This window comes from Streptomyces diacarni (assembly GCF_003323715.1).
Classification (GTDB): domain Bacteria; phylum Actinomycetota; class Actinomycetes; order Streptomycetales; family Streptomycetaceae; genus Streptomyces; species Streptomyces diacarni.
In genome coordinates this window covers 1-57,371 of record NZ_QOIN01000042.1, presented here as the reverse complement: position 1 = coordinate 57,371, position 57,371 = coordinate 1, and the positions used below count along the sequence as shown (strand labels likewise).

Genomic DNA, 57,371 nt, shown 5'->3' with positions numbered 1-57,371 from the left:
CGCGCAGGTGCGGTGTCGTCCTCGGCACGGGCACCAACGCTCAGGAGGGCAGGACGAGTTCCAGGTCGGGACGGGCGGTGATGCCCTCCCGGCCGAGGGAGGCGAGCAGGGCCTCGATCGCGCCGTGGCCCGGAACCTCCGCCGCCGGGTCGATGTCGTGCCAGGGCACGAGGACGAACGCGCGCTCGTGGGCCCGCGGGTGGGGCAGGGTGAGCTGCGGGTCGTTGGAGACGATGCCCTGGTAGGCGACGATGTCCACATCGATGGGCCGCGGGCCCCAGCGCTCGTCGCGGGTGCGTTCCAGCGCCTCCTCGATGGCGTGCCCGCGCTCCAGGAGCGAGGAGGGCGGCAGGGTGGTCCGTACGACGACGATCGCGTTGAAGTAGCTGGGCTGGCTGTCGGTCTCGACGCCCCACGGTTCGGTCTCGTAGACCGGGGAGACGGCCTTGACCTTCAGCCCGGGGGTGTCCGCGAGCGCGTCGACGGCGCTCTGCAGGGACTCCAGCCGGTTGCCGAGGTTGCTGCCCAGCGACAGGACCGCGGTGTTGGGATTGTGCAGGGTCGTGTCGGCCGCATCCACCTGCTGCACCACCGAGGCGGGCACCGGCTGTACGGTCGGGTCACTGTTCGGCGTCATGCGCGGCTCCGCTTGATAGTGATGGTCACGTCTTCGAAGGGGACGGTGATCGGCGCCTCCGGCTTGTGGACGACCACCTCGACCTCCTGGACGGCGTCGTGCCGCAGGCAGGTGTCGGCGATCCGCTGGGCGAGCGTCTCGATCAGGTCGACGGGTTCGCCCGCGAGCACCGCGACGACCTCCTCGGCGACGACGCCGTAGTGGACCGTACGGGACAGGTCGTCTCCCGTCGCGGCCGGGCGCGTGTCGAGGCCCATGTCGAGGTCCACGACGAAGGTCTGCCCCCGCTCGCGCTCCTCGCTGAACACGCCGTGATGCCCACGCGCCGTGAGGCCGCGCAGTGCGACGCGATCCACGCGCATCACTCCCGTCGGTCGTACGAGTCCGGTACCGGCCTACCGCGGCACCGGATCGAATCTACCCGCGTACTCGGCGGCTCGCGGCGCCGCCTACCCCACAGCGTCACAGCCCACGCGCGCATTCCCGGCCGACCATCCCCGCACAGGAGGTGACGGCCGCCGACGAGGGCGGCTCAGAGCTCGATGTCGCCCTGGCCGAGGTCTGTCTCGTCCTCGCCGGGGCCGTCCTCGTCCTGCTCGACGAGGACGGGCGAGCCGTGGTGGGACCACAGCCTCCACTCCCCGCCCTCGGTACGGCGGAAGACGTTGGTGGCCACCACGAGTCCGCCCACCAGGGGGCCGGCCGAACCGTCCTGTTCGGCGGGGCCGCCGGAGAGGATGTTCTCCGTGCAGCTCACCAGGGCGGTGTCGCCGAGCACGGAGATCTCGGTGTCCGTCAGGAAGAACTGCACGTAGTCGGTGTTCGCCATGATCAGGGCGTAGGAGCGCAGCACCTCGCCGCGCCCGGTGAGCACCGGCCAGCCGGGGTGGACGACGCGGACCCCGTGTTCGCCTTCGCCGCCTTCCGGGTCCGCGGGGTCGTCGGCGCCCTCGCCGAGCCACATGCCCGACAGCGCCTCGAGATCGCCGCGCTCGATCGCGTCGTAGAGCGCGGTGTTGGCGGCGTCGACCGCCTCGATGTCGGTGTCGGTGCCGCTCACCGCTGTGCCTCCGCGGAGTCCGGGTCCTCCGGGGTCTTCCCCTGCCGTCCCAGGGTGTCCGGAAGCGCGTCGGCGGCCGACTCGACGGCGCGCGCGACGCGCACGGCGTCGGCACTGGCGCGCACCTCGTGGACCCGTACCGCCCACGCCCCCTCGCGCGAGGCGAGCGCCGAGACGGCGGCCGTGGCGGCGTCGCGTTCCCTGGCGGGCGGCGGCGCCGTGGCCTTGTCATCGGCCAGCACCCGGCCCAGGAAGCGCTTCCTGGAGGCGGCGACGAGCAGCGGCCGGTCCAGTTCGGCCCGCATCCTGGCCAGCGCCGCGACGAGGGCGAGGTCGTGCTCGGCGCGCTTGGCGAAGCCCAGGCCCGGATCGAGCAGGACGCGGGCCGGGTCGATGCCGCCGTCCACGGCGCGGTGTATCGAGCCCGCGAGCTCGCTGATGACCTCGCCGACCACGTCGGTGTAGACGGCGCGGTTGTTCATGTCGATGCTCTGGCCGCGCCAGTGCATCACCACGAACGGCACACCGGCCTCGGCGACGACGGGCACCATGGCGGGATCGGCGAGACCGCCGCTGACGTCGTTGACGAGGACGGCGCCCGCCTCCAGCGCCCGTGCCGCCACGGAGGCGCGCATCGTGTCGACGCTGACGACGACGCCCTCACCGGCCAGCCCGCGCACGACGGGCAGCACCCGGCGCAGCTCCTCGTCCTCGCTCACGCGTGCGGCTCCGGGGCGAGTGGACTCACCGCCGACGTCGACGAGGTCGGCGCCCTGGGCCACCAGGTCGAGTCCGTGCTTGACCGCCGTCCCGGTGTCGAACCAGCGCCCCCCGTCCGAGAACGAATCGGGGGTCACGTTGACCACACCCATCACCGCGCAGCGGTCCCAGTCGGGGAGGCCGTCCACGCGGCCCCGCGTTCTCGCACCCATGTGCCCAGGGTAGGCGTCCGCAGGACACCCGGCGGCCCCAGGCCCGCGCGGAGGCGCCGGGAGGCCGGTCACTCGCCCGGTGGCGGGACCTGTGCGGTCAGCCAGCGCTCCGGGGCGGCCGTACGGCGGCCGGTGCGGGAGCGCTCCGCCTGGGCGCCCAGCAGGGCGTGGGCCTCCTCGACGTCGCGCAGTCCGGCGCGGGTGGCGCCGCCCGCACCGTGGTCCAGCGAGACGTCCGCGACCCGCTGCCGGCGCTGCCAGGGACCCTGTTCGAGGCGGACGCTCTGCACCTTGGCGTGCGGCACGAGGGTCGTGCGGCGCTTGAGGAGGCCCTGCCGGGTGACGAACACCTCGCCGGTCACCCCGCACCCGTAGCCGCGCCGCACCACCGGGGCGCACCAGCGGGCCCGCCGGGGCACGGGCGTGATCGCGGCGGTGGCGGCGTCCAGGTCGACACCGGGCAGCACCCGGGCGAGGACCGCGGCGGCCTGCGGCCACGGGGCGACGGGAAGGAGCAGGCCGCCGCTGTCGTCCTTGACGGGATTGCCCGCGCCCGCGACCGCCAGCTCGACCCGCGTCCAGCCGCGCCGCCGCCACAGCAGCGGTTCGACGAGGTGGACGGCCTGGACCCGGCCGGGCGGCACGGTCGCGTGCCGGCGGTCCAGCAGCCCGGAGTCGAGGCGGAGGCCGTCGGGCGACTCGGCGACGGTCCAGTCGAACTCGCGGATCACCCGCCCGGCGCCGCTGGCCCACACCCCGCCGGCCAGCGGAAACGCCGTCGCCAGCGCGGGCCACACGCTGTCGGAGGCCAGATAGACCAGCGGCGGCGCGACGAGCAGCGCGAGCAGCGTCCCCCACCCGGCGCCCAGCAGCGCCACGCTCAGCACCAGCGTGCGCAGCGGCACGCGCAGCAGCTCGCGGGAGGGCGCCTCGCCCGCCTCGGCTGCCACCTCGGGCGCGATCCCGGCCGCGCGGGCCAGCAGCTCGGCGCGCAGCGCGACCGCCTCCCGCTCGCCGAGAAACGCCAGCTCGTCCTTGGAGTCGGTGCCCACGACGTCCAGCTTCAGCTTGGCCACCCCCGCCACCCGGGCCGGCAGCGGCCGGGCGACGTCGACGGCCTGCACGCGGTCGAGCCGGATGTGCGCGGTACGGCGGAAGAGCAGTCCTGTGTGGATGCGCAGCTCGGTGTCCGTGACCAGGTAGCTGGTGCACCACCACGTCAGGAAGCCGTACGCGGCGGCCGCCGGCAGCAGCACCAGCAGGCCGAGGGTCGCCCAGCCGACCGTCAGGTGCGTGGACCACTCGCGGGCCTGCTCCGCGTCGTGCGCCACGAACGCCAGCAGCGCGGCGAGCGGCGCCCAGGCCCGCCGCCAGGGCGTGACGGGATGCAGCGGCCTCCCCTCCGGGCGCCGCGGCAGCCACCGCGGCTCGGGCTTGCGGCCGTCGCCCTGGGACTTCGGTGTGGCGCCGTCGCCCCGCTGCTCGGGCCCGCGCGGCCCGGCCGGGCCCGTCACAGCCCCGCCGAACGGGCCTCGCCCAGCTCCGTGAGCCGGTCGCGCAGCCGTGCGGCCTCCGCCGGGGCCAACCCGGGAATGGTGGCGTCCGTCGTCGCCGCGGCGGTGTGCAGCTGGAGCCGGGAGAGCCCGTAGCGGCGCTCCAGCGGTCCTGACGTCACCTCGACGAGCTGCATCCGCCCATAGGGCACCACCGTCGTCTCCCGCCACAGCACGCCGTGCGAGATGAGCAGGTCGTCGGCGCGCTCCGCGTACCGCCACGAGCGCCAGTTGCGGCGCAGCGCGCCCCACCCCCAGGCCGCCACCGCGAGCGGCAGCAGCGCGCACGACGCCCACACCGCGCCGAGCGTCAGGGCGAGCACCACCCCGGCCGCGACGGCGAGCGGCAGCAGCCAGGACAGCAGCACGAGCCTGCGCAGCGGCAGCAACGCCCGCTCGACGCCGCGCCACTCGGACGCGGTCTCGCCGGGCGCCGCCCCGCTGGGTGCTGCCTGTCCTGATGCCGTCTCGGCGGACGGAACGGAGGTGGGGTCGGTCATCTGCTCAGCGTACGAGCGGTCGCCCGGACGCCGTGTCCACCGTGAGGAGGAAGCTGACAGGATGAGCCTCATGACTCAGACGGAGACGACCGTCGGTATCGGCGGGGCGGCCGAGAGCACCGACATGGTGCTCAACATCGGTCCGCAGCACCCCTCCACGCACGGCGTCCTGCGGCTGCGGCTGGTCCTGGACGGGGAGCGGATCGAGCGGGCCGAGCCGGTGGTCGGCTACATGCACAGGGGAGCGGAGAAGCTCTTCGAGGCGCGCGACTACCGCCAGATCATCGTGCTGGCCAACCGCCACGACTGGCTCTCGGCGTTCTCCAACGAGCTGGGCGTCGTCCTCGCCGTCGAACGGATGCTCGGCATGGAGGTGCCCGAGCGCGCGGTGTGGACCCGCACCCTGCTGGCCGAGCTGAACCGGGTGCTCAACCACCTGATGTTCCTCGGCTCCTACCCGCTGGAACTCGGCGGGATCACCCCGGTCTTCCACGCGTTCCGGGAGCGCGAGGAGCTCCAGAACGTCATGGAGGAGGTCTCCGGCGGCCGGATGCACTACATGTTCAACCGCGTCGGCGGACTCAAGGACGACCTCCCGGCCGGCTGGCGGGACCGCGCACGGCACGCGGTGGGCGCCGTCCGCTCCCGCATGGGCACCTTCGACGACCTGGTCCTCGGCAACGAGATCTTCCGCGGCCGCACCCGCGGGATCGGCGTGCTCAGCCCCCAACTGGTACACGCGTACGGCGTCAGCGGCCCCCTCGCCCGCGCGTCCGGCGTCGACTTCGACCTGCGGCGCGACGAGCCGTACCTCGCCTACGGCGAACTGGCGGACACCCTCAGAGTCGTCACCCGCCAAGCCGGTGACTGCCTGGCCAGGTTCGAGGTGCTCCTCGACCAGGTGCACAACTCCCTCGACCTGGCCGACGCCTGCCTCGACCGGCTCGCCGAACTGCCGCCCGGGCCCGTCAACCAGCGGCTGCCCAAGGTCCTCAAGGCCCCCGAAGGCGCCACCTACGCCTGGACGGAGAACCCGCTCGGGCTCAACGGCTACTACCTCGTCTCCAAGGGCGAGAAGACGCCCTACCGGCTCAAGCTGCGCTCCGCCTCGTTCAACAACATCCAGGCACTGACCGAACTGCTGCCCGGCACGCTGGTCGCGGACATGGTCGCCATCCTGGGGTCCTTCTTCTTCGTCGTCGGCGACATCGACAAGTAGCCGCGCGGCCACCGGCAGCACGCCGCGGCCGCACGCCACCGACCGGCTCAGGAACGCGAGCCGCTCCCGCGCATGTCGCGGCCGAAGAAGTCGAACCCGCCGGTGTCACCCTCCCGCCCGTCCGGCTCGGCGCCCCCCTCGTCGGGATCCCTCCTGCGCGCGGGCTCCGCCCGCGGCGGTACGGGAGACGCCGGTGCGCCGGGCCCTGCGGGGGCGGCCGCGACAGCCCCGGACCCCGCGCTCCCGCCGGCGTCGTCGCCGGGCACGACACGAGCGGGCGGCAGGGGCCCAGGACCCGAACTCCACCCCACCCCACGCCCAGACCCCGCGTCCGCGTCCGCCCCCGCGTCCGCCCCCGCGTCCGCCCCCGCGTCCACAACAGCGCCCGCACGCGGTGCGGCGCCCGTATGTGCTGCGCCGCTCGCGCCCGGAGCGGTGTCGGTTCCTGGTGCGGCGCCCGCGCCCGCACGCGTCGCGGCATCCGCGTCCGGTGCGGCCCCCGCGCGCCGCGGCGCTGCACCCGTGCCGGGCTCGGTGCTCACGCCGGGAGCGGCGCTCGCATCCGTGGCGCGGTCCGCGTCCGTGGAGTCGGTCTCCGGGGTCGCGCCTCCGGCGCGGTCGCGGGCGGCGCCGGCCGCCGGCGCGGAGGGCTCGGGGAGGTCCTCCCCGTCCGCGTGCCGCCGGGCCCCGGCGGCACGCTGCCGCACCACGTTCCTGGCCAGGGCGGTCAGCGCCTCGTCGGCCCGCAGGTAGGTCAGCGGGGTGGGGGCGCCGGAGAGGCGGCGGTGGTCGGTGGCGTCCATGGTCAGCGCTCTGCTGCCTCCGGCGGGGGCGCCGGACTCCAGCTCCAGCAGCCGCCGGCCTTCCAGCGCGCTGGCGCGCCGGGTCTCGGCGTGGGCGTAGCGGCGGAGCAGGTCGGCGTGTTCGGAGCGGAGCCTGGTCAGCTCGGCGCGCTTCCCGCGCAGCTTGCCGACCAGCTTGGAGCGGACCTCGCGCAGCTCCTCGGCTTCGCCTTCCAGCTCGGCCTGTTTCTCCTCGGCCCGCCACGCCGTGCTGGCCATCCGCGCCTTGAGGTCGCCGACCTGTCTGCCCGCGGCCCGGTCCCACCGGCGGAGCAGCACTGAGCCGGTGACGGCCGCGGCGGCCGCGGCGGTGGCGAGGGCGCGCAGGACGACGGTGTCCAGGTCGCCGACGCCCGGTTCGCCCACCAGCCAGGTACCGCCGGCGCAGGCCAGCGCGGCCACCGCTACCGCCGCCGGGGGGAGCAGGCGGTGCAGCGGCGGGGAATGGCGATGACGTCCACGAGGCATGGCTGGGAATTTACCGTGTGGGGCTCGTGCGGCGACACCGGCCGAGGTCGCCGCGGGGGTGTGCTTATGCCAGGTTCTTCTCCGCGAGGTAGTCCTCGGCGACGTCCTTGGCCTTCTTGCGTTCCTGGTCGACCTGGCGGTTGAGGTCGGTCAGGTCCTTGGTGGTCAGGGTGCGGGTGAGTTCGTCGAGGGCGCTCGCGACCTTCTTGTCGCCCGCGTCGTCGGCGTTGACGACGGGCAGGACGTTGTCGGCGTTCTGGAGTTTCTTGTCGTCCTGGAGGATGACCAGGTCGAACTGGTCGAGGGTGGCGTCCGTGGTGGTGGTCAGGACGAGCTGGTCCTTGCCGTCCTTGACGGCCTGCTTGGACTGGCTGGTGCCCACGCCCTTGGGGTCGATGCCCTTGACGTCGATGCCGTAGGTCTTCTCCAGCCCCGGCTGGCAGAAGGGGCGGGTCTCGCACTCGTCGCCCGCCGCGACGGTGACGCTCTCCTTGGACGCGCCCAGGTCGCTGAGGGTTTTGAGCTTGTGCTTCTTGGCGTAGTCGGCGGAGACGGCGAACGCGTTCTGGTCCACCGCCTTGCCCGCGTCCAGGACTTTCAGGCCGCGCGGTTCGGCCAGCTTCCGCAGGGCCTCGACGGTCTTGTCGGCGTTCGGCGAGGCGACGGGGTCCGCCTTGGGGCCGTTCTTCTTCGCGTTGAGGAACTCGGCCATCGTCGCGGCGTACTCCGGTACGACGTCGATGCGGCCCTTTTCGAGTTCGGGCGCGTACAGCTCGCGGTTCTTGACCTTCTTGACGCTCGTCTTGTAGCCGGCTTCGGACAGGACGCCGGAGTACAGCTCGGCGAGGATCTCCGATTCGGTGAATCCCGCGGAGCCGATGACGAGGCTGCCCTTGCCGCCTCCGCCGCTGCCGCCTTCCTTCTCCAGGTCGTTGCCGCCGCAGGCGGCGAGCGAGAGGGTCAGTGCGGCGACGGCGCCGCCCGCGGCGAGGGCGCGGCGGCGCGCGGGGGCGCGCCGGGTGGTGGGGCGCGGCGCGTGTGGGGTGGTCGGGGTGGAGGCCATCATGCGTCCATTCGTCCGGATGTCTGTGGTGGTCTTTCGGGCGTGGGCGGCGGGCGTCAGGCCGCGGAGCGCGAGGGGGCCGGGGTCTTGGCGGTCCGGCCGGTGCTGTCCGGGCCGCCGCTGCCGCCCGTCCCGTCGGCGCCGTCGCCTTCGCCGGTCCCCGCGGCGGCGGGGCGGGGCCCGGGGCTGCGCCGCATCGGGTCCAGCAGCCGCTCGACGAGTGCCAGCGCGCGCTCCACCAGCAGTGCCAGGACGGCCACCAGCAGTGCTCCGGCGACCACCTGCGCGGTGTCGTAGTTGCCGAACCCGGCGGTGATCAGCCGTCCGAGGCCGCCGCCGCCGGGGAGTGCGGCGAGTGTGGCGGTGGCGACGAGTTGGACGGCGGCCGTCTGGATTCCGGTCATGACCAGGGGCAGGGCGAGGGGGAGTTCGACCTGGCGCAGCAGCTGCCATCCCGTCATGCCCATGCCGCGCGCGGCTTCGACGACCTCGCGGTCGGCCTCGCGTACGCCCGTGTAGGCGTTCGTCAGCAGCGGAGGCAGGGCGAACAGCACCAGCGCCACGATCGTCGCCCAGTCGCCGTGCCGGCCCAGCGGGCCCATCGACAGGAGGACGAGCACGGCGAAGGTGGGGATCGCCCGGCCCGCGTTGGACAGGTTGACCGCGAGCGCGCCGCCGCGCCCGACGTGGCCGAGCCACAGCGCCAGCGGCAGGGCGATCGCGCAGGAGAGCAGCAGGCAGACGCCTGTCAGGTAGGCGTGTTCGGTGAGGCGCTGGAGCACCCCGCCGTTCTCCGTCCAGTGGGATTCCGTGGTCAGCCACGTCCACACGTCGGTGACGATGCCCATGGCGGTTCAGCCCGCCTTTCCGACGAGGTCCGTGCCGGTGGTCTCGGACGGGGCCGGTGCGGCCGTCTTCGACGGTGTTGCCCCCGTCCGGCCGCTGCCCGGCCCTCCGCGCCGGGTGCGCTTCCGCGTCCAGGGGGTCAGCGCCCGCCCGAGCCACAGGAGCAGCACGTCGGCGGCGATGGCGAGGAGGACGCAGATGGCGGAGGCGGTCAGTACCTGCGACTTGAAGTAGCTCTCCATGCCGTCGTAGATGAGGTTGCCCAGGCCGCCGTAGCCGACGATGGCGCCGATGGTGGTCAGCGACACCGCCGTGACGGTCGCGATGCGCACCCCCGCCAGCAGCGCCGGCAGCGCCAGGGGCAGCTCGACCTCGAACAGCAGCCTGCCGGGCCCGTACCCCATGCCGCGGGCGGCCTCTCTGGCCTCGGCCGGGACGGCGTCCAGGCCCGCGAGGATGTTGCGCACCAGGACGGTGAGCGAGTACAGCACCAGGCCGGTGACCACCACGGCTGCCGAGAGTCCGAAGACGGGCAGCAGCAGCGCGAACATCGCCAGCGACGGGATGGTGTAGAGCACCGTCGTCACACCGAGGGCGGGGCCGCGGGCCGCGCGCCAGCGGCGGGCCGCGACGGCCAGTGGCAGCGCCAGCAGCAGGGCGATGCCGACGGAGGCCGCGGTGATCCAGATGTGCTCGACCGTGGCGTCGAGCAGTTCGCTCTGCCGGGTGCGCAGGTATTCCCCGCACAGCCAGTCGTTCTGTGCCAGACAGCCCTCCGGGCCGCCCGTCGTCGTGCTGCTCACGCCGGTCACCTCCCCGTGCCGTGCGGTCCCACCGTGATGTCGGCCGACCCTATCCCGACAGACTGACAATCGGTCCGCAGTGCCGTACCCCCGCAACGCGGTGTTCATCCACGGCGCGGAGGATTGAAGGCGCGGAGGATTGAAGGATTGAGAGATTGAGAGGTAGCCGGGGTGCCGTGTTTCGGTGTTCGGTACCACAGGAGAGGTCCGGGTCCGACGGGGATAAGAGGATGACCATGATTCGCTTCGAGAACGTGACCAAGCGCTATCCCGACGGGACGGTCGCCGTCGAGGGGCTGTCCCTCGAGGTCGCCGAGGGCGAGCTGGTCACGCTCGTCGGGCCCTCGGGCTGCGGCAAGACCACGACCATGAAGATGGTCAACCGGCTGATCGAGCCGACGCAGGGCCGCATCCTGGTCGCCGGCGAGGACATCGCCGGAGTCGAGCCGGTCGAGCTGCGCCGCCGGATGGGCTACGTCATCCAGCAGACGGGTCTCTTCCCGCACCGCACGGTGCTGGACAACACGGCCACCGTCCCCCACCTGCTGGGCTGGCCGAAGGCGCGCCGGCGTGAACGCGCCCGCGAGCTGCTAGACCTGGTGGGTCTGGACCCGGCCGTCTTCGGCGACCGCTACCCCGACCAGCTCAGCGGCGGGCAGCGGCAGCGGGTGGGCGTCGCGCGGGCGCTGGCGGCCGATCCGCCGGTGCTGCTGATGGACGAGCCGTTCGGCGCCGTGGACCCGGTGGTGCGCGAGCATCTGCAGACCGAGTTCCTGCGCCTCCAGTCGCGACTGCACAAGACGGTGCTGTTCGTGACGCACGACATCGAGGAGGCCGTGCGGCTCGGTGACCGCATCGCCGTCTACGGGGAGGGCCGGATCGAACAGTTCGACCGGCCCGCCACGGTGCTGGGCGCCCCCGCCTCGCCGTACGTGGCCGATTTCGTCGGCGCCGACCGCGGTCTCAAGCGGCTGTCCGTCACCCCCATCGAGCCCGGTGACCTGGAGGAGCCGCCGACCGTCCACCTCAGCGACCGCCTGGACAAGGCGGCGCGGCGGATGGCCGCCGCGGGCGCCCGCTGGGCCGTCGTGCTCGACGACGCCGACGAGCTGCACGGCTGGGTCTCGGCCGGTGTGGTGGAGGCCCAGGAGGGCACGGTGGCCCACCACGCGCGCCGCATGGAGGCGTGGCTGCCGCTCGGCTCCTCTCTCAAACAGGCGTTCAGCACGATGCTCCAGCACGACGCGGGCTGGATCGCCGTCCTGGACGGTGACAGGTTCGTCGGCGTCCTCACCCCGTCGCGGCTGCACGCGGCGCTGCGGCGCTCCATCGACGCCGACGCCCGCGAAGTGGGCAGGGGAGAGGTGGAGCTGGAGTCGATCGAGAGCTCCTGACCCGGGAGGGGCCCGGGAGTGTCGTCCCGGGCCTCCTGGAGGACGGCTCTCAGCCGGGTCCCACCGTGCAGTCGATCTCCGACAGGAGCCAGCCGAAGCCGCCGAGCCCGCCCGCGTCCAGCAGCTCGGCGGCCTCGCAGGACGCGCTCAGCTCGCGCACGTAGGCGGCGGGGTCGGAGCTCGCCAGGGCGAGGTCCGGGCGGCGGCCCGTCACGCCCAGGGCGCCGAGCGCGGCGCGCTGGTCGAGCAGCCGGGTGGTGCCGGGTGCGCTCGCGGCGGCCGCGTCGAGGGCCACGTGGGAGGTCACATCGCGGCTGCCGTCCGGTACGGGCAGGCAGCCGCGGCCCTCGCGGTACCCGGCGAGAGTGCCGAACGGGGGGCGGGTCGCGCGGGTGTGCCCGTAGTCGACGGCGACGGCCACGCCGCGGCGCACGCTGCCGGCGGCGCGCGCCCAGGCGGCGTCCCGCGGGTGGCCGATCTCGGCGCGGGCGCCTTCGCCCGCCTGGTCCAGCGGCCACCACCGCTCCAGCCACCGGGCGTCGGCGCCGGTGACGGGCGGCCCGTGCCGTTCGGTGCCGTCGGGTGCGACCAGCACCAGCCGTGCGGTCCCCGTGCGGTCGTTCTCGGCGACGTCGACGGGCACGTTGTCCAGCCACTCGTTGGCGAACAGCAGCCCCGTCACCGTGGCGGGGTCCGGCAGGCGCGTACACCAGTGGACGGCCGGGTCGAGGCCCTCGGGGCGCGGCCGGTGTTCGACGGCGGTGGGGCGCAGGCGCGCCAGCACCGCTGCGCCGGCGGCCTCGTGCTCGCGCAGTGCGGCCGCCACCCCCGTGAGGAGTTCCCCGGCGCCGGCGCCGACGTCGACCAGGTCGAGGCGCGGCGGCTGCCCCAGGGCCGCGTCCACCCGCAGCAGGAGGCGCGTCACCGCGTGGGCGAAGAGCCCGGAGGCGTGTACGGAGGTGCGGAAATGGGCGGCGGGCGCCTGACGGGTGTAGAAACCGCCGGGCCCGTACAGGGCGGTGGCGGTGGCCGAGCGCCAGCCGGGCAACGGGGGGAGCATGGGCCTCACCGTATGCGCGGACCGGAATCCTCCACCTTGGGGAGTAGGAGCGGCGCCCACGGATCGGCCGTCCGGTTGACCCCTGCACGTGCCCGGTCTGCATACGCTGGGTGACGTGCATCGGCTCTACGACTTCATCCGCAGACACCCCACGTGGGTGGACAGCCTCTGGGCTGTCGCGCTGCTGATGCTGTCGTCGCTGTGGATCGTCGCCGGCGTCACCGCGCCGCCGGAGGCGGAGGGGCTCGCGACCACGCCCCGGCAACAGATCGCCATGATCCCCATCGCGCTCGCGCTGAGCGCGGTCGTGGCGCTGCGCCGCAGGGCCCCCGAGAAGATGCTGGTGCTGGCCACCGGTACGGGCGTGGCACAGGTGGTCGTCGACGTCAGCGCGTTCCCCGGAAACTTCGCGTTCCTGGTCATCGTCTTCACCGTCGCCTCCCGGCACGTCCGGTGGGCCTCCAGGTTCGCGCTGGCGGGCGCGCTGCTGGCCCCCACCATCAGCACGCTGCGCTGGCCGAGCACGACGGGCGGCCTGGCGAACGACATCTTCGGCACGCTGTTCATGACACTGGCGTTCGTGATGGCCTGGGTGCTCGGCGACTCCCTGCGCACCCGCCGCGCCTACTACCTCCAGCTGGAGGAGCGCGCCCGGCGGCTGGAGAAGGAGCGGGAGGCACAGGCCAAGGTGGCCGTCGCCGCCGAGCGGGCCCGGATAGCGCGCGAGCTGCACGACGTGGTGGCGCACAACGTGTCCGTGATGGTCGTCCAGGCCGACGGCGGCGCCTACGTGCTGGACAACGCGCCTGACCAGACCCGCATGGCGCTGGAGACCATCTCGGGCACGGGCCGGCAGGCGCTCGCCGAGATGCGCCGCCTGCTGGGGGTGCTGCGCAGCGAGGACGGCGCCAAGCGGGACGGCGGCGAGTACGTGCCGCAGCCCGGTGTGGAGCAGATCGCCGACCTCGTCGAGCAGGTGCGGGGCGCGGGCCTGACCGTCGACTTCCGGGTCGAGGGCGTCCCGCACCCGCTCCCCAGCAGCGTCGAGCTGACCGCGTACCGCATCGTGCAGGAGGCGCTGACCAACACCCGCAAGCACGGCGGCCCCGACGTGGGGGCGACCGTGCGGCTCCGCTACACCGACGAGGAGCTGTCCGTCCTCGCGGAGGACGACGGGCGCGGCGCCCAGCGCGAGCTGTACGAGGAGGGCGGCGTGGACGGTCTGGGCCACGGGCTGATCGGCATGCGCGAGCGGGTCGGCATGGTGGGGGGTGCGCTGGAGGCCGGGCCCCGCGCCGGCGGCGGCTTCCGCATCTGTGCGGCCCTCCCCCTCAAGGGCGCCGGCTGATTCCGACCGAGGCGCCCCTCCACGTCCCCTGTCCCCGCCCTCCCCCGACCGAGAAGGACCCCGCATGACGATCCGCGTGATGCTCGTCGACGACCAGGCGCTGCTGCGCACCGGCTTCCGCATGGTGCTCACCGCGCAGCAGGACATGGAGGTCACCGCCGAGGCGGGTGACGGCGCCGAGGCGCTGGCGATCCTGCGCGGCACGCCGGTGGACGTGGTGCTGATGGACGTGCGGATGCCGAACGTCGACGGGGTCGAGGCCACCCGCCGCATCTGCGAGGGCGGCGAGGGCGGGCCCGGCAGCCCGAAGGTGCTGATCCTGACCACGTTCGACCTGGACGAGTACGCGTTCTCCGCGCTCAAGTCGGGGGCCAGCGGCTTCATGCTCAAGGACGTGCCGCCCGGCGACCTGCTGGAGGCCATCCGCGCGGTGCACAGCGGGGACGCGGTGGTGGCGCCCAGCACCACGCGGCGGCTGATCGACCGGTTCTCCTCGGTGCTGCCCGCCACCGCCACCGAGCCGGTCGCCAAGGAGCTGGAACGCCTGACCGAACGCGAGCGGGAGGTGCTCACCCTCATCGCCCAGGGCCTGTCCAACGGAGAGATCGCCGCCCGGCTGGTGCTCTCCGAAGCGACGGTCAAGACCCACGTGGGCCGCATCCTGGCCAAGCTGGGGCTGCGCGACCGTGTCCAGGCGGTCGTCCTGGCGTACGAGACGGGCCTGGTGAGGGCCGGGAGCTGAATCCTCCCGACGTCGGCGGGGCCGGCGGGCCCCGTGTCACCGCAGTACCGTCTCCAGGAAGTCGCTGCCCAGCCGTCCCACGACCTTCAGATCCAGCTGGTACTGCACGTACCGGCCGCGCCGCCTGGCCGTGATCAGACCGGCCTTCTTCAGCACCGCCAAGTGCCGGGAGACCTCCGGGGAACTGAGCGCGTACTGGTCGGCGAGTTCGCTGGTGGAGTAGGGCGCCCGGGCCAGGTTCCGGCACAGCCGCATCCGCATCGGATGCGCCAGGGCCTCCATCCGCAGTTTGAACTGGTCCACCGACAGCGGCCCCGGCATCTCGGGCGCCGCGACCGGATAGTGCACGACGGGCCGCCACCCGTGCCGGTGCAGCACCACCAGGTGCGGCCACTGGTGGATGGACGGGACGAACGTCACGCCGGGCCCCACCGCGGGATCCACTGCGGTGGTGCGGGCGCTGGCGAGCTTGTCGGCGTCGATGACGCCGCCCGCCTCGTCGGTCGACAGCGCGGGGGAGACGGCCGCCAGGGTCGCCGCCAGCCCCTTGCGGCGCAGCAGCTCCGTCTTCTCGCGCGCGTCGGCGGTCAGCTGGAGCCGCACCCGCCTCCAGGTGTCGGCGAAGAAGGCCCGGTCGCAGTCCTCGAACAGGCGGCGTATCCACGACCGCACGGCGGGCGGGTCGTCCAGCAGCCGCTGGGTGAACCGCTGCTGCTGCGGCCCGCGGGCCGCAGCCAGATCGAGCGCCCGCTCCCGCAGCGCCGCGTCGGCCAGCGGCGAGCGCACCGCGTCGGTTCCGTAGAGCGCACCGCAGGTGAACTCCAGGGCGGCCATGACGTAACTCTCGTCGTCGAGCCGGTCGAGCAGGTCCAGGTCCTGCGCGAGCGTCCCGCCGGGCTGCGCGGAGGCGTCCCGCAGTCCCGCGAAGCCCAGCAGGATGTCGGAGAAGGTCGTCCGCCACAGGAAGTCGGCCTCGCACAGCCGGTCGGCCAGATCCTGCTTGAGTGAGGCGTTGGTGGCGGTCGCCCAGCCGTGCACCCCGGGATGGTGTCCGGGCTCGGCCAGGGTGTGTAGCGCTGTGCCCAGTTCGGCCAGCGGCGAAGGGGCGAAGACGACACGCTCCAGGGGCAGCCCCGCGATGTGGATGGTGACGCTCATGCCCTCCATCCTGCCTGCCGGGGACGGCCGTCCCCCGCCCGATTGACGGGCCTCGTCAATCGAACGGGTACCGATTGACGAGGCTGGTCAACTCGCGTGCCGGGCCGGGAAACGGCGGCGCACCGTCGGGTCCATGAGCATCGGTGAGCAGTACGCGATGGACACCTGGCGGCTCCACTCCCAAGGGCAGACGCCGCCACCGGCACCGGGCACGCACGAGGCGAAGCTCCTGCGGGCCTGGTGGGTGGCGCGCAGGGAGGCGAGGAGGGAACTCGGCCTGACCCGCGCCGCCGAGCGGGCCGCCGAACGGGAGCGCGAGCAGGGCGCGGCGGCGAGCGGGGCCGCCCCCCGACCCCTCCGGCGGCGCGCGCGGAGGGCTTAGCATGGCGAGGTCTCGTCCGGTACCGGCCACTGAGCGGACCGGAACGCATACGGAAGGCCTCTTTCGTGAACGCACACCACCCTCACCACCCGCACCCCGGCGACGGGCCGCAGGGCGCCGGGGGGCGCTCGCGGTCCGCCGCCGGTGGCGGCCCCGAGCCGTCCGTGCCGGCGCGGGCCGAGGACCGCCCGGCACGGCTGTCGGTCGGCGTCGTCGGCGCGGGACGCGTCGGCCCCGCGCTGGCGGCGGCGCTGCGGCTGGCGGGACACCGCCCGGTCGCGGTCTCCGGCGTCTCGGACGCCTCCAGGCGCCGCGCGGCCGAGCTGCTGCCCGGCGTCCCCGTCGTCGGCCCCGACGAGGTGCTGGCCCGCTCCGAACTCGTCCTGCTGACCGTTCCGGACGACGCGCTGCCCGGCCTGGTCGCGGGCCTGGTCAAGACCGGTGCCGTGCGCCCGGGACAGCTGGTGGTCCACACCTCGGGCCGGTACGGCGTCTCCGTCCTGGAGCCCGCGCTGGCCGCCGGAGCGCTGCCGCTGGCACTGCACCCGGTGATGACCTTCACGGGCACGGCGGTGGACGTGCAGCGGCTGGCGGGCTGCTCGTTCGGGGTGACGGCGCCCGAGGAGCTGCGGCTGGCGGCGCAGGCGCTGGTCATCGAGATGGGCGGGGAGCCCGAGTGGGTCGCGGAGGAGGCCAGGCCGCTCTATCACGCGGCCCTCGCCATCGGCGCCAACCACCTGGTCACCCTCGTCAACCAGGCCATGGAGCTGCTGCGCACCTCCGGGGTGCAGGCCCCCGACCGGATGCTGGGGCCGCTGCTGGGCGCCGCCCTCGACAACGCGCTGCGCTCCGGTGACGCCGCGCTGACCGGCCCCGTCGCCCGGGGGGACGCCGGCACGGTCGCCGCCCACGTCGCCGAGTTGCGCCGGCACGCGCCGCGGACGGTGGCGAGCTACCTCGCGATGGCGCGGGCCACCGCCGACCGCGCGCTCGACCACGGCCTGCTCACCGCGGGCCACGCGGGCGACCTGCTGGACGTTCTCGGCGCCGGCACGCACGAGCGAGGCGGCGGCGCGGGCGGCCCCCACGGAAGGGGCAGCACGGGCGGCCCCCACGGAACGGGCGGTACGGGCGGGACGGGCGGCACCGACGAGGGGAACGACGGGGGCGACGGGGAGGGCCGCGCATGACCGCGCACGTCGTCACCACCGCCGCCGAGCTGCGCGGCCTGCGCGGGGACACCGGCGCGGAGCGCGCCGTCGTCATGACGATGGGCGCCCTGCACGAGGGCCACGCCGCGCTGGTGCGAGCGGCCCGGGAGCGCGTGGGACCCGGCGGGCAGGTCGTCGTCACCGTCTTCGTCAACCCGCTCCAGTTCGGCGCGGGCGAGGACCTGGACCGCTACCCGCGCACCCTGGAGGCCGACGTGCTGATCGCCGGCAAGGAGGGCGCGGACGTGGTCTTCGCACCGCCCGTCGAGGAGGTCTACCCCGGGGGCGAACCCCAGGTGCGCGTCTCGGCGGGTCCGATGGGCGACGTCCTGGAAGGCGCCTCGCGCCCCGGGCACTTCGACGGCATGCTCACCGTCGTCGCCAAGCTGCTCCACCTGACCGCGCCCGACGTGGCCTTCTTCGGCCAGAAGGACGCCCAGCAGCTGGCCCTGGTCCGCCGCATGGCCGGGGACCTCAACTTCCGCACCGCGATCGTGGCCGTTCCCACCGTCCGCGAGGACGACGGGCTCGCCCTCTCCAGCCGCAACCGCTACCTGGGCGAGCCGGAACGCACCCACGCGCTCGCCCTCTCCCGCGCCCTGCGCGCCGGGGAACAGGCGGCCGGCGCCGGACCGGCAGCCGTGCTGCGCGCCGCCCGCGACGTGCTGGCCGGCCAGGGCCGCCCGGTGGAAGACCCCGACCGCTCCGACGACCCCGACGGCTCCGACGGCCTCGACGTCGACTACGTGGCCCTCGTCGACCCGGCGAGCTTCCGGGAGATCACCGACGCCGCCTGGCAGGGGGAAGCCCTCCTCGCCGTCGCCGCCCGCGCGGGCCGCACCCGGCTGATCGACAACGTCCCCCTGCACCTTGGAGCCCCGCGATGACCCGGACCAGTGGGCAGCCCGCAGCCACCCCCGGCATAGCCGGCGGGGCCCTCCCCGCGCCGCCGGCCGGCTGGAGCCTGGAGGCGGACGTGGTCGTCGTCGGCTCCGGCATCGCGGGACTGACCGCCGCACTGCGCTGCGCGGCACGCGGCGCCCGCACGGTCGTCGTCACCAAGGCGCGGCTCGACGCCGGTTCCACCCGCTGGGCCCAGGGCGGCATCGCGGCGGCCCTCGGCGAGGGCGACACCCCGCAGCAGCACCTCGACGACACCCTCGAAGCGGGGGCGGGGTTGTGCGACGAGGCAGCCGTCCGCACCCTCGTCACCGAAGCCCCCGGAGCGATGCGACGGCTCATCGCGTCCGGTGCCCGGTTCGACACCTCCCCGGCGACGGGGCGGATCGCCCTCACCCGGGAGGGCGGCCACCACCGGGACCGCATCGCCCACGCGGGCGGCGACGCCACCGGAGCGGAGGTCTCCCGCGCCCTGGTCGAGGCCGTACGGGAGCAGTCCATCCGCACCGTCGAGAACGCCCTCGTCCTCGACCTCCTCACGGACGCCGAAGGCCGCGCAGCGGGCGTCACCCTGCACGTCATGGGCGAGGGCCGGCACGACGGAGTCGGCGCCGTCCGCGCGCCCGCCGTCGTCCTGGCCACCGGCGGCATGGGCCAGGTCTTCGCCGCCACCACCAACCCCGCGGTCTCCACGGGCGACGGCGTCGCCCTCGCGCTGCGCGCCGGCGCCGAGGTCTCCGACCTGGAGTTCGTCCAGTTCCACCCCACCGTCCTCTACCTCGGCCCCGACGCGGAGGGCCAGCAGCCCCTGATCTCCGAGGCCGTACGGGGCGAGGGCGCCCACCTCGTCGACGCGGCCGGCGTCCGCTTCATGCAGGGCGCCCACCCCCTCGCCGAGCTGGCCCCCCGCGACATCGTCGCCAAGGGCATCACGCGCCGCGCCGCCGCACAGGGCACCGACCACATGTACCTGGACGCCCGCCACTTCGGCGCCGCCATGTGGGAGACCCGCTTCCCCACCATCCTCGCGGCCTGCCGCGCACACGGCATCGACCCCGTCACCGAGCCGGTGCCGATCGCCCCCGCCGCCCACTACGCCAGCGGCGGTATCCGCACCGACCTGGCAGGACGCACCACCGTCCCCGGCCTCTACGCCTGCGGCGAAGCCGCCTGCACCGGAGTGCACGGCGCCAACCGCCTCGCCTCCAACAGCCTGTTGGAAGGCCTGGTCTTCGCCGAGCAGATCGCGGAACGGGTCGCCGAGCAACTCGCCGAGCCGGCCGGGGTGGCCCCCGGCCCGGCGTCCCGCGAAGGGGAGACCCCCGGCGCGGCTCCTTCCGCGGCCCCCTCCGCGGGCGTTTCCCCCCTCCAGGCCGTGCTCCTTCCGGCCACCGCCCGCGCGGAGATCCAGCGCATCATGTCGAGCGGCGCGGGCGTCCTGCGTTCCGCGCGCTCTCTCACGGAGGCCGCCGAGCGGCTCGCCGCCCTCACGCCCTCGCCGGGCTCCCCGGACTCTCCGGGGTCCCCGGACGCCAAGCCCGCCGAACCGGGTGTCGACACCTGGGAGACGGCCAACCTCCACCTGGTCGCGCAGGTCCTCGTCGCGGCGGCGCTCCGCCGCGAGGAGACCCGGGGCTGCCACTGGCGGGAGGACCATCCGGACCGCGACGACACCACCTGGCGCCGCCATCTGGTCGTCAGCACGCCCCCCGGCGGACACTTCACCGTCCGCACCACCGACACGACCGCCTTCCCCCCGGTCATGAGCGAGCACAAGGAGCACAAGTGACCGACGACCTCCCCCTCCTCCAGATCGGCAGGGGCCCGGCGGAACAGCCCGAGGAGGCAGGCGGCTGCGGCGACGCCTGCGGCTGCTCGGCCGGTGCCGCAGACGACCCGGGGCTCGACCCGCTGGAGTGCGGTCTCGACCCCGACCTGGCCCAACTCCTCCTCGACGCGGGCCTCGACCCGGTCCACATCGAGGACATCGCCCACCTCGCCGTCGAGGAGGACCTCGACCGCGGCGTGGACGTCACCAGCGTGGCGACCATCCCCGACGAGGCCGTCGCCACAGGCGACTTCACCGCACGCGAGGCGGGCACCGTCGCGGGGCTCCGCGTCGCCGAGGCCGTCCTCTCCGTCGTGTGCACCGACGAGTTCGAGGTCGAACGCCACGTCCTGGACGGGGACCGGGTGGAGGCAGGGCAGCGGCTGCTCACCGTCCGCACCCGCACCCGCGACCTGCTCACGGCCGAACGCAGCGCCCTCAACCTGCTGTGCCGCCTCTCGGGCATCGCCACCGCGACCCGCGCGTGGGCGGACGCGCTGGAGGGCACGAAGACCGCGGTCCGCGACACCCGCAAGACGACCCCTGGGCTGCGCGCCCTGGAGAAGTACGCGGTGCGCTGCGGCGGCGGCGTCAACCACCGCATGTCCCTCTCGGACGCGGCGCTCATCAAGGACAACCACGTCATCGCGGCCGGCGGCGTCGCGGAGGCGTTCGCCCGCGTGCGGGCCGAGTTCCCCGACGTGCCGATCGAGGTGGAGGTCGACAGCCTTGACCAGATTCCGCCCGTCCTGGACCAGGGCGCCGATCTGCTGCTGCTGGACAACTTCACGCCGGGCATGACGACCGAGGCCGTCACCCTGGTCGCGGGGCGGGCGCGGCTGGAGTCCTCGGGGCGCCTCACGCTCGACAACGCCGCCGAGTACGCCGCGACCGGCGTCGACTTCCTGGCCGTCGGCGCGCTGACGCACTCGTCTCCCATCCTCGACATCGGCCTCGACCTGCGCGCCGAGAGCGGCGCGGGCGTCGCCGACGAGGCGGGCGTCGCCGACGAGGCGGCGGACGCCGGTAAGGAGCGGCCCTGATGCTGCTCACCATCGACGTGGGCAACACCCACACCGTGCTGGGCCTCTTCGACGGCGAGGAGATCGTCGAACACTGGCGCATCTCCACCGAGGCGCGCCGCACCGCCGACGAACTGGCCGTGCTGCTCCAGGGCCTGATGGGCATGCACCCCCTCCTCGGCGACGACCTGAGCGACAACGTCGAGGGCATCGCCATCTGTTCGACCGTGCCCTCCGTGCTGCACGAGCTGCGCGAGGTCACCCGGCGCTACTACGGCGACATCCCGGCCGTGCTCGTCGAACCCGGCGTCAAGACGGGCGTGCCGATCCTCATGGACAACCCGAAGGAGGTCGGCGCCGACCGCATCATCAACGCGCTCGCGGCCGTCGAGCTGTACGGAGGCCCGTGCGTCGTCGTCGACTTCGGCACGGCCACCACCTTCGACGCGGTCTCCGCGCGCGGCGAGTACGTGGGCGGCGTGATCGCACCCGGCATCGAGATCTCCGTCGACGCGCTCGGCATGCGCGGCGCCCAGCTCCGCAAGATCGAGATCGCCCGGCCGCGGAGCGTCATCGGCAAGAACACCGTCGAGGCCATGCAGTCGGGCATCGTCTACGGCTTCGCCGGGCAGGTCGACGGCGTCGTCCACCGCATGGCGTCCGAGCTGGCCGACGACCCCGAGGACGTCACCGTCATCGCGACCGGCGGCCTGGCCCCCATGGTCCTGGGCGAGTCCGCGGTCATCGACGAGCACGAGCCCTGGCTCACCCTGATCGGGCTCCGCCTGGTCTACGAACGGAACGTCGACCGCGGCTGACCGCCCCGACCACGGCGGCCGGGGCGGCACGCGCCACCCCGGCCGAGGGCGCTGCGCGCCTCCCCAGCCGCGGGCGCCACGCCCAGAAATCGGGCGATAAGCACATTTAGGGCATAGGGCGCCTATCGTCTCCCCATGCCCACGCCATACGGTTCCCGAGGCGGCGTGGCGTTCAGCGCCGACGAGCTGCGCGTGCTCGGCGGCGCCCTCGCCACCGCCCTCAAGTCCACACCCGCGCCCGAGGACGCCCGCGCGTACCTGCGGCTCGCCCAGGCCGTGGACGAAGCCGTCCGTGAGGGCAGCAGGCTGCGCACCTTCCTGCGGGCCGACCTCGCCCGCTACCGCCGGGCCCTGCCCGGCGCCGCCGCCGGCTACCTCGACCAACTGGAGGCGGCCCTCGTCTCGGGCCACCGGCCCACCCGGGACGACCTGGCCGCCCTCCGCGAGCTGTGCGCCCAGCCGGCGGGGGCCGACGAGTCGGCCCGCCGACGCCGGCTCCTCCACCGCGCCGAGACGCTCGCACCCGCATACGTCCCGCGGGGGCGCCGACCCGTCGACGCGGAGCCGGTTGCCGGCGTGGAGCCGGCTGCCGGTGGGGATGCGGCCGCCGACGTGCGGCCGACCGCTGGCATGGGGGCGACCGCCGGTCGGGGTGCGGATGCCGACGCGGGGCCGACTGCCGGTGGGGATGAGGCCGCCGAGGTCCGGCTGACCGCCGATTTCCGGCCGACCGCCGACGTCCGGCCGACCGCCGACTTCCGGCCGACCGCCGGCATGGGGCCGGCCGCCGGTGGAGATGAGGCCGCTGGTGCGGGATCAGCCGGCGGTGTGGAGTCGGCCGACGACGTCGGGCCGGTCGCCGTCGGGGACGTGGTCGCCGACGAGGGTCCGGCCGTTGGTGCGGTGTCGGCCGCCGGTGTGGGGTCGGTCGAGGAGGTGCCGGTCGGTGGCACGTGCGCCGAGCGCGGGCCCCAGGTGCCTCCCGCCCGCTCCGCGCCTCTCTCCCTTCCCGCCCCGCTCGGGCCCGCGCGCCTGCCCCGCCCGTCCACCGCACCCGGCCCCACCCCCGGTCCGATCCCTGGTCCCGCCACGACGTCTCCGGGCACAGCCGCCGCGCCCGGCGCCCCCGCACCCGGCAGCACTCCCGGGGCGGGTACTGCCCCCGCGTCCGGCAACAGCCCCGAGGCGGGCGTCGCCAGCGCGCCCGAGGCCGCCTCCGTGCGCGGCCGGGGCTCCGTGGCCGAGGCCGGCCCCGCGTCAGGGGCAAGAGCCGAGCGGAGCGAGGTCGCTTCCGGGCGGGAAGGGCGGGAGTGGCGGGGTGGGCCGGAGGGGAACGGCGAGCGGGAGGGGGAGCCCTCTCCCGGTCCGGCGAAGCCCGGCCCCGCCGAGCGGCCCGGGTCTCCGGAGCCGGCCCCGCCGTCCCGCCCCGTCCCCACGCCCGCCGAGGTCTTCCCGCCCCGCCGCCGGACTCCGTCGCAGGACCCCTCTCCCGAGCGGGAGGGCCAGGATCAGGATCCGGATCGGGATCAGGACGAGGCCGAGTCCCGGCGTGCGCGGCCGTCCCACTCCCGCGACGGCCGCCCGCGCTCGATCACGGCCTGACCGCGCCTCGCGCCCGCCCTGCGGCCCGGGGGCGGGGCGCACCGAGTGGATGGTGCGTCCCGTCGGGTGAGGGCGGCGGCGTACGCTGGGGGTCTGGTTCGTCGAGGAGGCTCACGTCATGGATTACCTTGCCGCGCTCACCCCGCCGCTCGTGATGGCGGTGGCCTTCACCGCGCTCATCGTCGTCATGATCAAGAGTCAGGGTGGGGCGAACAAGGCGAAGGAGGACGGTGTCGTCGACGCCGCACTCTCCCGTGCCGAGGCCGGCCGGAGCGAGTCCGGCAGCTGAGCGGCTACTGAACGGCCGCTGGGCAGCCGCTGAGCGGCCGCTCACTCCGACGGCGCCGACTGCCCGCCTTCCGGGTAATTCCAGCGATTCGGACATTTTCCACTATTATTCTTCCGTGCCGAGGCCATTGGGAGAGCTGGAAGACGCCGTGATGACCCGGGTATGGCGCTGGAACCGCCCGGTCACCGTGCGGGAAGTCCTCGAGGATCTCCAGAAGGAACGCACTGTCGCGTACACGACGGTGATGACCGTAATGGACAACCTGCGCCAGAAGGGCTGGCTGAGGCGGGAGCAAGAAGGCCGCGCCTATCGATATGCGGCGGTCTCCACTCGGGCCGCGTACTCCGCGGCTCTCATGAACGAAGCGTGGTCGGCCAGTGACAACCCGGCCGCCGCGCTCGTCGACTTCTTCGGGATGATGTCGCCGGAACAGGTCGATGTGCTGCGCGCCGCCTTGCGCGTCGTACATCTGAACGGGGTACATCTCGATCCCCCCGGCGGTGAGGGCCCGGGTGACGACCGATAGCGTCCGTTCATGGCAGAACACGCACCGCTATCCCAGGTCACGATCCGCAGGGCTCGCACGGTCGACGTCCCGGCGGTGCGCAGCCTGATCGACACCTACTCGCGCGATCGCATCCTGCTCGACAAAGCCACCGTGACGCTTTACGAGGACATCCAGGAGTTCTGGGTCGCGGAACGGGATGCCGACGCGGAAGTCGTCGGCTGCGGCGCGTTGCACGTGATGTGGGAAGACCTCGCGGAGGTCAGGACGCTGGCCGTGGACCGTTCCCAGCGGGGAACGGGCGTCGGTCATCTGCTGCTGGAGAAGCTGCTGCACACCGCGCGCTGGCTGGGGGTGCGGCGCATTTTCTGTCTGACCTTCGAAGTGGACTTCTTCTCCCGGCACGGCTTCACGGAGATCGGTCAGACGCCTGTGGACGGTGACGTCTACAGCGAGCTGCTGCGCTCCTATGACGAGGGCGTGGCCGAGTTCCTGGGGCTCGAACGAGTGAAGCCCAACACCTTGGGCAACAGCCGCATGCTGCTGCGTCTGTGAACGGCGGCGCCCGACCGTCCTCCACTTTGTCCGAAAGGTCCCGCCAATCCCCGTGCGGTGCCGGGCAAACTCAGCACAGGGTTTGTGTTTCTCCCGCAAAAGCGGTTTGCTTTCCACGTCGGTATCTGTAATCAGTTATCCAGTACGAATGGGAGCAACAGGTGGCACAGAAGGTTCAGGTTCTTCTTGTCGACGACCTCGACGGCGGCGAGGCGGACGAGACAGTGACGTTCGCGCTGGACGGTAAGTCGTACGAGATCGACCTCACCACCGCTAATGCGGACAAGCTCCGTTCCGCTCTGGAGCCCTATCTGAAGAACGGGCGGCGTACCGGTGGCCGTTCCGCGCGCGGAAAGGGCGGCCGCTCCGGCTCGGCTTCCGCTGCGGGTCAGGACACGGCGAAGATCCGCGCGTGGGCCAAGGACCAGGGTTACGAGGTCAATGACCGCGGCCGTGTTCCCGCCAGCATTCGTGAGGCGTACGAGAAGGCCAACGGCTGAGTCATTCCGGTTGATCAGTTGTCCGGGCCCGCTCCCGATGGCCGTTTTCCGGTGCGGGAGGCCCCGTGCGGGCCTCCCGAGGGCCTTGGTGCGCCCCGCGATCCTGCCCGGCCCCCGCGGCCCGAGTCGCAGCGTGGGCGTTCCGTGACGGACGCCGCCGAGTGGGACGGCAGCGGGGAGACCCGATCCGGGGCAGTCGCGACGCTCACACAACGTCGACGGCAATCACCCAGGGTGTGCACGCCTCGTAGGTCCTGACGCGCATCCGTGTCCCGGTGTTCGCCCTGAGCGGATGTGGGCGACCGTATACGGGCGACGCCGCATGGATTGTCACACCGAGCGGGTAAGAAGGCTTCAGGAGCCTTAAAGCCCAGGTGGCGCAGGGCGGAACGGGGGTGCTGAGGCACGTGCCTCGTCGTGTGCGGACGCGTCGGGAAGAGGGCGTTCGCCGTCGGCGTAGTGGATCCAGGTGAATACGCCTGGCCTGCGGGAACATCGTCTCGCACCATCGGGTTGGAACTGTTGTCGGCTGTCCGGGGCAGGAGGCGCATGATCGACCGGATCGACCGGCCAGCAGTCGGCAGTTGGAATGAGCGGTCCCCCGTTGCGGGACTAAGCTGCGGAAGGACAGCGAGGGGAGCGTCCCCTCACTGCCTGACCGCTCTGAGGAGCGATTAACGATGTTCGAGAGGTTCACCGACCGCGCGCGGCGGGTTGTCGTCCTGGCTCAGGAAGAAGCCCGGATGCTCAACCACAACTACATCGGCACCGAGCACATCCTTCTGGGCCTGATCCACGAAGGTGAAGGTGTCGCCGCTAAGGCACTGGAGAGCCTCGGGATCTCGCTTGAGGCTGTCCGGCAGCAGGTGGAGGAGATCATCGGCCAGGGCCAGCAGGCGCCCTCCGGCCACATTCCCTTCACTCCCCGTGCCAAGAAGGTGCTGGAGCTGTCGCTCCGCGAAGCCCTTCAGCTCGGCCACAACTACATCGGCACGGAGCACATCCTGCTGGGCCTGATCCGCGAGGGCGAGGGCGTCGCCGCCCAGGTCCTCGTGAAGCTGGGCGCCGACCTGAACCGGGTCCGCCAGCAGGTCATCCAGCTCCTGTCCGGTTACTCCGGTGGCAAGGAAGCCGCCACGGCCGGCGGACCCGCCGAGGGCACGCCGTCCACCTCGCTCGTCCTGGACCAGTTCGGCCGCAATCTGACGCAGGCCGCCCGCGAGTCCAAGCTCGACCCGGTCATCGGGCGCGAGAAGGAGATCGAGCGGGTCATGCAGGTCCTGTCCCGCCGCACCAAGAACAACCCGGTGCTGATCGGCGAGCCCGGCGTCGGCAAGACCGCCGTCGTCGAGGGGCTGGCGCAGGCCATCGTCAAGGGCGAGGTGCCCGAGACCCTCAAGGAGAAGCACCTCTACACCCTGGACCTGGGCGCGCTGGTCGCGGGCTCCCGCTACCGCGGTGACTTCGAGGAGCGCCTGAAGAAGGTGCTCAAGGAGATCCGCACCCGCGGCGACATCATCCTGTTCATCGACGAGCTGCACACCCTGGTCGGCGCGGGCGCCGCCGAGGGCGCCATCGACGCCGCCAGCATCCTCAAGCCGATGCTGGCCCGCGGCGAGCTGCAGACCATCGGTGCCACGACGCTGGACGAGTACCGCAAGTACCTGGAGAAGGACGCGGCCCTGGAGCGCCGCTTCCAGCCCATCCAGGTGGCGGAGCCGTCGCTGCCGCACACCATCGAGATCCTCAAGGGCCTGCGCGACAGGTACGAGGCGCACCACCGCGTCTCCATCACCGACGCGGCCCTGGTCGGCGCGGCCACGCTCGCCGACCGCTACATCTCGGACCGTTACCTGCCGGACAAGGCCATCGACCTGATCGACGAGGCCGGCTCCCGCATGCGTATCCGCCGGATGACCGCCCCGCCGGACCTGCGCGAGTTCGACGAGAAGATCGCGAACGTGCGCCGGGACAAGGAGTCCGCGATCGACTCGCAGGACTTCGAGAAGGCCGCCTCCCTCCGGGACACGGAGAAGCAGCTGCTGGCGGAGAAGGCCAAGCGGGAGAAGGAGTGGAAGGCCGGCGACATGGACGTCGTCGCCGAGGTCGACGAGGATCTGATCGCCGAGGTCCTGGCCGCCTCCACGGGCGTGCCGGTCATGCGGCTCACCGAGGAGGAGTCCAGCAGGCTCCTGCGCATGGAGGACGAGCTGCACAAGCGCGTCATCGGCCAGGAGGACGCCATCAAGGCGCTCTCCCAGGCGATCCGGCGCACCCGTGCGGGTCTGAAGGACCCCAAGCGTCCCGGTGGCTCGTTCATCTTCGCCGGCCCGTCCGGTGTCGGTAAGACGGAGCTGTCCAAGACGCTGGCGGAGTTCCTGTTCGGCGACGAGGACGCGCTGATCTCCCTCGACATGTCGGAGTTCGGCGAGAAGCACACCGTCTCGCGGCTGTTCGGCTCCCCGCCCGGCTACGTCGGCTACGAGGAGGGCGGTCAGCTCACCGAGAAGGTGCGCCGCAAGCCGTTCTCGGTCGTCCTGTTCGACGAGGTCGAGAAGGCCCACCCGGACATCTTCAACTCGCTGCTGCAGATCCTGGAGGACGGTCGCCTGACCGACTCGCAGGGCCGGGTCGTGGACTTCAAGAACACCGTCATCATCATGACGACGAACCTGGGCACCCGGGACATCTCCAAGGGCTTCAACCTCGGCTTCGCCGGCCAGGGTGACGTCCGTGCGGGGTACGACCGGATGAAGGCCAAGGTCAACGACGAGCTCAAGCAGCACTTCCGCCCCGAGTTCCTCAACCGCGTGGACGACACGGTGGTCTTCCACCAGCTCACGCAGGAGGACATCATCCGCATCGTGGACCTGATGATCCAGCAGGTCGACGAGCGGCTGAAGGACCGCGACATGGGCATCGAGCTCAGCCAGGACGCCAAGGAGCTGCTGGCCAAGAAGGGCTACGACCCGGTGATGGGTGCCCGGCCGCTGCGCCGGACCATCCAGCGCGAGGTGGAGGACATCCTGTCGGAGAAGATCCTCTTCGGGGAGCTGCGTCCCGGGCACATCGTGGTCGTCGACACCGAGGGGGAGGGCGAGGCGAAGACCTTCACCTTCCGCGGTGAGGAGAAGTCGGCGCTGCCGGACGCTCCTCCGGTGGAGTCCGCCGCGGGCGGTGGCCCGAACCTGAGCAAGGAGGCGTAAGCCTCCGCCGCACCACCGAGCGGGGCCGGTCCTGTGTGGCCGGCCCCGCTCGCGTGCTCTGACCGCTTCCACTGCGGGCTAGGACATGATGCGGATGCCCTCGGGTACGCCGCTGACGCGCGGCAGCCGCGGGTTGACCCGCAGGGTCGTCAGCTGGGGGAAGGCGGCGAGCCACCCCATGGGGACGCCGAGGTCGTAGGCGAGCCACAGGTGGGTCAGCTGCTCGCGCGCGAGTCCCTCCAGCAGCTCGTCGGGCGTGAAGGGCCCGACGATCTGCACGCGGGCCCTGCCGCCGAGTTTCCGCAGCGCGGCCAGCTCGTACCGGTCGGAGACGGGGTAGTACAGGCCCTCGGGGTCGAGGTGCCCGATGATCTCGTCCGCGTACCGGTCGGTGTCGAAGTTGTGCCATCCCCGCGCGAGCTCGGCCCGCAGCTGGAGGGAGGCCCGGTTGCGGAGCTGGGCGAGGTAGTGGACGGCGGCGTCGTCGTTGATCCGGGTGACGGTGACGGCGAGCCGGTGGGCCTCGCGGTCGGTGACGTGGGTGGGGTCGGGGAGCATCTCCAGGACTATGGGGCCCACCCAGCCGAGGCTGCGGGCGGCTTCCACGGTGGTGGGGCGCACCATGTTGCGGGTCTCGCGCCGGATGCGGGCGTGCGTGTCGGGGTCCAGCTCGGTGACGTGTTCGAGGCAGGCCGCTGCCAGCAGGCGGCGCCGGTTGCGCTGCATGCCCTTGCGTCCTGGCGCCAGCAGTCCGCCGAGGAGCCGCGCGCACTCCGCGGGGCGGGCGTGGGCGACGGCCATGCGGATGACCTCTTCCCACTCGGTCTCGTGGGCGTGGTCGAGGAGCAGGTCGAAGGCGCCCTGTTCGACGGCTTCCTTGGCGGCGAGGTAGTCCTGCACGGTGCGGTGGACGAACTCCACCGAGCGGTCGGCCTGCTCGCGGAGCAGCCCGGTGCGCAGCAGCAGGTGGTTGAAGATGTCCTCGGGGCGGCCCTGGCCCGCCGTGGAGGGGATGGCCGGCAGGTTGCGGGAGATCTCCTCGAGCGCCTCGTCCAGCGGGATCTCGGCGCGCCGCTCGACCAGCATCCGGAAGGCGAGTTTGCGCAGCAGCCGCTCGCGGGCTCCGCGCCGCAGCTTGACGGCGTCGGCGTACAGCACCCGGCGTTCGGGGTCGCGCCGCTGGAGCAGCATCTCCATCGCCGCTTCGTACAGCTCCTTGCGGCCGTGCGGCAGGGAGCCCGAGCGGTCGCGGTTGAGGGCGCAGATCAGTCCGCACATCAGCGGGTTGGTGGCCAGTCCGCGCAGTTCGCGGTAGAGGGGGATGGAGGCCAGCAGCCGGTCGCGGTACTCGGCCAGCAGCTGGTGGTCCTTGCCCTCGTCGTCGGCGGCGGCCGTGTGCCAGGCGGTGATGAAGGTGGCGACCTGGCCCCGGCTCATCGGTGCGAGGCTCAGCTCGTCGAAGCCCTCGTCGGCCAGCCAGTTCGCCTCCACGGACGAGGGGCGGGCGGTGACGAGGCAGAAGTTGCCCGAGTAGATCCGCATGAGGCGGCGCAGCTGGTCGCGGAGCGCGGCGCGTTCGGACTCGGGGGCCTCGTCGATGCCGTCGACCAGCAGCAGGCCCCGTTCCTCGGTCAGTACGCGTGCCGCCCAGCCGTCGGGTGCCTCGTCGGCGAGCGGGTGGCGCACGGCGTGCAGGAAGTCGTCGGGGGAGGGGAATCCCTCGCGGGCGAAGCGGCGTACCGGCAGGACGAGCGGTATCCGGCCGCGGAGCGAGGCGAGTTCGGCCGGCAGCGCGTCCCGTGCCGTGGCGACGGCGAGCCACTGCACCAGCGTCGTCTTGCCGGAGCCGGCCACGCCGCGCAGCAGAACCCTTTCGTGTCCGCCGAGCGCCCTGTCGGCGGGGAGTACGGGCTCGCCGCTGTCCTCGCCGCCCATCTCGGCCCGCCGCTCGGGGTTGTCGAACTCGGCGCTGAGGCTGAGGTAGGTGGCGTCCAGCGACCAGCTGTCGGGGGTGTTCGGGTTGGGCAGGTCGATGCCGTGGATGGTGACCCGGTTGTGCTCCTCGGCGACGGAGCGGGCGTACCGGACCTCGAACTCGGCGTCGGCGGCGGACGGCTCGGGGCGGCCGCGTACGGCTTCGACATCGTTGAGGTCGATCAACTGGCGTATCCGGTGTGCGCGTTCAGGCATGTGTTCGGCGAGGACGGGGGAGCGGCGGATCAGGTGGTGCAGCAGGTGCAGGCAGACGGCGACCAGCAGCCGGTCGTGGAACCAGGCGGCGTCCGGATTCAGCTCCCGGTCGGCGCCCGGCACCGCGGAGCGCAGCCGCCGCGCGTAGTCCTGCGGCCCCAGCCGTACCGCCTGCACGTCCGTGACGTCCAGCTCGCCGATGATCCACAACATGCGCGAGAGCACCGCGGCGACCGGCGCCTCGTCCCTGGCCGGCAGCCGGTGGGCGGGCGCCGTCAGGCTCACCAGCTCCTCGGCGAGCGAGAGCAGCGACGCGTAACTCAGCGGCGGCGCCTCCCCCCGGAAGGAGACCAGCCGCGCCAGCAGCTCCCCCTCGGCCTGCGCCTTGTCCGGCGTGGCCTCCACGGGGAGCAGGAACTGGCTGACGAGGGGGTCGGCGACGGCGGAGGCGAGCCGGACGGCAGGGTCCATGTGAGCGGGCTCCCGGGGACGGGGGCGGGGTGGCGGGCGCGTGCGGGCTGGTGGCGGTCGGGTCCCCCACCAGCGTAGGCCGTCCGTGTGGCAGCGGTCACCCTGCGTTCGCGCCAGGGTTGGCCGGTCGTGCGTGCCGTGGGCGGGGCCCTATGAGCGGGGCCACATCCGAGGGGCCGGGAACGGGCCGCGCCCGTGAGGTGGGGCACAGGCGGGCCGGGGTCTACGAAGCCGCTTAGGAGAGGGCGGCGCGCCGGCGGGCGCGGGGGGCGGAGCGGGGCCCGGTGCCGGAGCGCCGAGTGGCGTGCGTCTCTCATGCTACTACGGGGGCGTTTAGTAATAACGGTCCTTGATGTCCTTTTTCTGGCGGGTTACCAAGGGGGCGCGTCCGGGTTCGGGCGCACTTCACGAACCCCCTCACGGAGGTAGCACCCGCATGCGGAAGTTCAGGACCACCAACCGCGCCGCTGTCGTCTCGGCGTCCCTCGTCGCCGGGCTCGGCGCGTCGATGGCCCTGGGGGCCGGCACCGCGTCCGCGGCCGGGAAGGCCGAGACCGGCGCGGCCCACACCGACCTCTTCGCGCTCGGCACGGCCAACCAGCTCGCCGAGTCCACCCGCGCCCAGGCCGACGCGCACCGCAAGGCCGTCGAGGCGGCGAAGAAGGGCGAGCAGCGCGCCGCCGAGGCGAAGAAGCACGCCGCCGAGAAGGCCGCCAGGGACGCCGAACGTCTCCAGCTGTCCTGGGTCAAGCCCGTCTCGGGCAAGTACGAGCTGAGCGCCACCTTCGGCAAGGCAGGCGGCCGCTGGGCGCACAACCACTCGGGCCAGGACTTCGCCGTGAACATCGGTACCCCCGTCAAGGCGGTGCACCAGGGCACCGTCGTCAAGGCGGGCCCGAACGGCGCAGGCGACGGTCCCGCGTACGGCAACGCCCTCGTCGTCCGGCACGAGAACGGCGCGTACTCGCAGTACGCCCACCTCTCCGAGATCGACGTCAAGCCGGGTCAGCAGATCAAGACCGGCCAGGTCATAGCCAAGTCGGGCAACACGGGTAACTCCTCCGGGCCGCACCTGCACTTCGAGATCCGCCAGGGCGCCGACTACGGCACCGCCGTCGACCCCGTCAGCGCGATGCGCGCGGTGGGCGTCGACTTCTGAGCCGACCCCGCCCCGAGGGGACTCCCCACGCCAGGCCCCGGCACTCCCCGTGCCGGGGCCTTCGGCGTGCCGGAGTCCTCGGCGTGCCGGGGCCGTCGGCGCGTACGAACGCGTGGTTCAGGCGCCGTCGCCGTGGTGGGCGGCGGTGACCAGCTCCTCGGCGACCTCCAGGGCCGCCCGGCGCTTGTCCTCGGGGCCCGCGCCCGAGCTGTCCAGGGTGAAGAGCGTCGAGTGCATGGTGAACAGGGCTGAGGTGCAGCGCACCTGGTCGGTGAGGGCCGCGTCCTGGTCCTTGAGGAACCCCAGGAGGGTGAAGATCCGCTTCTTCATCTGCTCGCCGATGGACAGCTCGCGCAGCGTCGCCTGGTTCTCGTGCATGAACCGCACCAGCGGGGTGGCGTTGCCGATGCACACGCTGTAGCGGCGGAGGATCTGCAGCTTGGCCTCCAGCGTGGTCGGGTGGTGTATCCGCGCCCAGGCGATGACCTCGTCGCACGGGCCGAGCACCAGGTCCTCGAAGAGGCTGGTGACCAGGTCCTCCTTCGTCTTGAAGTGGTAGTAGAGCGCGGCCTTCGTCACACCGAGCTGTTCCGCGATCTCTCTGAGTGAGGTTTTCTCGTAACCGCGTTCGGCGAACAGCTCCAGGGCGACGTCCTGGATGCGCTGACGGGTGTTTCCCCTGCTCATGCCGACCCCTTCACAACTTACTTGACGCCCGGCTAGTGAGGACCTAGCTTGTCCATCGTACTGAACTAGCCGTGCGGCAAGTAAGGCACGGGTAAAAGAGGGGGCTGCGCGTGGCTGCGAGTGGGGCGACGAAACGGTCGAAACGGGATGACGGGGACGTCGAAGCAGAGGATGGCACTAGCGGAGGTCAAGAACCGACCAAGCGGGCGGCCCCGGCACCCGCCCTTTCGGCGGACCCCGGCGCGGCGCAGACCGCCACAGCGGCGCAGCCCTCTGCGGGGGCGCAGACCGCCACGGCGGCGGATGCGGACCCCGGGTCCGCAGGGCCCAGGCCGCGCAGCGTCCGGGTCGTCCTCTTCTCGCTGATGATCGCCGTCCTGCTGGCGATGCTGGACAACATGATCGTGGGCACCGCCATGCCCACCATCGTCGGTGAACTCGGCGGCCTCGAACACCTCTCCTGGGTCGTCACCGCCTACACGCTCACCACCGCCGCCTCGACCCCGCTGTGGGGCAAGCTCGGCGACATGTACGGGCGCAAGGGCGTCTTCCTCACCTCGATCCTCGTCTTCCTCGCCGGGTCGATGACCTCGGGCGCCGCCCAGACGATGGGCCAGCTCATCGGTTTCCGCGCCCTCCAGGGGCTCGGCGCGGGCGGGCTGATGGTCGGCGCCATGGCGATCATGGGCGACCTGATCTCGCCCCGGGAGCGCGGCAAGTACATGGGCATGATGGCCGGAGTGATGTCGCTGGCCATGATCGGCGGCCCGCTCGTCGGCGGCACGCTCACCGACCACCTCGGCTGGCGCTGGGCCTTCTACATCAACCTGCCGCTGGGCGCCGTCGCGCTCGCGATGGTCACCACCGTGCTGCACCTGCCCAAGAAGCGCAGCAAGGGACGGATCGACTACCTCGGGGCCGCGCTGCTGACCACCGGCATCACCGCCGCGGTCCTGGTCACCAGCTGGGGCGGCACGGAGTACGCCTGGGACTCGGGCACGATCATCGGCATCGGCGCGCTGGCGGTGGCGGCGCTGATCGCCTTCCCGTTCGTGGAGCGCCGGGTCGCCGAGCCGATCCTGCCGCTGGGCGTCTTCCGCAGCGGCAACTTCTCGCTGGTCACCCTCATCGGGTTCCTGCTCGGCTTCGTGATGTTCGGCTCGATGACGTTCCTGCCGCTCTTCCAGCAGAGCGTCCAGGGCGCCTCGGCCACCAACTCCGGGCTGCTGCTGCTCCCCGTACTGCTCCCGATGATGGTCGTCTCCGTCGTCACGGGCCGCGCCACCACGAAGACGGGGAAGTACCGCGCCTACCCGATCATCGGCGGCGCGCTGATACCGGTCGGCCTCTTCCTCCTCGCCCAGATGGAGTCCGGCACCAGCCGACTGACCTCCGGGCTCTACATGGCGGTGCTCGGCGCCGGCATGGGCTTCCTGATGCAGCTGACCATGCTCATCGCGCAGAACAGCGTGGAGCTCAAGGACATGGGCGTCGCCTCGTCGACGACCACGCTCTTCCGCACCATCGGCGGCTCCTTCGGCGTCGCCCTGATGGGCACGCTCTTCACCCGCCAGGTCGAGGACTCCATGCGGGAGGCCGCGGCCGCGGGCGGTGGTACCGGCGGCGGGGCCGCGGCGAAGCTCACCGAGGGCGGCGCCCAGCTCGACGCCGCCTCCCTCGCCAAGCTGCCCGACGCGGTCCGCATGGCGTACGAGCACGCCGTCGCGGACGGCACCCACGTGGTCTTCCTGGTGTCGGCGGGCGTCGCGGCGCTCGCCTTCGTCGCCGCCTGGTTCATCAAGGAGGTCCCCCTCAAGGGCGCCACCGCACAGCAGCCGCAGGAGTCGCAGCAGCCGCAGGGCTCGGCGTAGCGGTAAGGAGCGGCGGTCGGCGGTCCGCCGTCAGCGGGGCCTGCCGGCTGCCCGTCGCCCGCCGAGGGCGGCGGGCAGCCCTGCGCCGTCTCCGGGCTGCCCGCCCGGCGCCGCACCGCGGCTGAGCCGGTCCCGCTGAGCCAGTCCCGCTGAGCCAGTCCCGCTGAGCCAGCCCGTCGAACCAGCCCGTCGAGCCGGTCCGGCTGAGCTCGGGCTCAGCCGGACTCAGCTCAGCGGCAGGCGGTACCGCTTGCCGTCCAGCGGTTCGACCAGCCCGTCGGAGACGAGCCCGTCGAGCGCCCGTGCGCGCTGGATCGGCTCGTGCCACACGCGGTCGAGATCAGTCTGCGCCACCGGCTCCTTCGCGGCGCGCAGCACGGCGAGCAGCCGACCGCGCACCTGCCGGTCGGTACCGGCGTACGCCTGGGTGCGCCGGGCGGGGCCCTGGTGCTCGGGCGCGCCCGCCAGCTGCCAGGCGCAGCGCGCGGCGATCGGGCAGCGCGCGCACTGCGGGCTGCGTGCGGTGCACACCAGCGCGCCCAGTTCCATGGTCGCCGCGGCCCAGCGGGAGGCCGTCGTGTCGTCCTCGGGCAACAGGGCGCGGGCGAGCTTGCGTTCGGCGGCGGTCGTCGCGTTGGGCGGGTACTGGCGGCCGGTGACGGCGCGCGCGAAGACGCGGCGCACGTTGGTGTCGAGCACCGCGTGCCGTTTGCCGTACGCGAAGGAGACGACGGCGGCGGCCGTGTACTCGCCCACGCCCGGCAGCGCCAGCAACTGCGCGTGCTCGACGGGCACCTCGCCGCCGTGCCGTTCCGCTATGGCCTTGGCGGCCCCGTGCAGCCGCAGGGCGCGCCGCGGATAGCCGAGGCGGCCCCAGGCGCGCACGGCCTCGCCGGGCGCCTCGGCGGCCAGGTCGGCGGGGCGCGGCCAGCGCTTCATCCACTCCTCGTACACCGGCAGTACGCGGTTCACGGGGGTCTGCTGGAGCATGAACTCGCTGACCATGACGCCCCACGCGCCCGCCTCCGGGCGGCGCCAGGGGAGGTCGCGGGCGTGTGTGGCGAACCAGTCGACGACGGGGGCATGGAGGGTGCGCGCCGTCTCGTGCAGGGCGGGGTCGACGGCTTCGGATTCCGCGGCGCGTGCTGGCGGGGCGCCGGCCGAAGCGGCTTGGGAGGTCTCGGTGGTCGCAGTCATGGCACATCCGATCCTGGCACGGCGCTCCTCATCCGAAAAACGCACACGCGGTACGAAAGCCTGTCCGTCACGTACGCCACGTACGCCGTGTATCCGCGTCGAACCCCGCAGAGCCGGACAACCCTCAGCAAATCCCCCGGACATCGGGCAGCTCATCACAACAATCGGCGGTCTGAGCGGCGGGTACGGGCCTGTGAGGCGCCTGATGTCTCGTAAGGTTTCCGCGTGGGATCTCTGCGCAATCCGATCGGGCCGCTTCCCTCCTCCATCTACTGGCGACGGAGGGCAGTTGTCCTTGCTGTCCTCGCGCTGCTGGTCCTGATCGTCGTCTGGGCGCTGGCCTCGACGGGCGGCGAAGGCCCGGGCAACGAGGGCAAGAACGGCGACAAGGGCAACGGGCCCGCCGGCACGATCACCCCGGGGCCCACCGACTCGGGACCCGCGATCAGCGACCGGCCGGGCGGCCGGGACGAGGATGGCGGGGCGGACGGCGGAGCGGACGGCTCGGGCTCCTCCGGCGGCTCGGGTTCTACGGGCGGTTCCGACGCGGAGGACCAGTCGTCCGCGGGCGGGACCGGCTGGGGCGCGGGCGACGGGGGCGCGGGAGCGGGCGGCGCCGACTCGGCGGGGTCCTCCTCGGGTTCCGGTTCGGGTTCCGGATCCGGCGGCTCGGGCGGCGGTGCGGCGGGCGTGCCGGCACCGCCGGAGCTGGCCAACTGCCGCGAGGGCGACGTGAAGCTGAAGCTGCGCAGCGTCGAGAAGAAGTACGGTCCGGGCGAGAAGCCGCGGTTCGAGCTGAAGGTCACCAACGAGCGCGGCAGCGCCTGCAAGATCGACCTGGGCCGTACCGCCACCATCGTGACGATCAACAACCCGGACGACGCCAAGTTCTGGGCCTCGGACGACTGCCCGCCCACCAAGAAGCCGCTGCTGCGCAAGGTGCCGGGCGACGGCTCCTCGACGCACACCCTCACCTGGTTCCGCAAGGCCAGCGCGGCCAACTGCGGCACCCCCACCTTCGAGGCGCCGAAGGCCGGAACCTACGAGATCGAGGTGAAGGTCAAGGGCCTGAAGACGGTGCGGACGACTTTCCGGCTGGTCACGTAGGCGGGCGGACCGCGGCGGGCCCGGCGCTCAGCTGTGGCCGGCGCTCACCCGAGGCGTGCGAGGCCCGGCGCTCACCCGCAGCGTCCGAGGCCCGGCGCCCACGCACCGCGCGTGAGGCCCGGCGGCTCACACGTAGCGTTCGAGGATCGAGGACTCCGCGAGCCGCGAGAGCCCCTCGCGGACCGAGCGGGCGCGTGCCTCGCCGACGCCGTCCACGGCCTGGAGATCGTCCACGCTGGCGGCCAGCAGCTTCTGCAGCCCGCCGAAGTGGTCCACGAGCCGGTCGATGACGGTGCCCGGCAGCCGGGGCACCTTCGCCAGCAGCCGGAAGCCGCGCGGTGAGACGGCCGAGTCGAGCGTCTCGGGCGCGCCGCTGTAGCCCAGCGCCCGCGCCACGGTGGCCAGTTCGAGCAGCTCGGTGTGGGTGAGCCGGTCCAGGTCGCTGAGCGCGTCGGGAACGGCGCGCACCCGGCGGCCGGCGCCGACCGTCTGCGGCGCGTAGTCGCGCACGACCAGCTCGCGCTCCGGCTCGACGCCCGCGATCAGCTCGTCCAGCTGGAGGGAGAGCAGCCGCCCGTCGGTGCCCAGCTCGACCACGTACTGCTCGATCTCCGTGGCGATGCGGCGGACCATCTCCAGCCGCTGCGCCACCGCCGTCACGTCGCGCACCGTGACGAGGTCCTCGATCTCCAGCGCGGAGAGCGTGCCGGCGACCTCGTCCAGGCGCAGCTTGTAGCGCTCCAGCGTGGCCAGGGCCTGGTTGGCGCGGGAGAGGATGGCCGCCGAGTCCTCCAGCGTGCGGCGCTGCCCGTCGACGTAGAGGGCGATCAGCCGCATCGACTGGCTGACGGAGATGACGGGATACCCCGTCTGGATGGAGACGCGCTGCGCGGTGCGGTGCCGGGTGCCGGTCTCCTCCGTCTCGATCGAGGCGTCGGGCACGAGCTGCACACCCGCCCGCACGATCTTGGTGGTGTCCTTGTCGAGGATGAGCGCACCGTCCAGCTTGCACAGCTCGCGCAGCCGGGTCGCGGTGAAGTCCACATCGAGTACGAAGCCGCCGGTGCACAGCTGCTCGACGTTCTTGTCCATGCCCAGGACGATCAGTCCGCCGGTGTTGCCGCGCAGGACGCGTTCCAGGCCGTCGCGCAGCGCCGTCCCCGGCGCGACCGCGCTCAGCGAGGCGCGCATCAGGCCGGACGCCCCCTCGGCCCTGCCCAGGGCCGCGGCCCGGTCGTTGGCTGCCACTGCACTCCTTCGGTCGTGCGGGTGCCTGTCGGCGTTTCCTCGACCTGGCGGATCGCCGGACCACCGCACCGGGGCGGACACCGTGCCGTTCCCCCCTCGCCGCGACCGCGTCGCGACGGTGCGCACAGCCCCCGTGGTGCTCGTGGTTGGTCGAGACCGGGGCAAAGTCTACCGGCGCACCGGGGAGTGCCCCTCGCGGCGTGTGAGGGGGCGGGTCCGACGGCCCGGCGGGAGGGCGATGGCACGGGCGGGCGCCCGGGAGGCGCCGGGTACCCGGGGACGGGATCCGGGGCGGGACGCCCGGCCCACCGGAGCAGGCTGAGCCGCCGGAGCAGGCTGAGCCGGCGGGGAGCGTCCGGCCCGCCGGAGCCCGCTGAGTCGGCTGAGCCGCCGGCGCCGGCTCAGCCCGTGGCGGCGGCCGCGCCCGAGCGCGCAGGGCGGGCCGGCAGCACCCGCAGGGCCTCACCGATGTCGGCGACCTCCAGCACTCGCATCCCCTCGGGCACCCGCCCCGGATCGCCGGGCACCAGGGCGTGCGTGAAGCCGAGGCGCGCGGCCTCCGACAGCCGCCGCTGGACGCCCGTCACCCGGCGGACCTCGCCCGCCAGGCCGACCTCGCCGATCGCCACCAGGTTCTTCGGCAGCGGGGTGTCCCCTGCGGCGCTGGCGAGCGCGAGAGCCACCGCGAGGTCCGCCGCCGGTTCCGACAGCCGCACCCCGCCGACCGTCGCGCTGTAGATGTCCCGTTTGCCCAGCGCGTTGATCCGGCCCCGCTGCTCCAGGACGGCCAGCATCATCGACACCCGCGAGTTCTCCAGCCCCGAGGTCGTCCGCCGCGGGGAGGGGATCTGCGTGTCGACGGTGAGCGCCTGGACCTCGGCGACCAGGGGGCGGCGGCCCTCCAGCGTCACCGTCAGACAGGTGCCGGGCACCGGCTCGTCGCGGCGGGTCAGGAACAGGCCCGAGGGGTCGGCCAGCCCTGTGATGCCCTCGTCGTGCAGTTCGAAGCAGCCGACCTCGTCGGTCGCCCCGTACCGGTTCTTCACCCCGCGCACCAGCCGCAGCCGCGCGTGCCGGTCGCCCTCGAAGTGCAGGACGACGTCCACCAGGTGCTCCAGCAGGCGGGGTCCGGCGATGGCGCCGTCCTTGGTGACGTGGCCGACCAGCAGCGTGGACATGCCGCGCTCCTTGGACGCGCGGATCAGCGCGCCCGCCACCTCCCGCACCTGCGCGACACCGCCGGGGGCGCCGTCGATCTCGGGAGAGGCCACCGTCTGCACCGAGTCCAGCACCAGCAGGGAGGGCTTCACCTCGTCGAGGTGGGCCAGGATCGCGGACAGGTCCGTCTCGGCTGTCAGATACAGGTGGTCGCTGAGGGCGCCGATGCGGTCGGCGCGCAGCCGCACCTGGCCCGCGGACTCCTCGCCCGTGACGTAGAGGGTGCGGTGGTCGTCGTCGGCCGCCTTGGCCGCCACGTCCAGCAGCAGCGTGGACTTGCCGACCCCCGGCTCCCCGGCCAGCAGCACCACGGCGCCGGGCACCAGGCCGCCGCCCAGCACTCTGTCCAGCTCGGGCACGCCCGTGCCGCGTGCCGTCGCCTGCCTGCCGTCGACCTGGCCGATGGGCAGGGCGGGCGCGGAGACGCGGCCCGGTGCGGTGGTGCGGACCGCCGGGCTTCCGCCCGCCTCCTCGACGGTGCCCCAGGCGTGGCACTCGGGGCAGCGCCCCAGCCACTTGGCGGTCTGCCAACCGCATTCGGTGCAGCGGTAGGTGGGACGGTCCTTCGCGGAGGTTTTACGGGTGGCCATGACGGTCACGGTACCGACGTCCACCGACAGCGGGTCCTGGCCGGCCGGACGCGGCCCGCGAGGCGGCGGGCCGCGCGGTGGTGGATCCGCGGGGCGGCGGGGCCGCGCGCGGTCGGCCGGGCCGGGGCCGTGCGCCCCCTGTGCGCTCTTTGTGACGTTGTTGTCGCCAAACCCGAGGCGCCTGTCCTCTTTTGGAGGACAACATCACCCGAAGGTAGTAATCCCTCGCAGAGGGGTCCAGTAAAGCGCCATCATCCGCCTACCGTCGCCGGGGTGAAGACGAGCAGGCGCGAGCACCCCAGGAACCCCACCGGCGCACCGCCAGCGCACCGAGTGGAAAGGACGACGCACCGTCGTGCCGACGGCACCGCCGCGCGGCGCGACGACGCGTATCTGGACGGCCTGTTCACCTACTGTCTGTCCGTTCTGTGCGAGCACGAAGCCGCCCTGCTCGCGCTCGGGGAGACGCTCGTGCTCGCCGACCGCCAGCACGCCAGGGGCCGTGCTCCCGAGGCCGAACACCTGCGCCGTCCCTGGCTCTACGCGCTCGCCAGGTGGGCGTGCTCCCGCCGGCTCGCCGAACAGAAGGCCAAGGGGAGGGCCGGGGCCAGGGCCGACGGCCGCGAGGGAACGCCGGCCGGCGGCGGATCCGCCGCCGCGGGTCGCGGGGTGGCCCACGGTGGCGCGTCCGTTCCCGCGTCCCCCGCCGCCACGGGGCGGGAACTGCTCGACGAGGCGGCCCGGGTGCGGCAGCGGAGCGAACTGGCCGCGCTGGCCTGGCCGGAGGCGGCGGGCACGTCCCCCGCGCAGCGGGAGGCGCTGGAGCTGTCCGTCAGGCACGGTCTGCCGCCCGCGCAGATCGCGGCGGTCCTCGCGATGCCGGCCGACGCCGCCGAGGACCTGCTGATGAACGCGGCCTGCGAGGTGGAACGCACCCGTGCCGCGCTGCACGTCGTCGAGTCCGGCGGCTGCGCCGCCGTGGCCCGGCTCGCCGGGGACGACCGGCTGCTGATGGGCTCGGCGCTCCGCCGCGAACTGGTGCGGCACGTGGACGAGTGCCCGCAGTGCCGGCGCGCCGCCGAGCGCGCCATGGCGGGCGTCTCGTGGCCGGGTACCGCGCCGGCCTCCGCAGCGCTGGCCGTGGTCGCCGCTCCGCGCTCCGCGGTGTACGCGGCGGTGGAGCTGGCCCACTGCGCGCGCGCCCAGCGGGCACCGCGTTTCGACCGCGCCGGTTTCCCCGTGCGCGAGCGGAACCGTGCGGCGCGGCGCGAGCGGCTGCGGGCGCGGGTGCTCACCTCGACGGTCGTCACGGCCGTGGTGGCCGCGCCGGTGTTCGCCGCCTGGGCCGCCTACCGGGGCGGGCAGGACGGCGGCGAGCCCCAGGCGGAGCGTTCCGCCGCCGCTCCCGAGCAGCCACGGGGGAGCGCCGGTGCTCCCCGGCCGCAGCGCGAGGGCACCTGGGGGCCCAGGGGCCGCCACGCGGGGGGCGACGGGCATCATCGCCGCGCGTCCGAACCTGGCAAGCGAGCGGGCGGGGCGGTGGGCAAGCACCGGCGGACGGGCCCCGGGGGTGTCCTGCCCTCGGCTGTCGGTACGACGGCGGGCGGTCGTGGGTACGCGCCTCCGCCAACGTCCTCGGCGCCCGGGCCTCCGTCGTCCGTGCCGGGCGTACCCGCCCCCGGGGGGATTCCGGGTGCGCCGGCCTCTCCGGCGTCGCCCGCACCGACACCCACCCCGACGGAGACGACGCCGGCGCCGACTCCCACGCCGACGGAGACGGTCAGCCCGTCCGCGACACCCACCGAGGCCGGTTCACCGTCGTGAGGGCGTCACCGTGCGGTGGAGTCCCGGCGCGGCGCGGTGACGGCACGGGGTGCCGACGCGGCGGTGTCACAGCGACAGGGAGTCCTGCTCCGTCGTGTTCTGCTCCGCCGCGGACTGCTCCGCCGTGCGGGCGGTGGAGGCGTGGGCCTCGGTCGCCGGGTGGGGGGCCATCAGGGGGAGCTGGTGGGCCAGCCGCTGTGCGCACAGTTCGGCCAGGTGCTCGTAGGCGGCCTTGCCCATGAGTTCGGTCAACTCGGCGCGGTAGGAGAGGTAGACGGGCCGGCCCGCGCCGTGTGCGGACGGTGCCGCCGTGCACCACCAGTGCAGGTCGTGTCCGCCGCCGCCCCAGCCGCGGCGGTCGTACTCGCCGATCGAGACGTAGAGCACTTCCTCGCCGTCGGGCAGTTCGACCCACTCGTAGGTGCGCCGGATCGGTACCTGCCAGCACACGTCGGGCTTGGTCTCCAGCGGTTCGCGGCCCTCGCGCAGGGCGAGCAGGTGCAGTGCGCATCCCGAGCCGCCCTCGAAGCCGGCGCGGTTGTGGAAGATGCAGGCGCCCTTCCAGCGCCGCGTCTGGCGCTCGCCCTCCTCGTTGACCTCCGCCCAGCCCAGCGCGCCGGTGCCGACGTCGTGGTGCTGCCACATCTCGGGTGTGAGCCGCGCCACGTGGGAGGCGACACGCTCCTCGTCCTCCTCGTCGGAGAAGTGGGCGCCGAGGGTGCAGCAGCCATCTTCGGCGCGGCCCTCGGTGATGCCCTGGCAGCCGTTGCCGAACAGGCAGTTCCACCGGGAGGTCAGCCAGGTCAGGTCGCAGCGGAAGACCTGTTCGTCGTCGGCCGGGTCGGGGAACTCGACCCAGGCGCGGGTGAAATCGAGGGCGACCTCCTCATCCCGTGCCGCGCCCACGGCCGGCTTCTCGGCCGCCGGGTCCTGCGCCCCGCGTGCGCCGCCCTGCTTCTGCTGCTTCGCCGCTTTCGTCATACCCACACCGACCAGCGTACGGGGCTTACGCCCGCCCGCCGGTACGCCGCTCCCCGTCGGCGGACGCGGCGCAGCCGCTAGCGTGCTGGGTATGAGACTCGGTGTCCTCGATGTGGGGTCGAACACGGTCCACCTGCTCGTGGTGGACGCGCACCCCGGCGCCCGCCCCCTGCCCGCGTACTCGCACAAGGCGGCGCTCAAGCTCGCCGAGCTGCTGGAGGCCGACGGGTCCATCAGCCACGAGGGCGTGGAGAGGATGGCCGTCACCGTCGCCGAGGCGCTGGAGGTCTCCGAGGAGAAGGGCGTCGAGGCGCTGCTGCCGTTCGCGACGTCCGCCGTGCGCGAGGCGGCCAACGCCGAGCAGGCGCTCGCCCGTGTCGCCGAGGAGACCGGCGTCAAGCTGGAGGTGCTCTCCGGCGCCGACGAGGCCCGGCTGACGTTCCTGGCGGTGCGGCGCTGGTTCGGCTGGTCGGCCGGGCGGCTGCTGGTGCTCGACATCGGTGGCGGGTCGCTGGAGATCGCCTACGGGCTGGACGAGGATCCGGACGCGGCGGTGTCGCTGCCGCTGGGGGCGGGACGGCTCACCGCGGGCTGGCTGCCGGGGGATCCGCCGGAGGCGGCGGACGTGCGGGCGCTGCGCCGTCACGTACGGGCCGAGATCGCGCGCACGGTCGGGGACTTCAACCGGCTCAGCCCGCCCGACCGCGTGGTGGCCACCTCCAAGACGTTCAAGCAGCTCGCGCGCATGGCGGGCGCGCAGCGCAGCGCGGAAGGACCGTACGCGCAGCGCACGCTCAGCCGCAGCTGCCTCCAGGAGTGGGTGCCCAAGCTGGCCGCGATGCCCGCCGAGGAGCGCGCGGGGCTGCCCGGTGTCTCCGAGGGCCGGGCCCATCAGCTGCTGGCCGGTGCCCTCGTCGCGGAGGCCGCCATGGACCTCTTCCGCGTCGACGCGCTGGAGATCTGCCCCTGGGCGCTGCGCGAGGGCGTCATCCTGCGCCGCCTCGACCGCCTCCCGGCCGTCTGACTCCCCGGCCCTCCGACTCCCGGCCCGCTGAGCACCCGCACGGCGCGGCCCGTCGCCCCGCGGACCCCGGTGTGTGAGCGGGCTCCCAGTGGGCGGCTCCCTCGCGGGGAGCGGCACGCGCTTAGGGTGGCCGGGTGGGCATCGAAAGCGTGCGGGTTCCCCAGGCGAAGGTCGCCCTGTCGACGGCCTCGGTGTACCCGGAGTCGACGGCCGCGGCGTTCGAGATCGCCGGGCGCCTCGGCTACGACGGCGTCGAGGTCATGGTCTGGACCGATCCGGTCAGCCAGGACGTGGACGCGCTGCGCCGCCTCTCGGACTTCCACGGCGTCCCGATCCTGGCCGTGCACGCCCCGTGTCTGCTCATCACCCAGCGCGTGTGGGCCAAGGATCCCTGGGAGAAGCTGGTGCGGGCCAGGGCCGCGGCGGAGACGCTGGGCGCCTCCACCGTCGTCGTGCACCCGCCCTTCCGCTGGCAGCGCACCTACGCGCGCGAGTTCGAGCGCGGCGTGTGGCGGATGGCGGACGAGACCGACGTGCGGTTCGCCGTCGAGAACATGTACCCCTGGCGCTACCGGGACCGCGAGATGCTCGCCTACGCCCCCGACTGGGACCCCACCCAGAACGACTACCGGCACTTCACCATCGACCTCTCGCACACGGCCACCGCGCGCAACGACACCCTGGCGATGGTGGAGCGGATGGGCGACCGGCTCGGTCACGTCCACATCGCCGACGGCAACGGCTCCGCCAAGGACGAGCACCTCGTTCCCGGGCGCGGTTCGCAGCCGTGTGCGCAGGTACTGGAGCGGCTGGCGGCGCGCGGGTTCGACGGTCACGTGGTCGTGGAGGTCAACACGCGCCGCGCCATGTCGGCGGCCGAGCGCGAGGAGGACCTGGCGGAGGCGCTCGCCTACACCCGCCTCCACCTCGCCGCCCCGGGCCCCGCGCGTCCGGGTGCGGGACCGGACGCCGGGCGCACCCCGGCGGACCCGGAAGCCGGTCAGTCCGCCGCTCCCCGCCGGGGGGACACGTGAGCGCGCCCGAGGACCCCGCCGAGCCCGCCGGAGACGCCTCTCCGGCGCCGCGCGGGCGGGGCCGCCCGACGCGGCGCGGTGGCGAGGACGGGCCCGGCACGCGCGAGCTGATCCTGGCCTCGGCGCGGGGCGAGTTCGCCGAGCGCGGGTACGACAAGGCGTCCGTGCGGGCCATCGCACGCGGTGCCGGGGTGGACGCGGCGCTGGTGCACCACTACTTCGGCACCAAGGAACAGGTGTTCGCGGCGGCCGTGGAGGGCGCCCTCGCGCCGGCGCTGGCCGTCCCCGGCCTCATCGAGGGGGCGGCGCCCGGGGAGGTGGGCGAGGCGGTCACCCGCACGTTCCTGGGCATGTGGGAGGACCACGGCACTCGGGAGCCCGTGCTGGCCATCGTCCGCTCGGCGGTCAACAACGAGCGGGCCGCCGCCGTCTTCCGCGAGTTGCTGAGCCGCCACCTGGTCGCGCGGGTGGCGGCGAGCCTGGGGGAGGCCGACGCGCGGCTGCGGGTGAACCTGGCGGCGGCGCAGCTGGTGGGGACGGCGATCCTGCGCTACGTCATCCGGCTGGAACCGCTGGCCTCTGAGCCCGTCTCCGCCGTGATCGGCCGGCTGGCGCCGGTCGTCCAGCAGCACCTCACGGGCCCGGCTCCGCACGGGGGCACACGCGAGGGCGCGGGGGCGGCTCCGGGCGGGGACGCCGGGGCCGCTTCGCGCGGCGGGTTCGTCCAGGATCCGGACTCCGTGTCCGGATCTTGAGCCGGAGGCGTACCCTCGATTCTTCTACGAGTTGTTTCGGTGGCGCCTTCGGCGCTGCCAGCGCATGCAAAGGGAGAGGCAGCCATGCCCGAGCTGAGGTCCCGCACCGTCACCCACGGACGCAACATGGCGGGGGCACGCGCCCTCATGCAGGCGTCCGGCGTAGCGCGTGAGGACTTCGGCAAGCCGATCGTGGCGGTGGCCAACAGCTTCACCGAGTTCGTGCCGGGCCACACCCACCTGCAGCCGGTCGGCCGCATCGTCAGCGAGGCGGTCAAGGCGGCGGGCGGCATCCCGCGCGAGTTCAACTCGATCGCGGTGGACGACGGCATCGCGATGGGCCACGGCGGCATGCTCTACTCGCTGCCGTCCCGCGACCTGATCGCCGACTCGGTCGAGTACATGGTCGAGGCGCACTGCGCGGACGCGCTGATCTGCATCTCCAACTGCGACAAGATCACCCCGGGGATGCTGATGGCCGCGATGCGGCTGAACGTGCCCACGGTCTTCGTCTCCGGCGGCCCCATGGAGGCCGGCGAGACCACGCTGGTCAACGGGACGGTCCGCAAGCTGGACCTGGTCGACGCGATGTCGGAGGCGGCCAACGACAAGGTCTCCGACGAGGACATCCTGCGCATCGAGCAGAACGCCTGTCCGACCTGCGGCTCCTGTTCGGGCATGTTCACCGCCAACTCGATGAACTGCCTCACCGAGGCCCTCGGCCTGGCCCTGCCGGGCAACGGCTCGACGCTGGCCACCCACACGGCACGCAGGGAGCTGTACGAGACGGCGGGCCGCACGGTCGTGGAGGCCGCCCGGCGCTACTACGACCAGGACGACGCGACGGTCCTGCCGCGCACCGTCGGCTCCCGCGCCGCCTTCGAGAACGCCATGGCCCTCGACATCGCCATGGGCGGCTCCACCAACACGATCCTGCACCTGCTGGCGGCCGCCGAGGAGGCCGAGCTGGACTTCACGATGCACGACATCGACCAGCTCTCCCGCAAGCTGCCCTGCCTGGCCAAGGTCGCCCCCAACGTCGCCCCCGGCGGCACGTACTACATGGAGGACGTGCACCGCGCCGGCGGCATCCCCGCCATCCTGGGCGAGCTGTACCGGGGCGGGCTGCTGAACGAGGACGTGCGCACCGTGCACGCCGACTCGCTCGCCGAGTGGCTCAAGACGTGGGACATCCGCGGAGGATCGCCGTCGGCCGAGGCGCTGGAGCTCTTCCACGCGGCGCCGGGCTGCGTCCGCTCGGCCGAGGCGTTCTCGCAGTCGGAGCGGTGGGAGTCCCTGGACGTGGACGCGGCCGGCGGCTGCATCCGCGACGTCGAGCACGCCTACTCGGCGGAGGGCGGCCTGGCGGTGCTGTACGGCAACCTCGCCGAGAACGGCTGCGTGGTGAAGACCGCGGGTGTGGACGAGTCGATCCTGACCTTCACCGGGCCCGCCGTCGTGTGCGAGTCGCAGGAGGAGGCCGTCCAGAAGATCCTGGACAAGACGGTCAAGGAGGGCGACGTCGTCGTCATCCGCTACGAGGGCCCCAAGGGCGGCCCCGGCATGCAGGAGATGCTCTACCCGACCTCCTTCCTCAAGGGCCGGGGCCTGGGCAAGGCCTGCGCGCTGATCACCGACGGCCGCTTCTCGGGCGGTACGTCGGGCCTGTCGATCGGCCACATCTCGCCGGAGGCGGCGGGCGGCGGCGCCATCGCGCTGGTTCAGGACGGCGACGCCGTCGTCATCGACATCCCCCGGCGGCAGATGCGGCTGGACGTGGACGAGGAGACGCTGGCCGCGCGGCGCGAGGCCCTGGGCGGCCGGTACGCCCCGGCGGCCCGCGAGCGCAAGGTCTCCACGGCGCTGCGCGCCTACGCGGCCATGGCCACCAGCGCCGACCGCGGCGCGGTGCGGGACGTGACCCTGCTGGAGCGCTGAGGCGTTCGCGCCCCGTCAGGGGCGCGGGGAACTGCGCGACCGGCCACCACGCGCCGTGAGCCCGCGGACCGCGGTCAGGGGCAGGCGCTGACCGGACACCCGTGGCGTCATAATCGAAACGTGCCCCAGCAACCGAAGACACCCGACGAACCGGCCCCCGAACCGCTGCGCTTCTACGGCACCACCTGGGTCGACCACTCCGGCGGCTACGCGCTGCGCCGCGTCGGCCTCGGCCTCGGCGCGGTGCTGGCGGCCGCGGCGGGCGCCTTCGTGCTGCGCTTCGCCTACCAGGGCGTCGTGGTGGCCGACATCGGCAGCTGGGCGAGTGTGCTGCTGGTCGTCGCGTTCGCCGTGTGCAGCGCGATGGCGTTCGCGCGGACGCTGACCTCCTACGGCCGCCGCCCTGACGAGCGGGAGGCGTCGGCCGAGTCGTCGATGCGCAGCATCCGGATCATCGGCTTCATCGGCGTGCTGCTCGCCTACGCGCTGCGCACCTGCGTGGAGGCGCCCAGGGAGCGGCTGCACCGGGCCGAGTACGAGGAGGCGCTGGCCCGCCATGCGCGGCAGCGGCAGTCCCGTACGGGCAATCCGGCGGCGAGGAAGAAGAAGCGCAAGCGCTGACCAGAGCGCTGAGGCGGACACGTCAGCACGCTTTCTGCGGGAGGGTCCTCCGGGCCCTCCCGCAGTCGTGTCAGGGGAAACCCTGAACTGTCCCGGACAAGGCACCAGTTGCCTCGACACCTCGTTCCGCCACGTGTCAGATTCTTCTTACACCCAAGAGGAAGGGGTCGCGGTGAGCGCGATCGAGACCCCGACAGGAGACGAACTGCTGAAGGTCCTGGCAGCGCTCGGCAACCCGCACCGGATGCGGATCGTCGCGGCACTCGCCGAGGGCCGGAACTACGTCAGCAGGCTCGCCCGTGAGATCGGCATGAGCCGCCCGCTGCTGCACATGCACCTCCAGCGGCTGGAGGCGGCCGGTCTGGTGGTCGGGTCGCTGGAGCTGTCGGACAGCGGCAAGGCCATGAAGTTCTTCGAGGTGTCCCCGTTCGCCTACGCGCTGACCCCGCAGGTCGTCGCCGAGGCCGCGCGGACCCTCACGGACCAGGCCGCCAAGACCGCGGGGGAGCAGCACGAAGCCGGCCCCGAGCCGGACGAGCAGGTCTCGGACGAGAAAGAGAGAGCGACGTGAACGAGCACCTCACGACCGTGGCCGCGCCGGTCGACCCGGCCGGCGTCTGGGCCGCGGCGCTGGGCACCGGCGGGGTCTTCGTCCTGCTGATCGTCGTGGTCTGGCAGCTCGCCGCCACCTGGCGGGCCCGGATGCTGGCGGCCCGGGAGCAGCAGTACAAGCAGCTGGCCCTCAAGTACGCGCAGCTGCTGGAGGACAACGTTGAGCTGCACCGCCGCAGCATCGAGGAGCTGACGCAGGCGCGGCAGTCGATCGCCTCGATGGAGAAGATGATGCGCGAGATCGAGTAACCGGCCCGCCACCCCACCTATGGCGCTCGTACGGCCGGGAGCGGCAACTCCCGGCCGTACACGTGAGCGTGCGTCACCGCGAACCCCTCGCGTCCCACACCCACCCCATGGAGGGTACCCATGCCTGCTCACTCCCCGCCGCCGGACGTCGGCGGGCCCCGCGTGCCGCGCCGTCTCGCCACGGTCCCCGGCGCCCGGCGCGGCAAGTGGCTGGTCTTGGCCGTCTGGCTGCTGATCGTCCTGGCGCTCGGGCCGCTGGCCGGCAAGCTCACCGAGGTCGAGGACAGCAGCGCCAACGCCTTTCTGCCGGGCGGCGCCGAGTCGGCCCAGGTCAACACCGCGCTGGAGAAGTTCCGCGGTGCGGACGAGATCATCCCCGCGGTCGCCGTCTACGCGCGCGGCGACGCCGCCGTCACGCGGGCCGACGCGGCCGAGGCGCGCGCCGACCGCGCCGCGTTCGCCCCGCTGGTGGCGCGGGGCGAGAAGCTGACCGGGCCCGTCCCCTCGAAGGACGGCAAGGCCCTGATGCTTGTCGTGCCCCTGACGACAGGGGACGGCGACATGACCGACGACCTGGAGAAGATCCGCAGCGTGGCCGCCGCCAACGCGCCCCCAGGTCTCGACGTCGCCGTCGGCGGCCCCGCCGGATCGCTGCTCGACAGCGTCGAGGTCTTCGACAACCTCGACTCCACCCTGATGCTGGCCACCGGGGCCGTCGTCACGCTGCTGCTCCTGCTCACCTACCGCAGCCCGCTGCTGTGGCTCTTCCCCGTGCTGTCGGTCGGCTTCGCCGCCGCGCTCACCCAGGCCTCCACCTATCTGCTGGCGAAGTACGCCGCGCTGCCCGTCGACCCGCAGAGCGCGGGCATCCTCATGGTGCTGGTGTTCGGCGTCGGCACCGACTACGCGCTGCTGCTGATCGCCCGCTACCGCGAGGAACTCCACCACCACGCCGACCGGCACGCCGCCATGCGGATCGCGCTGCGCCGCTCCGGTCCCGCGATCCTCGCCTCGGCCGGCACCGTCGCCGCCGGCCTGGCCTGCCTGGCCCTCGCCGACATCAACTCCTCCCGCTCGCTGGGCCTGGTCGGCGCTGTCGGTGTCGTCTGCGCCCTGCTCGCCATGGTCACGGTGCTGCCCGCGCTGCTGGTGGCGACGGGGCGCTGGGTCTTCTGGCCGTTCGTACCGCGCCACGGGACGGCGCCGCGCCAGGCGCGCACCGTCTGGTCCCGGGTCGGCGCCGTACTGGCGCGCCGCCCGCGCTGGTCGTGGCTGATGGCGGTCGGTGTGACGGCCGTGCTGGCGCTGAGCGCGACAGGAGCGACCATGGGCCTGACCAACGAGGAGATGTACCAGGACAAGCCCGAGTCGGTGGTGGCCCAGGAGAAGCTGTCGGCGCACTACCCCTCGGGCGCCTCCGACCCGGCCACCGTCGTGGTCCGCACCGACGCGCGCGAGGCGGTGCGCGGCGCGGCGCTGGCCGTCGACGGCGTCGAGTCCGTCAGACCCCGGGACCGCACGAGCGACGGGCACCTGACCTCGCTGGCCGTCGTCCTGGCGGACGCCCCCGACAGCGACGCCGCCAAGGCCACCGTCGACAGGCTGCGAAACGCCGTCCACGCCGTCGAGGGAGCCGACGCGCTGGTGGGCGGCACGACAGCCGAGTCGCTGGACACCCGCAGAGCCGCCGGGAGCGACCTGGAGACCGTCATCCCCGTCGTGCTCGCCGTCGTCCTGCTCGTCCTGATCGCGCTGCTGCGCTCGCTGGTCGCACCGCTGCTCCTGCTGGCGACGGTGGTGCTGTCCTACTTCGGCGCGCTGGGAGCCTCGCAACTGATCTTCCAGCACCTGCTGGGCTTCCCCGCGGTGGACAACGCGCTCCCGCTGATGGGATTCGTCTTCCTGGTCGCCCTGGGCATCGACTACAACATCTTCCTGATGACCCGCGTGCGCGAGGAGGTCGGACGCCGCGGCCACGCCGCCGGGGTGCTGGCCGGGCTCACCTCCACCGGCGGCGTGATCACCTCGGCGGGGGTGGTGCTGGCCGCCACCTTCGCGGTGATCGCCTCCATGCCGCTGGTCTCGATGGCCCAGCTGGGCGTCCTCGTCGGCTTCGGCGTTCTGCTGGACACCTTCCTCGTCCGCACGGTGCTGGTGCCCTCGCTGGCGCTGGACCTCGGCCCCCGCATCTGGTGGCCGTCGCGTTTGGGCCGCGACCGGGGGCAGGGGGCACCGGGCCGGGGCGAGCGGCTGGCGCGGCCGGAGCCGGAGAGGGTCTGAGCCGGCGGCGGTACGCGTCGCCCGCCTGCCCGGTGCCCCGCCCGCGAGCCATGCGGCGGGCGGGGCACCGCCGTGCCCGTCCCGGTTTCTTGACGCCCGTGTGCCGCCCGGCCCATAATTCACCATGTGATGAATAAACCGCCGCCGCAACCGCCCCCCGACCCCGCGGAACCCACGGGGCCGGGCGGTGTTCCCGCCGATTCCGCCGATTCCGCCATCCATGCCCGCGGCCTCACCGTCGTCCGCGGCACCCGACGCGTCCTCGACGCCCTCTCCTTCGACGTCGCCCCCGGCACCGTCACCGGCCTCCTCGGCCCCTCCGGCAGCGGGAAATCCACCCTCATCCGCGCGATCGTCGGCACCCAGGCCAAGGTCACCGGCACCCTGGACGTCCTCGGCCGCCCCGCCGGATCGGCCGGGCTGCGCTCCCGCGTCGGCTACGTCACCCAGGCGCCCTCCGTCTACGGCGACCTGAGCGCGCGCCAGAACCTCGACTACTACGCCGCCGTCCTCGGCATCCCCCGCTCCCGCCGAGCCGCCGCCGTCACCCAGGCCCTCACCGACGTCGACCTCACCTCGCACGCCGACGACCTGGCGGGCAACCTCTCCGGCGGCCAGGCCTCCCGCGTCTCGCTGGCCGTCGCCCTGCTCGGCGCCCCCGAACTCCTGGTGCTCGACGAACCCACCGTCGGCCTCGACCCGGTGCTCCGCCGCGACCTATGGGACCTCTTCCACCGCCTCGCCGCCCACGGCACCACCCTGCTGATCTCCTCCCACGTCATGGACGAGGCGGACCGCTGCGCACACCTGCTCCTCGTACGGGACGGCACGCTGCTGGCCGCCGACACCCCGCAGGCGCTCAGGGAACAGACCGGCAGCGACACCGTCGAAGACGCCTTCCTCGCCCTCGTCGACTCGGCCCGCGCCGCCGAAGGCCCCACCCCCTCACCACCCGCACCCCACTGACCGACCGCGAGGGACACCATGAACGCCTCCCGCACGCTCGCCACCGCGCGCCGCGTCCTGCGCCAACTCGGCCACGACCCCCGCACGATCGCGCTGCTGCTGCTCGTCCCGATCCTGCTGCTCGTCCTGCTGTACTACGTCTTCGACGCCGACCGCCGCGCCTTCGACAGCATCGGCTCCTCCCTGCTGGGCATCTTCCCGCTCGTGACGATGTTCCTGGTCACCTCCATCGCCACCCTCCGCGAGCGCACCTCCGGCACCCTGGAGCGCCTGCTGTCCATGCCGCTGGGCAAGGGCGACCTGATCGTCGGCTACGCGCTCGCCTTCGGCCTGCTGGCCGTCGTCCAGGCAGCCCTGGCCACCGGCGTCGCCATCTGGTTCCTGGACCTGGACATCGCGGGCTCGCCCTGGCTGCTGCTCCTCGTCGCCCTGCTCGACGCGCTCCTGGGCACCGCCCTCGGGCTGTTCGTCTCGGCCTTCGCCGCCTCCGAGTTCCAGGTCGTCCAGTTCATGCCCGCGATGATCTTTCCGCAGATCCTGCTGTGCGGCCTGTTCGCACCCCGCTCCAGCATGCAGCCCGTCCTGGAGGGCATCTCGAACGTGCTGCCCATGTCCTACGCCGTCGACGGCATGACGGAGGTCCTGCACCACACCGAGGCCACCGGAGACTTCGTCCGCGACCTCGGTATCGTCGCCGGCAGCGCGCTCCTGGTCCTCGCCCTCGGCGCCGCCACCCTCCGCCGCCGCACCGCGTGAGCCGCCCCGGTGGGAGGATGGACGGCCCGGCTCGGCCACGCCCTCGTGACGAGCCACCACCGGTCACGACCGGCACCGGCACAGCCGGGCTCAACCAGCACGACGAGGCACGAGCACGAGCACGAGCACGAGCACGAGCACGACGAGCATGAGCATGAGCACGACGAGGCACGAGGTGAACCACCCATGACCACCCAGAACGTCGCGGTCCTCGGCACCGGCAAGATCGGAGAGGCCCTGCTCTCCGGAATGCTCCGAGGCGGCTGGTCACCCTCCCGCCTCCTGGTCACCACACGACGCCCCGAACGCGCGGCCGAACTGCGGGAGCGCTACGGCGTCGAGCCGGTCGGCAACGCCGAGGCGGCCAAGGCGGCCGACACCCTCATCCTCACGCCCAAGCCGCAGGACATGGGCGCGCTCGTGGACGAGCTGGCCCCCCACGTGCCCGCCGACCGGCTGGTCATCAGCGGCGCCGCCGGCATCACCACCCGCTACCTCGAACAGCGGCTGACCGAGGGCACGCCCGTCATCCGCGTCATGGCCAACACCCCGGCCCTCGTCGACGAGGCCATGTCCGTCATCTCCGGCGGCACCCACGCCACCGAGGCCCATCTCGCCCTCGCCGAGGAGATCTTCGGCGGCGTCGGCAAGACCCTCCGCCTCCCCGAGAGCCAGCAGGACGCCGCCACCGCCCTCTCCGGCTCGGGCCCCGCCTACTTCTTCTTCCTCGTCGAGGCCATGACCGACGCCGGCATCCAGCTCGGCCTGCCCCGCGACAAGGCGCACGAGCTGATCGTCCAAGCCGCGGTCGGCGCCGCCACGATGCTCCGCGACAGCGGCGAACACCCCGTCACCCTGCGCGAGAACGTCACCTCGCCCGGCGGCACGACGATCAACGCCATCCGCGAGCTGGAGAACCACCGCGTCCGCGCCGCCTTCATCGACGCCATCGAGGCCGCCCGCGACCGCAGCCGCGAGCTCGGGGGCTGACGGCGGTCCCCAAAGAGGGTGCCACCTGTACGTCGCCTGCGGACCGCGCGTCCGTCGCGGCTGGTCGCACAGTCCCCCGTGTCCCTTCAGGGGCGTTGCCCGCCCCGCGGAGCGTGAGCAGCCTGCTCCCCCGGCCTCCGGCCGGAAAGCGCCCCGGGGCGCGGAGTGCGCAAGCACCGGGCCTGGCCTCCGGCGCGCGTCCGCAGGCCGCGCACCCCCTCGTGCACCAGCGTGATCGTGAAGGCCAGCGCGAGCCCGAGCGCCACCCCGTACAGCGGCGTCTCCTCGAACGCGGCTCCGCCCACATAGCCCAGCCCCGCCGAATAGCAGGCCCAGCTCACCACGGCCACGGCGTCGTACCGCGTGAAAAGCCGGCGCGGGAAACCCGTCGCGCCGGTGGTGAGCGTGGCCGCCGTCCGGCCGCCCGGAATGTAGCGCGCCGCCACCAGCACGAGGCCGCCCCGCTCGGTCAGCATCCGCCCCACCCGCTCGTAGGCCCGCCAGGTGCGGCTCCCCTCCGTCAGCCGCGCCGTCAGCCGCGCCCCCGAGCGCCGCCCGATCAGGTACGAGACGTGGTCGCCGGCGAACGCGCCGAGCGCCGCCACCACGATCACCCAGAACAGCGCCGGATCCCCCTGCGCCGCGGCGAACACCCCCAGCGTGATCACCAACGTCTCGCTCGGCACCACGGGGAAGAACCCGTCCAGCATCGCGATCCCGAACAGCGCCACGTACACCCACGGCGTACTCACGAACCCCTCGACCGCATGCACTATCGCCTCGTTCATGCCACCGGAACGTACGGAGCACGCCGGGCGCCGAGCAGTACACCATCGTCCCCGGCCTTCCCCCACTTTCGTCAGGTGTGCCCCGCAGCGGCCCCCCCGTACCGTGGCGCACGTGAACGCCGCACCCACCCGCACCGGCCTCGGCCGCTTCACCGCCGCACTCCGCCGCCCCCGCTGCCGCACACTGCTCGCCGACCTCGCCCTGTGGCTGTTCCTCGCCTACCCGCTCCCCGTCCTGAGCGAGGTCCCGGTCTGGCTCCGGGTGACCGCGGCCCCGCTGCTGGCCGCCGCCGCGTTCCTCAGCCGCCGCGCCCCCCTCGCGGCGGCGGCCGTCCCCGCGGGCCTCGGGCTGGCCGTCACCCCCGAGCTGTTCACCAGCACCTTCAGCCCCGCCCTCGTCGTCCTGAGCTTCCTCCTCGGGCGCCGCGCCGAGAACGGACGCCGCTCGCTCGCCGCCGCCGCCACCCTGTGCGCCCTCGGCCTCGTCCTGGCCCTGACCCTGCCCGGCGCCAGCCTGTGGGACTGGTTCACCCTCGTCAGCACCGTCCTGTTCGCCGCCGTCCTCCCCTGGCTGCTGGGACGCTTCCGCCGCCAGCAGTACGCACTCCAGGCCACAGGATGGGACCTGGCAGCGCGCATGGAGCGCGAACACGAACTCGTCGCCGACCGCGCACGGCTGCGCGAACGCTCCCGCATCGCCGGCGACATGCACGACTCCCTCGGCCACGACCTCAGCCTCATCGCCGTGCGCGCCGCCGCGCTCCAGGTGTCCCCAGGTGTGGACGACGCCGCCCGGGCCTCCGCCGCCGAGCTCCGCCAGGCCGCCGCCGACGCCACCGAACGCCTCCGCCAGATCATCGGCCTGCTCCGCCAGGACACGACGGCCCCCACCGCCGAAACCGTCCCCGACCTGGTCGCCCGCACCGCCGCCTCGGGCGTCGCCATCACCCTCCGCCAGGACGGCGACAACGGCGAGGACGGTAAGCACGGCGAGGACGGTAAGCACGGCGAGGACGGTAAGCACGGCGAGGACGGTAAGCACGGCGAGGCCGACGGCAAGCACGGCGAGGCCGACGGCAAGCACGGCGAGAACGAGGACGAGGCCGCTTTGGTGGTGCTCCCGCCCCTCGTCGACCGGGCCGTCCACCGCGTCGTCCAGGAAGCCGTCACCAACGCCACCAAGCACGCACCGGGCGCGGCGATCACCGTCCTACTACGGAAGAAACCGGCCGCCGTGTACGTGACGGTCACGAATGGCGCGCCCGCGGCGGGCGTCCGCCTCCGCACGGAGGCGGACGAAGGGAAGACGGCGAGCACGGACGCGGCCGCGGACACGGGTGCGGCCACGGGAAGGGAAACGGGCATGGGCGTGGGCTCGGGCGCGGGCACCGGGCTCATCAGCCTCGACGAACGCGTACGTCAGGCCGGAGGCACCTTCCGGGCACGCCCCCTCACGTCGGCAGAGGGCTTCGAGGTGACGGCCCAGCTCCCGCTCGGCCCCGACCACCTCCCCAGCGCCCGGGCCCGACCCGCAACCGACGCCGCGCCCCCCACCACCCGCTCCGGCGCACAACTCGCAAGAGCCCGCCGGCGGGTACGGCGCGGGATGGCGAACGCCCTGTGGATCCCGGCCTCCGCGACTGCGGTACTGGCGGCACTGATGTACGGCTACCAGCTCTACACCTCCCACGAGTCCGTACTCGGCGAGCACACCTACAGCGAACTGCGCGTCGGCGAGCCCCGCTCGTCCGTGCTCCCACGCCTGCCCTCGTACGAGTTCGACGCGGAGGTCACGCCCCCCGGCGCGCCCCCGAACCCGGCCCACACCGACGAGTGCCTCTTCCAGCGCCACAGCACCTTCGACAACTCCCTCCTCTACCGCCTCTGCTTCACGGACGGGAGGCTGTCCCACAAGGACCTGATCAGGGCGGAAGAGCGGGACCGTTGACCGAGACGGGGCTCACAGTTGACACGGAGGTCACCCGTCCGTAAGGTTCATCGGGTTGCCGCAAAGCCGTCCTGGTTTCGCGGCGACTCTCTTCGCCACTCCGGCGGGTACCACTTCGAGAGCACGCTCTCCCTTCGCAGGGGTTTCTTCGGCATGCCGAATTTCTTCTGCGGCCGGCTCAATTTGGAGCCGGAGGGGAAAGGCTCTAAAGTAGAGACCAGCCGGAAGGCGCCCCGCCGACAGGGGAATCTGATTCGGAAGAACGGCACCGGAAACGGGCCGGGAAACGGATCTGATAGAGTCGGAGACACCGAAAGGGCAAACGTCCGGAGAAACCCGTGAGACGGTTTTGAAGGAAGCGTCCGTTCCTTGAGAACTCAACAGCGTGCCAAAAGTCAACGCCAGATATGTTGATACCCCGACC

The 57,371-nt window shown here is 73.2% G+C and carries 51 protein-coding genes; 32 read left to right on the top strand and 19 right to left on the bottom strand.

All coding sequences use genetic code 11. From position 1 onward, the window contains the following. Positions 1-40: 40 nt before the first annotated feature. The 6 genes from folK to DTL70_RS12740 form a co-directional block, all read right to left on the bottom strand. Positions 41-637 (bottom strand): 2-amino-4-hydroxy-6-hydroxymethyldihydropteridine diphosphokinase, encoded by a 597-nt coding sequence (gene folK, locus DTL70_RS12765; RefSeq protein ID WP_114022032.1) that lies wholly within the window; start codon positions 635-637, stop codon positions 41-43. After that, positions 634-993: a dihydroneopterin aldolase gene (gene folB / locus DTL70_RS12760; protein WP_114022242.1), complete on the bottom strand. Its 360-nt coding sequence runs from the start codon at positions 991-993 to the stop codon at positions 634-636. The genes folK and folB overlap by 4 nt, the downstream gene beginning before the upstream one ends. Before the next feature lie 176 nt (positions 994-1,169). Next, positions 1,170-1,697, bottom strand: a complete 528-nt coding sequence (locus tag DTL70_RS12755; RefSeq protein WP_114022031.1) for a nuclear transport factor 2 family protein — start codon at positions 1,695-1,697, stop codon at positions 1,170-1,172. Beyond that, entirely contained in the window at positions 1,694-2,629 is a 936-nt protein-coding gene (gene folP / locus DTL70_RS12750) for a dihydropteroate synthase (RefSeq protein WP_245979331.1), read from the bottom strand. The genes DTL70_RS12755 and folP overlap by 4 nt, the downstream gene beginning before the upstream one ends. Positions 2,630-2,697: 68 nt before the next feature. Then, a complete protein-coding gene (locus DTL70_RS12745) occupies positions 2,698-4,143 on the bottom strand; it encodes a PH domain-containing protein (RefSeq protein ID WP_114022030.1) in 1,446 nt (481 codons plus the stop codon). Beyond that, positions 4,140-4,682, bottom strand: a complete 543-nt coding sequence (locus DTL70_RS12740) for a PH domain-containing protein (RefSeq protein ID WP_114022029.1) — start codon at positions 4,680-4,682, stop codon at positions 4,140-4,142. Before DTL70_RS12740 ends, DTL70_RS12745 begins: the two co-directional genes overlap by 4 nt. A gap of 70 nt (positions 4,683-4,752) precedes the next feature. Here DTL70_RS12740 and DTL70_RS12735 point away from each other — a divergent pair, with 70 nt between their 5' ends. Beyond that, a complete protein-coding gene (locus DTL70_RS12735) occupies positions 4,753-5,901 on the top strand; it encodes an NADH-quinone oxidoreductase subunit D (protein ID WP_425470356.1) in 1,149 nt (382 codons plus the stop codon). Between the two features lie 47 nt (positions 5,902-5,948). Here DTL70_RS12735 and DTL70_RS12730 read toward each other — a convergent pair whose 3' ends face one another. From DTL70_RS12730 to DTL70_RS12715, 4 genes are all read right to left on the bottom strand, one after another. Then, entirely contained in the window at positions 5,949-7,211 is a 1,263-nt protein-coding gene (locus tag DTL70_RS12730; RefSeq protein ID WP_147266773.1) for a hypothetical protein, read from the bottom strand. A 64-nt stretch (positions 7,212-7,275) separates the two neighbouring features. Beyond that, positions 7,276-8,274, bottom strand: coding sequence for an ABC transporter substrate-binding protein (locus DTL70_RS12725; protein ID WP_425470361.1), 999 nt, complete (start codon positions 8,272-8,274; stop codon positions 7,276-7,278). 56 nt (positions 8,275-8,330) lie between these two features. After that, positions 8,331-9,122: an ABC transporter permease gene (locus DTL70_RS12720; RefSeq protein ID WP_245979330.1), complete on the bottom strand. Its 792-nt coding sequence runs from the start codon at positions 9,120-9,122 to the stop codon at positions 8,331-8,333. 6 nt (positions 9,123-9,128) lie between these two features. Next, a complete protein-coding gene (locus DTL70_RS12715) occupies positions 9,129-9,923 on the bottom strand; it encodes an ABC transporter permease (protein ID WP_114022240.1) in 795 nt (264 codons plus the stop codon). 236 nt (positions 9,924-10,159) lie between these two features. Between DTL70_RS12715 and DTL70_RS12710 the strand changes: the two genes are divergently transcribed. Further along, a complete protein-coding gene (locus tag DTL70_RS12710) occupies positions 10,160-11,317 on the top strand; it encodes an ABC transporter ATP-binding protein (RefSeq protein ID WP_114022239.1) in 1,158 nt (385 codons plus the stop codon). A gap of 49 nt (positions 11,318-11,366) precedes the next feature. Here DTL70_RS12710 and DTL70_RS12705 read toward each other — a convergent pair whose 3' ends face one another. Beyond that, positions 11,367-12,377 carry an SAM-dependent methyltransferase gene (locus DTL70_RS12705; protein WP_114022025.1) on the bottom strand — a complete coding sequence of 337 codons (1,011 nt, stop codon included), beginning with the start codon at positions 12,375-12,377 and terminating at the stop codon, positions 11,367-11,369. 115 nt (positions 12,378-12,492) lie between these two features. Here DTL70_RS12705 and DTL70_RS12700 point away from each other — a divergent pair, with 115 nt between their 5' ends. Further along, positions 12,493-13,725 carry a sensor histidine kinase gene (locus tag DTL70_RS12700; protein WP_114022238.1) on the top strand — a complete coding sequence of 411 codons (1,233 nt, stop codon included), beginning with the start codon at positions 12,493-12,495 and terminating at the stop codon, positions 13,723-13,725. 64 nt (positions 13,726-13,789) lie between these two features. Next, positions 13,790-14,467 carry a response regulator gene (locus DTL70_RS12695; protein WP_114022024.1) on the top strand — a complete coding sequence of 226 codons (678 nt, stop codon included), beginning with the start codon at positions 13,790-13,792 and terminating at the stop codon, positions 14,465-14,467. Between the two features lie 36 nt (positions 14,468-14,503). Here the strand turns inward: DTL70_RS12695 and DTL70_RS12690 are convergent, their stop codons facing one another. Further along, complete coding sequence (locus DTL70_RS12690) at positions 14,504-15,625, bottom strand: DUF5937 family protein (protein ID WP_114022023.1); 1,122 nt, start codon at positions 15,623-15,625, stop codon at positions 14,504-14,506. Between the two features lie 133 nt (positions 15,626-15,758). Between DTL70_RS12690 and DTL70_RS12685 the strand changes: the two genes are divergently transcribed. The 12 genes from DTL70_RS12685 to DTL70_RS12630 all read left to right on the top strand — a co-directional run bounded on the left by DTL70_RS12685 (position 15,759) and on the right by DTL70_RS12630 (position 28,443). Next, positions 15,759-16,007 (top strand): hypothetical protein, encoded by a 249-nt coding sequence (locus DTL70_RS12685; protein WP_114022022.1) that lies wholly within the window; start codon positions 15,759-15,761, stop codon positions 16,005-16,007. A gap of 164 nt (positions 16,008-16,171) precedes the next feature. Further along, positions 16,172-17,197: a Rossmann-like and DUF2520 domain-containing protein gene (locus DTL70_RS12680; RefSeq protein ID WP_114022237.1), complete on the top strand. Its 1,026-nt coding sequence runs from the start codon at positions 16,172-16,174 to the stop codon at positions 17,195-17,197. After that, positions 17,194-18,105 carry a pantoate--beta-alanine ligase gene (panC, locus tag DTL70_RS12675; RefSeq protein ID WP_114022021.1) on the top strand — a complete coding sequence of 304 codons (912 nt, stop codon included), beginning with the start codon at positions 17,194-17,196 and terminating at the stop codon, positions 18,103-18,105. Before DTL70_RS12680 ends, panC begins: the two co-directional genes overlap by 4 nt. After that, the gene (locus tag DTL70_RS12670; RefSeq protein ID WP_114022020.1) at positions 18,102-19,907 is read left to right on the top strand and encodes an L-aspartate oxidase; all 1,806 of its coding nucleotides are present in this window, start codon (positions 18,102-18,104) and stop codon (positions 19,905-19,907) included. The genes panC and DTL70_RS12670 overlap by 4 nt, the downstream gene beginning before the upstream one ends. Then, positions 19,904-20,989: a carboxylating nicotinate-nucleotide diphosphorylase gene (gene nadC / locus DTL70_RS12665; protein ID WP_114022019.1), complete on the top strand. Its 1,086-nt coding sequence runs from the start codon at positions 19,904-19,906 to the stop codon at positions 20,987-20,989. The genes DTL70_RS12670 and nadC overlap by 4 nt, the downstream gene beginning before the upstream one ends. Then, positions 20,989-21,786, top strand: a complete 798-nt coding sequence (locus DTL70_RS12660; RefSeq protein WP_114022018.1) for a type III pantothenate kinase — start codon at positions 20,989-20,991, stop codon at positions 21,784-21,786. The genes nadC and DTL70_RS12660 overlap by 1 nt, the downstream gene beginning before the upstream one ends. 135 nt (positions 21,787-21,921) lie before the next feature. Continuing rightward, the gene (locus DTL70_RS35120) at positions 21,922-23,388 is read left to right on the top strand and encodes a hypothetical protein (protein WP_181860928.1); all 1,467 of its coding nucleotides are present in this window, start codon (positions 21,922-21,924) and stop codon (positions 23,386-23,388) included. A gap of 118 nt (positions 23,389-23,506) precedes the next feature. Further along, positions 23,507-23,677: a hypothetical protein gene (locus DTL70_RS33515; protein WP_181860902.1), complete on the top strand. Its 171-nt coding sequence runs from the start codon at positions 23,507-23,509 to the stop codon at positions 23,675-23,677. Between the two features lie 115 nt (positions 23,678-23,792). Then, on the top strand, positions 23,793-24,203 hold the full coding sequence (locus DTL70_RS12650; protein ID WP_114022017.1) for a BlaI/MecI/CopY family transcriptional regulator: 411 nt from the start codon (positions 23,793-23,795) through the stop codon (positions 24,201-24,203). A gap of 9 nt (positions 24,204-24,212) precedes the next feature. Next, positions 24,213-24,737, top strand: a complete 525-nt coding sequence (locus DTL70_RS12645; RefSeq protein WP_114019014.1) for an amino-acid N-acetyltransferase — start codon at positions 24,213-24,215, stop codon at positions 24,735-24,737. Positions 24,738-24,898: 161 nt separating this feature from the next. Beyond that, positions 24,899-25,237, top strand: coding sequence for a histone-like nucleoid-structuring protein Lsr2 (locus tag DTL70_RS12640; RefSeq protein WP_114022016.1), 339 nt, complete (start codon positions 24,899-24,901; stop codon positions 25,235-25,237). Between the two features lie 680 nt (positions 25,238-25,917). Then, a complete protein-coding gene (locus tag DTL70_RS12630) occupies positions 25,918-28,443 on the top strand; it encodes an ATP-dependent Clp protease ATP-binding subunit (RefSeq protein WP_114022015.1) in 2,526 nt (841 codons plus the stop codon). A gap of 78 nt (positions 28,444-28,521) precedes the next feature. Here DTL70_RS12630 and DTL70_RS12625 read toward each other — a convergent pair whose 3' ends face one another. Further along, positions 28,522-31,104, bottom strand: a complete 2,583-nt coding sequence (locus tag DTL70_RS12625; protein WP_114022014.1) for an NACHT domain-containing protein — start codon at positions 31,102-31,104, stop codon at positions 28,522-28,524. A 436-nt stretch (positions 31,105-31,540) separates the two neighbouring features. Here DTL70_RS12625 and DTL70_RS12620 point away from each other — a divergent pair, with 436 nt between their 5' ends. After that, positions 31,541-32,263 (top strand): M23 family metallopeptidase, encoded by a 723-nt coding sequence (locus DTL70_RS12620; RefSeq protein ID WP_114022013.1) that lies wholly within the window; start codon positions 31,541-31,543, stop codon positions 32,261-32,263. Between the two features lie 117 nt (positions 32,264-32,380). On the opposite strand, the gene DTL70_RS12615 is transcribed toward DTL70_RS12620, so the two are convergent. Beyond that, entirely contained in the window at positions 32,381-32,950 is a 570-nt protein-coding gene (locus tag DTL70_RS12615) for a TetR/AcrR family transcriptional regulator (protein WP_114022012.1), read from the bottom strand. Between the two features lie 110 nt (positions 32,951-33,060). Here DTL70_RS12615 and DTL70_RS12610 point away from each other — a divergent pair, with 110 nt between their 5' ends. Next, a complete protein-coding gene (locus tag DTL70_RS12610; protein ID WP_114022011.1) occupies positions 33,061-34,821 on the top strand; it encodes an MFS transporter in 1,761 nt (586 codons plus the stop codon). A 225-nt stretch (positions 34,822-35,046) separates the two neighbouring features. On the opposite strand, the gene DTL70_RS12605 is transcribed toward DTL70_RS12610, so the two are convergent. Then, the gene (locus DTL70_RS12605; RefSeq protein ID WP_114022010.1) at positions 35,047-36,018 is read right to left on the bottom strand and encodes an HhH-GPD family protein; all 972 of its coding nucleotides are present in this window, start codon (positions 36,016-36,018) and stop codon (positions 35,047-35,049) included. A gap of 225 nt (positions 36,019-36,243) precedes the next feature. Here DTL70_RS12605 and DTL70_RS12600 point away from each other — a divergent pair, with 225 nt between their 5' ends. Further along, positions 36,244-37,125 carry a hypothetical protein gene (locus tag DTL70_RS12600; RefSeq protein WP_114022009.1) on the top strand — a complete coding sequence of 294 codons (882 nt, stop codon included), beginning with the start codon at positions 36,244-36,246 and terminating at the stop codon, positions 37,123-37,125. Between the two features lie 126 nt (positions 37,126-37,251). Here DTL70_RS12600 and disA read toward each other — a convergent pair whose 3' ends face one another. Both disA and radA read right to left on the bottom strand, forming a co-directional pair. After that, the gene (disA, locus tag DTL70_RS12595; RefSeq protein ID WP_114019003.1) at positions 37,252-38,373 is read right to left on the bottom strand and encodes a DNA integrity scanning diadenylate cyclase DisA; all 1,122 of its coding nucleotides are present in this window, start codon (positions 38,371-38,373) and stop codon (positions 37,252-37,254) included. 401 nt (positions 38,374-38,774) lie between these two features. After that, a complete protein-coding gene (radA, locus tag DTL70_RS12590; RefSeq protein ID WP_114022236.1) occupies positions 38,775-40,181 on the bottom strand; it encodes a DNA repair protein RadA in 1,407 nt (468 codons plus the stop codon). Positions 40,182-40,454: 273 nt separating this feature from the next. Between radA and DTL70_RS12585 the strand changes: the two genes are divergently transcribed. Next, on the top strand, positions 40,455-42,005 hold the full coding sequence (locus tag DTL70_RS12585; RefSeq protein ID WP_245979329.1) for a hypothetical protein: 1,551 nt from the start codon (positions 40,455-40,457) through the stop codon (positions 42,003-42,005). A 66-nt stretch (positions 42,006-42,071) separates the two neighbouring features. On the opposite strand, the gene DTL70_RS12580 is transcribed toward DTL70_RS12585, so the two are convergent. Then, on the bottom strand, positions 42,072-42,992 hold the full coding sequence (locus DTL70_RS12580; protein ID WP_114022007.1) for a DUF3109 family protein: 921 nt from the start codon (positions 42,990-42,992) through the stop codon (positions 42,072-42,074). Positions 42,993-43,077: 85 nt separating this feature from the next. Between DTL70_RS12580 and DTL70_RS12575 the strand changes: the two genes are divergently transcribed. From DTL70_RS12575 to proC, 11 genes are all read left to right on the top strand, one after another. Then, complete coding sequence (locus DTL70_RS12575; protein ID WP_114022006.1) at positions 43,078-44,010, top strand: Ppx/GppA family phosphatase; 933 nt, start codon at positions 43,078-43,080, stop codon at positions 44,008-44,010. A 134-nt stretch (positions 44,011-44,144) separates the two neighbouring features. After that, on the top strand, positions 44,145-45,044 hold the full coding sequence (locus DTL70_RS12570) for a sugar phosphate isomerase/epimerase family protein (RefSeq protein WP_245979328.1): 900 nt from the start codon (positions 44,145-44,147) through the stop codon (positions 45,042-45,044). Continuing rightward, the gene (locus tag DTL70_RS12565) at positions 45,041-45,799 is read left to right on the top strand and encodes a TetR/AcrR family transcriptional regulator (RefSeq protein WP_114022005.1); all 759 of its coding nucleotides are present in this window, start codon (positions 45,041-45,043) and stop codon (positions 45,797-45,799) included. Before DTL70_RS12570 ends, DTL70_RS12565 begins: the two co-directional genes overlap by 4 nt. Positions 45,800-45,883: 84 nt before the next feature. Beyond that, the gene (gene ilvD / locus DTL70_RS12560) at positions 45,884-47,737 is read left to right on the top strand and encodes a dihydroxy-acid dehydratase (protein ID WP_114022004.1); all 1,854 of its coding nucleotides are present in this window, start codon (positions 45,884-45,886) and stop codon (positions 47,735-47,737) included. 120 nt (positions 47,738-47,857) lie between these two features. Next, positions 47,858-48,358 carry a hypothetical protein gene (locus DTL70_RS12555; protein ID WP_114022003.1) on the top strand — a complete coding sequence of 167 codons (501 nt, stop codon included), beginning with the start codon at positions 47,858-47,860 and terminating at the stop codon, positions 48,356-48,358. 172 nt (positions 48,359-48,530) lie between these two features. Further along, on the top strand, positions 48,531-48,929 hold the full coding sequence (locus DTL70_RS12550; RefSeq protein WP_114022002.1) for an ArsR/SmtB family transcription factor: 399 nt from the start codon (positions 48,531-48,533) through the stop codon (positions 48,927-48,929). Next, positions 48,926-49,219 (top strand): hypothetical protein, encoded by a 294-nt coding sequence (locus DTL70_RS12545; RefSeq protein ID WP_114022001.1) that lies wholly within the window; start codon positions 48,926-48,928, stop codon positions 49,217-49,219. Before DTL70_RS12550 ends, DTL70_RS12545 begins: the two co-directional genes overlap by 4 nt. 120 nt (positions 49,220-49,339) lie before the next feature. After that, on the top strand, positions 49,340-51,499 hold the full coding sequence (locus DTL70_RS12540; protein WP_114022000.1) for an MMPL family transporter: 2,160 nt from the start codon (positions 49,340-49,342) through the stop codon (positions 51,497-51,499). Positions 51,500-51,628: 129 nt separating this feature from the next. Continuing rightward, entirely contained in the window at positions 51,629-52,465 is an 837-nt protein-coding gene (locus DTL70_RS12535) for an ABC transporter ATP-binding protein (protein WP_114021999.1), read from the top strand. Positions 52,466-52,483: 18 nt separating this feature from the next. Beyond that, on the top strand, positions 52,484-53,221 hold the full coding sequence (locus tag DTL70_RS12530; RefSeq protein ID WP_114021998.1) for an ABC transporter permease: 738 nt from the start codon (positions 52,484-52,486) through the stop codon (positions 53,219-53,221). Between the two features lie 186 nt (positions 53,222-53,407). Then, the gene (gene proC, locus DTL70_RS12525) at positions 53,408-54,211 is read left to right on the top strand and encodes a pyrroline-5-carboxylate reductase (RefSeq protein ID WP_114021997.1); all 804 of its coding nucleotides are present in this window, start codon (positions 53,408-53,410) and stop codon (positions 54,209-54,211) included. A gap of 86 nt (positions 54,212-54,297) precedes the next feature. On the opposite strand, the gene DTL70_RS12520 is transcribed toward proC, so the two are convergent. Continuing rightward, positions 54,298-54,999 (bottom strand): DedA family protein, encoded by a 702-nt coding sequence (locus DTL70_RS12520; protein WP_114021996.1) that lies wholly within the window; start codon positions 54,997-54,999, stop codon positions 54,298-54,300. Positions 55,000-55,111: 112 nt separating this feature from the next. Here DTL70_RS12520 and DTL70_RS34770 point away from each other — a divergent pair, with 112 nt between their 5' ends. Continuing rightward, entirely contained in the window at positions 55,112-56,947 is a 1,836-nt protein-coding gene (locus DTL70_RS34770; RefSeq protein ID WP_281278676.1) for a sensor histidine kinase, read from the top strand. Positions 56,948-57,371 lie beyond the last annotated feature (424 nt).

Excerpts from the sequence above, each read along its gene's own strand:
- folK (WP_114022032.1), bottom strand. The coding sequence starts at position 637 with ATGACGCCGAACAGTGACCCGACCGTACAGCCGGTGCCCGCCTCGGTG.
- folP (WP_245979331.1), bottom strand. The coding sequence starts at position 2,629 with ATGGGTGCGAGAACGCGGGGCCGCGTGGACGGCCTCCCCGACTGGGAC.
- DTL70_RS12740 (WP_114022029.1), bottom strand. The coding sequence starts at position 4,682 with ATGACCGACCCCACCTCCGTTCCGTCCGCCGAGACGGCATCAGGACAG.
- DTL70_RS12735 (WP_425470356.1), top strand. The coding sequence starts at position 4,753 with ATGACTCAGACGGAGACGACCGTCGGTATCGGCGGGGCGGCCGAGAGC.
- DTL70_RS12730 (WP_147266773.1), bottom strand. The coding sequence starts at position 7,211 with ATGCCTCGTGGACGTCATCGCCATTCCCCGCCGCTGCACCGCCTGCTC.
- DTL70_RS12725 (WP_425470361.1), bottom strand. The coding sequence starts at position 8,274 with ATGGCCTCCACCCCGACCACCCCACACGCGCCGCGCCCCACCACCCGG.
- DTL70_RS12720 (WP_245979330.1), bottom strand. The coding sequence starts at position 9,122 with ATGGGCATCGTCACCGACGTGTGGACGTGGCTGACCACGGAATCCCAC.
- DTL70_RS12710 (WP_114022239.1), top strand. The coding sequence starts at position 10,160 with ATGATTCGCTTCGAGAACGTGACCAAGCGCTATCCCGACGGGACGGTC.
- DTL70_RS12705 (WP_114022025.1), bottom strand. The coding sequence starts at position 12,377 with ATGCTCCCCCCGTTGCCCGGCTGGCGCTCGGCCACCGCCACCGCCCTG.
- DTL70_RS12695 (WP_114022024.1), top strand. The coding sequence starts at position 13,790 with ATGACGATCCGCGTGATGCTCGTCGACGACCAGGCGCTGCTGCGCACC.
- DTL70_RS12690 (WP_114022023.1), bottom strand. The coding sequence starts at position 15,625 with ATGAGCGTCACCATCCACATCGCGGGGCTGCCCCTGGAGCGTGTCGTC.
- DTL70_RS12685 (WP_114022022.1), top strand. The coding sequence starts at position 15,759 with ATGAGCATCGGTGAGCAGTACGCGATGGACACCTGGCGGCTCCACTCC.
- panC (WP_114022021.1), top strand. The coding sequence starts at position 17,194 with ATGACCGCGCACGTCGTCACCACCGCCGCCGAGCTGCGCGGCCTGCGC.
- DTL70_RS12670 (WP_114022020.1), top strand. The coding sequence starts at position 18,102 with ATGACCCGGACCAGTGGGCAGCCCGCAGCCACCCCCGGCATAGCCGGC.
- DTL70_RS12660 (WP_114022018.1), top strand. The coding sequence starts at position 20,989 with ATGCTGCTCACCATCGACGTGGGCAACACCCACACCGTGCTGGGCCTC.
- DTL70_RS35120 (WP_181860928.1), top strand. The coding sequence starts at position 21,922 with ATGCCCACGCCATACGGTTCCCGAGGCGGCGTGGCGTTCAGCGCCGAC.
- DTL70_RS33515 (WP_181860902.1), top strand. The coding sequence starts at position 23,507 with ATGGATTACCTTGCCGCGCTCACCCCGCCGCTCGTGATGGCGGTGGCC.
- DTL70_RS12645 (WP_114019014.1), top strand. The coding sequence starts at position 24,213 with ATGGCAGAACACGCACCGCTATCCCAGGTCACGATCCGCAGGGCTCGC.
- DTL70_RS12630 (WP_114022015.1), top strand. The coding sequence starts at position 25,918 with ATGTTCGAGAGGTTCACCGACCGCGCGCGGCGGGTTGTCGTCCTGGCT.
- DTL70_RS12625 (WP_114022014.1), bottom strand. The coding sequence starts at position 31,104 with ATGGACCCTGCCGTCCGGCTCGCCTCCGCCGTCGCCGACCCCCTCGTC.
- DTL70_RS12620 (WP_114022013.1), top strand. The coding sequence starts at position 31,541 with ATGCGGAAGTTCAGGACCACCAACCGCGCCGCTGTCGTCTCGGCGTCC.
- DTL70_RS12615 (WP_114022012.1), bottom strand. The coding sequence starts at position 32,950 with ATGAGCAGGGGAAACACCCGTCAGCGCATCCAGGACGTCGCCCTGGAG.
- DTL70_RS12605 (WP_114022010.1), bottom strand. The coding sequence starts at position 36,018 with ATGACTGCGACCACCGAGACCTCCCAAGCCGCTTCGGCCGGCGCCCCG.
- radA (WP_114022236.1), bottom strand. The coding sequence starts at position 40,181 with ATGGCCACCCGTAAAACCTCCGCGAAGGACCGTCCCACCTACCGCTGC.
- DTL70_RS12575 (WP_114022006.1), top strand. The coding sequence starts at position 43,078 with ATGAGACTCGGTGTCCTCGATGTGGGGTCGAACACGGTCCACCTGCTC.
- ilvD (WP_114022004.1), top strand. The coding sequence starts at position 45,884 with ATGCCCGAGCTGAGGTCCCGCACCGTCACCCACGGACGCAACATGGCG.
- DTL70_RS12540 (WP_114022000.1), top strand. The coding sequence starts at position 49,340 with ATGCCTGCTCACTCCCCGCCGCCGGACGTCGGCGGGCCCCGCGTGCCG.
- DTL70_RS12535 (WP_114021999.1), top strand. The coding sequence starts at position 51,629 with ATGAATAAACCGCCGCCGCAACCGCCCCCCGACCCCGCGGAACCCACG.
- DTL70_RS12530 (WP_114021998.1), top strand. The coding sequence starts at position 52,484 with ATGAACGCCTCCCGCACGCTCGCCACCGCGCGCCGCGTCCTGCGCCAA.
- proC (WP_114021997.1), top strand. The coding sequence starts at position 53,408 with ATGACCACCCAGAACGTCGCGGTCCTCGGCACCGGCAAGATCGGAGAG.
- DTL70_RS12520 (WP_114021996.1), bottom strand. The coding sequence starts at position 54,999 with ATGAACGAGGCGATAGTGCATGCGGTCGAGGGGTTCGTGAGTACGCCG.